This window comes from Streptococcus pasteurianus, from assembly GCF_004843545.1.
GTDB classification, from domain to species: domain Bacteria; phylum Bacillota; class Bacilli; order Lactobacillales; family Streptococcaceae; genus Streptococcus; species Streptococcus pasteurianus.
In genome coordinates this window covers 1-57,671 of sequence record NZ_CP039457.1, presented here as the reverse complement: position 1 = coordinate 57,671, position 57,671 = coordinate 1, and the positions used below count along the sequence as shown (strand labels likewise).

The 57,671-nt window shown below is 39.6% G+C and carries 40 protein-coding genes, 28 tRNA genes, 6 rRNA genes and 2 pseudogenes (1 of these 76 running past the window's edge); 1 reads left to right on the top strand and 75 read right to left on the bottom strand.

Translation table 11 applies throughout. The annotated features are described in order from the left end of the window. The 52 genes from purK to E8M05_RS00140 form a co-directional block, all read right to left on the bottom strand. Window positions 1-527, bottom strand: partial view of a 5-(carboxyamino)imidazole ribonucleotide synthase gene (purK, locus tag E8M05_RS00400; protein ID WP_003062815.1) — the 5' end (the start) only. 565 nt of this gene lie to the left of the window's left edge; 527 of the gene's 1,092 nt are visible here — the first part of the coding sequence; the start codon lies at window positions 525-527; its stop codon lies beyond the left edge, outside the window. Next, window positions 514-1,002: a 5-(carboxyamino)imidazole ribonucleotide mutase gene (gene purE, locus E8M05_RS00395; RefSeq protein WP_003062813.1), complete on the bottom strand. Its 489-nt coding sequence runs from the start codon at window positions 1,000-1,002 to the stop codon at window positions 514-516. The genes purK and purE overlap by 14 nt, the downstream gene beginning before the upstream one ends. Beyond that, window positions 1,002-1,451 carry a 2-thiouracil desulfurase family protein gene (locus E8M05_RS00390; RefSeq protein ID WP_003062811.1) on the bottom strand — a complete coding sequence of 150 codons (450 nt, stop codon included), beginning with the start codon at window positions 1,449-1,451 and terminating at the stop codon, window positions 1,002-1,004. Before E8M05_RS00390 ends, purE begins: the two co-directional genes overlap by 1 nt. After that, on the bottom strand, window positions 1,441-2,703 hold the full coding sequence (gene purD, locus E8M05_RS00385; RefSeq protein WP_003062809.1) for a phosphoribosylamine--glycine ligase: 1,263 nt from the start codon (window positions 2,701-2,703) through the stop codon (window positions 1,441-1,443). The genes E8M05_RS00390 and purD overlap by 11 nt, the downstream gene beginning before the upstream one ends. Window positions 2,704-3,571: 868 nt before the next feature. Further along, window positions 3,572-5,119 (bottom strand): bifunctional phosphoribosylaminoimidazolecarboxamide formyltransferase/IMP cyclohydrolase, encoded by a 1,548-nt coding sequence (gene purH / locus E8M05_RS00380; protein WP_048791389.1) that lies wholly within the window; start codon window positions 5,117-5,119, stop codon window positions 3,572-3,574. Window positions 5,120-5,339: 220 nt separating this feature from the next. Continuing rightward, window positions 5,340-5,891, bottom strand: coding sequence for a phosphoribosylglycinamide formyltransferase (gene purN / locus E8M05_RS00370; RefSeq protein ID WP_003062803.1), 552 nt, complete (start codon window positions 5,889-5,891; stop codon window positions 5,340-5,342). Continuing rightward, window positions 5,891-6,910, bottom strand: a complete 1,020-nt coding sequence (gene purM / locus E8M05_RS00365; RefSeq protein WP_013851392.1) for a phosphoribosylformylglycinamidine cyclo-ligase — start codon at window positions 6,908-6,910, stop codon at window positions 5,891-5,893. The genes purN and purM overlap by 1 nt, the downstream gene beginning before the upstream one ends. Before the next feature lie 43 nt (window positions 6,911-6,953). Further along, complete coding sequence (gene purF / locus E8M05_RS00360; protein ID WP_003062799.1) at window positions 6,954-8,417, bottom strand: amidophosphoribosyltransferase; 1,464 nt, start codon at window positions 8,415-8,417, stop codon at window positions 6,954-6,956. Between the two features lie 168 nt (window positions 8,418-8,585). Next, a complete protein-coding gene (locus E8M05_RS00355) occupies window positions 8,586-12,311 on the bottom strand; it encodes a phosphoribosylformylglycinamidine synthase (RefSeq protein WP_048791390.1) in 3,726 nt (1,241 codons plus the stop codon). Window positions 12,312-12,362: 51 nt separating this feature from the next. Then, complete coding sequence (gene purC, locus E8M05_RS00350; protein WP_041974149.1) at window positions 12,363-13,073, bottom strand: phosphoribosylaminoimidazolesuccinocarboxamide synthase; 711 nt, start codon at window positions 13,071-13,073, stop codon at window positions 12,363-12,365. Window positions 13,074-13,196: 123 nt separating this feature from the next. Then, on the bottom strand, window positions 13,197-13,439 hold the full coding sequence (locus tag E8M05_RS00345; protein WP_003062793.1) for an acyl carrier protein: 243 nt from the start codon (window positions 13,437-13,439) through the stop codon (window positions 13,197-13,199). Window positions 13,440-13,455: 16 nt separating this feature from the next. Beyond that, window positions 13,456-14,451, bottom strand: a complete 996-nt coding sequence (plsX, locus tag E8M05_RS00340) for a phosphate acyltransferase PlsX (RefSeq protein ID WP_280521831.1) — start codon at window positions 14,449-14,451, stop codon at window positions 13,456-13,458. Between the two features lie 171 nt (window positions 14,452-14,622). Beyond that, a complete protein-coding gene (gene recO / locus E8M05_RS00335) occupies window positions 14,623-15,378 on the bottom strand; it encodes a DNA repair protein RecO (protein WP_003062788.1) in 756 nt (251 codons plus the stop codon). Beyond that, complete coding sequence (locus E8M05_RS00330) at window positions 15,368-16,543, bottom strand: pyridoxal phosphate-dependent aminotransferase (RefSeq protein WP_003062786.1); 1,176 nt, start codon at window positions 16,541-16,543, stop codon at window positions 15,368-15,370. Before E8M05_RS00330 ends, recO begins: the two co-directional genes overlap by 11 nt. 201 nt (window positions 16,544-16,744) lie before the next feature. Beyond that, on the bottom strand, window positions 16,745-17,713 hold the full coding sequence (locus E8M05_RS00325; protein ID WP_003062784.1) for a ribose-phosphate diphosphokinase: 969 nt from the start codon (window positions 17,711-17,713) through the stop codon (window positions 16,745-16,747). Window positions 17,714-17,853: 140 nt separating this feature from the next. Next, a complete protein-coding gene (locus E8M05_RS00320; RefSeq protein ID WP_003062782.1) occupies window positions 17,854-19,221 on the bottom strand; it encodes a PcsB-like coiled-coil domain-containing protein in 1,368 nt (455 codons plus the stop codon). A gap of 101 nt (window positions 19,222-19,322) precedes the next feature. Next, complete coding sequence (gene mreD, locus E8M05_RS00315) at window positions 19,323-19,829, bottom strand: rod shape-determining protein MreD (protein WP_013851386.1); 507 nt, start codon at window positions 19,827-19,829, stop codon at window positions 19,323-19,325. Between the two features lies 1 nt (window position 19,830). Beyond that, a complete protein-coding gene (gene mreC / locus E8M05_RS00310) occupies window positions 19,831-20,658 on the bottom strand; it encodes a rod shape-determining protein MreC (RefSeq protein ID WP_216832949.1) in 828 nt (275 codons plus the stop codon). A 74-nt stretch (window positions 20,659-20,732) separates the two neighbouring features. Continuing rightward, window positions 20,733-20,820, bottom strand: a tRNA-Ser gene (locus tag E8M05_RS00305). Window positions 20,821-20,830: 10 nt separating this feature from the next. Beyond that, a tRNA-Ile gene (locus E8M05_RS00300) sits at window positions 20,831-20,904 on the bottom strand. A 30-nt stretch (window positions 20,905-20,934) separates the two neighbouring features. Further along, window positions 20,935-21,005, bottom strand: a tRNA-Gly gene (locus E8M05_RS00295). A 19-nt stretch (window positions 21,006-21,024) separates the two neighbouring features. Further along, a tRNA-Phe gene (locus E8M05_RS00290) sits at window positions 21,025-21,097 on the bottom strand. A 5-nt stretch (window positions 21,098-21,102) separates the two neighbouring features. Beyond that, window positions 21,103-21,176: transfer RNA gene (locus E8M05_RS00285), tRNA-Met, on the bottom strand. A gap of 13 nt (window positions 21,177-21,189) precedes the next feature. Beyond that, a tRNA-Ser gene (locus tag E8M05_RS00280) sits at window positions 21,190-21,279 on the bottom strand. Between the two features lie 23 nt (window positions 21,280-21,302). Continuing rightward, a tRNA-Ile gene (locus tag E8M05_RS00275) sits at window positions 21,303-21,376 on the bottom strand. Between the two features lie 21 nt (window positions 21,377-21,397). Then, a tRNA-Met gene (locus E8M05_RS00270) sits at window positions 21,398-21,471 on the bottom strand. A gap of 5 nt (window positions 21,472-21,476) precedes the next feature. Continuing rightward, window positions 21,477-21,550, bottom strand: a tRNA-Pro gene (locus E8M05_RS00265). A gap of 5 nt (window positions 21,551-21,555) precedes the next feature. Continuing rightward, window positions 21,556-21,629, bottom strand: a tRNA-Arg gene (locus E8M05_RS00260). A 17-nt stretch (window positions 21,630-21,646) separates the two neighbouring features. Then, a tRNA-Leu gene (locus E8M05_RS00255) sits at window positions 21,647-21,732 on the bottom strand. A 7-nt stretch (window positions 21,733-21,739) separates the two neighbouring features. Continuing rightward, window positions 21,740-21,811 (bottom strand) — tRNA-Gly (locus E8M05_RS00250). A gap of 15 nt (window positions 21,812-21,826) precedes the next feature. Next, window positions 21,827-21,899: transfer RNA gene (locus E8M05_RS00245), tRNA-Thr, on the bottom strand. Window positions 21,900-21,914: 15 nt separating this feature from the next. Continuing rightward, a tRNA-Leu gene (locus E8M05_RS00240) sits at window positions 21,915-21,996 on the bottom strand. A gap of 9 nt (window positions 21,997-22,005) precedes the next feature. Next, window positions 22,006-22,078 (bottom strand) — tRNA-Lys (locus E8M05_RS00235). Window positions 22,079-22,081: 3 nt separating this feature from the next. Beyond that, window positions 22,082-22,154 (bottom strand) — tRNA-Asp (locus E8M05_RS00230). A 22-nt stretch (window positions 22,155-22,176) separates the two neighbouring features. Beyond that, window positions 22,177-22,249, bottom strand: a tRNA-Val gene (locus tag E8M05_RS00225). Window positions 22,250-22,253: 4 nt separating this feature from the next. Next, window positions 22,254-22,369 (bottom strand): 5S ribosomal RNA (rrf, locus tag E8M05_RS00220). Window positions 22,370-22,451: 82 nt separating this feature from the next. Then, window positions 22,452-25,352: ribosomal RNA gene (locus E8M05_RS00215) — 23S ribosomal RNA — on the bottom strand. Window positions 25,353-25,496: 144 nt separating this feature from the next. Next, a tRNA-Ala gene (locus E8M05_RS00210) sits at window positions 25,497-25,569 on the bottom strand. Between the two features lie 55 nt (window positions 25,570-25,624). After that, window positions 25,625-27,173 (bottom strand): 16S ribosomal RNA (locus E8M05_RS00205). A gap of 117 nt (window positions 27,174-27,290) precedes the next feature. Further along, window positions 27,291-27,364 (bottom strand) — tRNA-Pro (locus E8M05_RS00200). A 5-nt stretch (window positions 27,365-27,369) separates the two neighbouring features. After that, window positions 27,370-27,443 (bottom strand) — tRNA-Arg (locus E8M05_RS00195). Window positions 27,444-27,460: 17 nt separating this feature from the next. Further along, window positions 27,461-27,546: transfer RNA gene (locus E8M05_RS00190), tRNA-Leu, on the bottom strand. Between the two features lie 7 nt (window positions 27,547-27,553). Continuing rightward, window positions 27,554-27,625, bottom strand: a tRNA-Gly gene (locus tag E8M05_RS00185). A gap of 15 nt (window positions 27,626-27,640) precedes the next feature. Further along, a tRNA-Thr gene (locus E8M05_RS00180) sits at window positions 27,641-27,713 on the bottom strand. Between the two features lie 15 nt (window positions 27,714-27,728). Then, window positions 27,729-27,810 (bottom strand) — tRNA-Leu (locus E8M05_RS00175). Window positions 27,811-27,819: 9 nt separating this feature from the next. Then, window positions 27,820-27,892: transfer RNA gene (locus E8M05_RS00170), tRNA-Lys, on the bottom strand. Window positions 27,893-27,895: 3 nt separating this feature from the next. After that, window positions 27,896-27,968 (bottom strand) — tRNA-Asp (locus tag E8M05_RS00165). A gap of 22 nt (window positions 27,969-27,990) precedes the next feature. Continuing rightward, window positions 27,991-28,063 (bottom strand) — tRNA-Val (locus E8M05_RS00160). Between the two features lie 4 nt (window positions 28,064-28,067). Beyond that, window positions 28,068-28,183, bottom strand: a 5S ribosomal RNA gene (gene rrf, locus E8M05_RS00155). Window positions 28,184-28,265: 82 nt separating this feature from the next. Continuing rightward, a 23S ribosomal RNA gene (locus E8M05_RS00150) occupies window positions 28,266-31,166 on the bottom strand. Window positions 31,167-31,310: 144 nt separating this feature from the next. Continuing rightward, a tRNA-Ala gene (locus tag E8M05_RS00145) sits at window positions 31,311-31,383 on the bottom strand. 55 nt (window positions 31,384-31,438) lie between these two features. After that, window positions 31,439-32,987: ribosomal RNA gene (locus E8M05_RS00140) — 16S ribosomal RNA — on the bottom strand. The 16S, 23S and 5S rRNA genes sit together here with 28 tRNA genes alongside, the layout of an rRNA operon. A gap of 1,368 nt (window positions 32,988-34,355) precedes the next feature. On the opposite strand from E8M05_RS00140, the gene E8M05_RS11360 reads away from it, so the two are divergent. Then, on the top strand, window positions 34,356-34,529 hold the full coding sequence (locus E8M05_RS11360; RefSeq protein ID WP_231557411.1) for an IS3 family transposase: 174 nt from the start codon (window positions 34,356-34,358) through the stop codon (window positions 34,527-34,529). Between the two features lie 128 nt (window positions 34,530-34,657). On the opposite strand, the gene ftsH is transcribed toward E8M05_RS11360, so the two are convergent. The 23 genes and pseudogenes from ftsH to dnaA all read right to left on the bottom strand — a co-directional run bounded on the left by ftsH (window position 34,658) and on the right by dnaA (window position 57,671). Continuing rightward, window positions 34,658-36,640 carry an ATP-dependent zinc metalloprotease FtsH gene (gene ftsH, locus E8M05_RS00125; protein WP_003067077.1) on the bottom strand — a complete coding sequence of 661 codons (1,983 nt, stop codon included), beginning with the start codon at window positions 36,638-36,640 and terminating at the stop codon, window positions 34,658-34,660. A gap of 21 nt (window positions 36,641-36,661) precedes the next feature. Continuing rightward, complete coding sequence (gene hpt / locus E8M05_RS00120) at window positions 36,662-37,204, bottom strand: hypoxanthine phosphoribosyltransferase (RefSeq protein ID WP_041974053.1); 543 nt, start codon at window positions 37,202-37,204, stop codon at window positions 36,662-36,664. 4 nt (window positions 37,205-37,208) lie between these two features. Further along, window positions 37,209-38,474: a tRNA lysidine(34) synthetase TilS gene (gene tilS, locus E8M05_RS00115; RefSeq protein WP_003067072.1), complete on the bottom strand. Its 1,266-nt coding sequence runs from the start codon at window positions 38,472-38,474 to the stop codon at window positions 37,209-37,211. 4 nt (window positions 38,475-38,478) lie between these two features. Beyond that, window positions 38,479-39,765 carry a serine hydrolase gene (locus E8M05_RS00110; protein WP_003067070.1) on the bottom strand — a complete coding sequence of 429 codons (1,287 nt, stop codon included), beginning with the start codon at window positions 39,763-39,765 and terminating at the stop codon, window positions 38,479-38,481. Window positions 39,766-39,780: 15 nt separating this feature from the next. Next, window positions 39,781-39,900 (bottom strand): SP_0009 family protein, encoded by a 120-nt coding sequence (locus E8M05_RS00105; protein WP_003067068.1) that lies wholly within the window; start codon window positions 39,898-39,900, stop codon window positions 39,781-39,783. Window position 39,901: 1 nt separating this feature from the next. Beyond that, window positions 39,902-40,273, bottom strand: coding sequence for an FtsB family cell division protein (locus tag E8M05_RS00100; protein ID WP_003067065.1), 372 nt, complete (start codon window positions 40,271-40,273; stop codon window positions 39,902-39,904). Further along, complete coding sequence (locus tag E8M05_RS00095) at window positions 40,260-40,532, bottom strand: RNA-binding S4 domain-containing protein (protein ID WP_003067061.1); 273 nt, start codon at window positions 40,530-40,532, stop codon at window positions 40,260-40,262. Before E8M05_RS00095 ends, E8M05_RS00100 begins: the two co-directional genes overlap by 14 nt. Before the next feature lie 135 nt (window positions 40,533-40,667). Then, window positions 40,668-40,949, bottom strand: a complete 282-nt coding sequence (locus tag E8M05_RS11355; protein ID WP_230321703.1) for a hypothetical protein — start codon at window positions 40,947-40,949, stop codon at window positions 40,668-40,670. Between the two features lie 186 nt (window positions 40,950-41,135). Continuing rightward, window positions 41,136-42,749, bottom strand: coding sequence for a recombinase family protein (locus tag E8M05_RS00085; RefSeq protein WP_002323152.1), 1,614 nt, complete (start codon window positions 42,747-42,749; stop codon window positions 41,136-41,138). Between the two features lie 111 nt (window positions 42,750-42,860). After that, window positions 42,861-43,070, bottom strand: coding sequence for a hypothetical protein (locus E8M05_RS00080; RefSeq protein ID WP_002303258.1), 210 nt, complete (start codon window positions 43,068-43,070; stop codon window positions 42,861-42,863). A gap of 988 nt (window positions 43,071-44,058) precedes the next feature. Beyond that, window positions 44,059-45,273 carry an XRE family transcriptional regulator gene (locus E8M05_RS00065; protein WP_002323151.1) on the bottom strand — a complete coding sequence of 405 codons (1,215 nt, stop codon included), beginning with the start codon at window positions 45,271-45,273 and terminating at the stop codon, window positions 44,059-44,061. A 127-nt stretch (window positions 45,274-45,400) separates the two neighbouring features. Continuing rightward, window positions 45,401-45,871 carry a GyrI-like domain-containing protein gene (locus E8M05_RS00060; protein ID WP_002303261.1) on the bottom strand — a complete coding sequence of 157 codons (471 nt, stop codon included), beginning with the start codon at window positions 45,869-45,871 and terminating at the stop codon, window positions 45,401-45,403. Next, window positions 45,868-46,125 carry a DUF3781 domain-containing protein gene (locus E8M05_RS00055; protein WP_002409475.1) on the bottom strand — a complete coding sequence of 86 codons (258 nt, stop codon included), beginning with the start codon at window positions 46,123-46,125 and terminating at the stop codon, window positions 45,868-45,870. The genes E8M05_RS00060 and E8M05_RS00055 overlap by 4 nt, the downstream gene beginning before the upstream one ends. Before the next feature lie 530 nt (window positions 46,126-46,655). Beyond that, complete coding sequence (locus E8M05_RS00050; RefSeq protein WP_002303421.1) at window positions 46,656-47,186, bottom strand: dihydrofolate reductase family protein; 531 nt, start codon at window positions 47,184-47,186, stop codon at window positions 46,656-46,658. 84 nt (window positions 47,187-47,270) lie between these two features. After that, a pseudogene (gene dfrF / locus E8M05_RS00045) lies at window positions 47,271-47,766 on the bottom strand (trimethoprim-resistant dihydrofolate reductase DfrF). Between the two features lie 394 nt (window positions 47,767-48,160). After that, a pseudogene (locus tag E8M05_RS11350) lies at window positions 48,161-48,211 on the bottom strand (hypothetical protein); the annotation flags it as partial. Between the two features lie 184 nt (window positions 48,212-48,395). Continuing rightward, complete coding sequence (mfd, locus tag E8M05_RS00035; protein WP_043881199.1) at window positions 48,396-51,893, bottom strand: transcription-repair coupling factor; 3,498 nt, start codon at window positions 51,891-51,893, stop codon at window positions 48,396-48,398. A 4-nt stretch (window positions 51,894-51,897) separates the two neighbouring features. Further along, a complete protein-coding gene (gene pth / locus E8M05_RS00030) occupies window positions 51,898-52,467 on the bottom strand; it encodes an aminoacyl-tRNA hydrolase (RefSeq protein WP_003067049.1) in 570 nt (189 codons plus the stop codon). A gap of 77 nt (window positions 52,468-52,544) precedes the next feature. Further along, the gene (gene ychF / locus E8M05_RS00025) at window positions 52,545-53,660 is read right to left on the bottom strand and encodes a redox-regulated ATPase YchF (RefSeq protein ID WP_003067043.1); all 1,116 of its coding nucleotides are present in this window, start codon (window positions 53,658-53,660) and stop codon (window positions 52,545-52,547) included. A 140-nt stretch (window positions 53,661-53,800) separates the two neighbouring features. After that, window positions 53,801-53,995 (bottom strand): DUF951 domain-containing protein, encoded by a 195-nt coding sequence (locus E8M05_RS00020; protein WP_003067038.1) that lies wholly within the window; start codon window positions 53,993-53,995, stop codon window positions 53,801-53,803. Between the two features lie 11 nt (window positions 53,996-54,006). Beyond that, a complete protein-coding gene (locus tag E8M05_RS00015) occupies window positions 54,007-54,891 on the bottom strand; it encodes a diacylglycerol/lipid kinase family protein (RefSeq protein WP_003067036.1) in 885 nt (294 codons plus the stop codon). Between the two features lie 130 nt (window positions 54,892-55,021). Further along, a complete protein-coding gene (gene dnaN / locus E8M05_RS00010; protein ID WP_003067033.1) occupies window positions 55,022-56,158 on the bottom strand; it encodes a DNA polymerase III subunit beta in 1,137 nt (378 codons plus the stop codon). Between the two features lie 157 nt (window positions 56,159-56,315). Next, a complete protein-coding gene (gene dnaA, locus E8M05_RS00005; protein ID WP_003067030.1) occupies window positions 56,316-57,671 on the bottom strand; it encodes a chromosomal replication initiator protein DnaA in 1,356 nt (451 codons plus the stop codon).

Genomic DNA, 57,671 nt, shown 5'->3' with positions numbered 1-57,671 from the left:
TCCAAAACACATTCGCAAGAATTGGCTAATTTGTTAGCGTCAGCTAAGTTTTCAACTGATTTAATCACGATTTGACCATGACCATCATAACCGCCAGTTGCTGTTTTTAAAACGTATTTCTTAGATAAATCAATATCCTCAAGGTCAAGACTTGATGTGACGACCTTGTACGGTGCTACTTTCACACCTGCTGTTTTAGCTAGAAAGTCTTTTTCAAAGATACGGTTTTGCGAAATACGAAGCAAATCAGTTCCTTGCGGTAATTGCCCTTCCTTGACAACCACATCCAAAGCATCCGCATCAACATTTTCAAACTCATAAGTGAGCACATCGCAGCGTTTTGCTAGTTCACGCATAGCTTCAACATCATCGTAAGGTGCCACAATCATATCACTCACACGTGAAGCTGGGCAATCTGCTGCGGGGTCCAAAGTAACCACTTTATGCCCCATATAGATAGCTGAAATAGCCATCATTTGCCCAAGTTGTCCACCACCGATAATACCGATTGTTTTAGTCGAGTTCATCTGTTGAAGCCTCCGCAACTTTACCTTGTTCAAGTGCATAGTTTTCTAGTTTTTCTGCCAATTCAGTATCTTCAATTGCCAAAATACGAAGAGCTGTTAGGGCAGCATTAGTTGCTCCTGACTCTCCGATAGCCATAGTTGCCACAGGCACTCCGCCAGGCATTTGAACGATTGAATAAAGCGAATCCAGTCCGCTAAGCGCGCGTGATTTCACAGGAACACCAATAACTGGAAGTGTTGTTTTAGCTGCGACCATACCAGGCAAATGAGCAGCACCACCAGCACCAGCAATAATCACCTTAATACCACGCCCTCGTGCTTCTTCGGCGTGTTTAAACATCAAATCTGGTGTACGGTGCGCAGAAACAACTTTCTTTTCATACGCCACACCAAATTGATCAAGTACCTCTGCTGTTTTTTTCATGGTAGCCCAATCAGATTTACTACCCATGATAACTGAAATTAATGGTTTCATTATTTTCCTTCCAATTGTTTTATATCTTCAACATCAACAACATGATAGCCAAGTTCTTTTAATTTTTGAGCAAAGAGCCCACTACCTGCCACTTTTTGTCCAGAAAAGTTTCCATCATAGACTTGATTAACACCACATGACGGACTGCGTGATTGTAAAATTGCTAAATCAATTGACTTTCCAGCCATTTCATCTAGACAACGCTTAATGCCCTTTTCAAACATCTCATCATAACAATTACCAGCAACATCAACAACACGACCGTCACGCAATTCAACTGGTTCTCGTGGTGTAGGCAAACCTGCTAACACTTCTGGACAAACAGCTATCACATCTTTGTCAACAACATAATCTACAAGGGCTTGATTGTAATTATGACCTCCGTTATACTTACATCTTTCGCCCAAAAGACAAGCGCTGACTAAAATACATTTTGGTTTAACGTCCAATAGCTTTGCTTCCGATATCGTTTCGATAGAAAAGACCTGTTGTGTCTTGAGTTGCAAGTTCAGCATAGATAGCATCTTGTGCTGATTTAACATCTTCCTTAGTTGTTACCAACATGTAAACCCGACCACCATTTGAAAGAAGTGCTTTATCATCAGCAAATTTAGCACCTGCATAATAAGTGATAATATCACCTGACGTTTTCTCTGGAAGGCGGACACCTTTTTCATAAGCAACTGGATAACCTTCTGAAGCCACAACAACACCAAGAGTGACCCCTTTGTCTGTCCAAGTGATTTCTGGAGCTTTGCCATCTAAAATGTCAGTGATATTTTGAGCAAAATCAGATGTCAAACGTGGTAAGATAACTTGGGTTTCAGGGTCACCAAAACGTGAGTTAAATTCGATAACTTTTGGACCATCAGCTGTCAAAATAAGTCCTGCATAAAGAACACCAAGATATGGACGCCCTTCCGCAATCATACCATTAAGAACTGGCTTCACAATTGTTTCTACAGCTGTGTCAACAACACTTTGTGGCAAATGTGGAACTGGTGCATAAGCTCCCATACCACCAGTATTAGGACCTTTATCGTCATCAAAAGCACGTTTGTGGTCTTGTGCAGTTGGCATGATATAGAATTTATCACCATTAACAAAGGCAAATAATGAAAATTCTTCACCATCAAGAAATTCTTCAATGACCACACGCGCACCAGAATCACCAAATTTATTATCAAGCAACATTTCATGCGCCGCTTCGATCGCTTGTTCTACTGTTTCGGCAACGACAACACCTTTACCAAGCGCCAAACCGTCAGCCTTAACAACAATTGGTGCACCGTGTTCTTCAATATAGCTCTTTGCTTGCTCAAAATCTGAGAAAGTGCCGTAAGCAGCTGTTGGAACATGGTATTTAGCCATGATTGATTTAGCAAAATCTTTAGACCATTCAAGCTCTGCAGCTGCTTTACTTGGTCCAAATGCTTTCAAACCAGCAGCATTAAAATCATCAACGATTCCTGTAGCCAAAGCATCATCAGGTCCGATAAATGTCCAAGCAATATCATTAGCTTTCGCAAAATCAATCAGCTTAGAATGTTCGGTAATACCGATATTTACCAAATCAAGTCCATCAAGTGTCATGCCATCATTACCAGGTGCTACAAAAACCTGATTCACTTGAGGAGATTCCAACAGCTTCTTAGCAATAGCGTGCTCGCGCCCACCAGAGCCAACAACTAAAAGTTTCATAAGTAAAAATACCTCAATACAAACATCACAAGAGCCTAAGCTCCAAACTCAACAAAGTACGCAAAATATATTTTACGAATTATATAAAAACATTATAACATATTTGTTCGGAAATTATCAAAATCCATATAACAAGTTTGTAAAATTTTATAAAAAACAGGAAACTATTTTGTGAAAGAACCACAATCAAATCCTTGTTTTTTAATTATTTCAAAATAATCTCTTCTTTTGCGAATTTGTATAAGCTAGAAGCAACCAACAAACTCGTTAATGACATCAAACAAGATGTTTTTGGCTTAGTGAGGAAAAGTTCGACAGAGCTACTCTGCACTACTTTTTTCATTTTCAAAAATGATAAAGTAGTGACATCTTGTAAAATCTTAGTGCTGTATGATGCTATATGTCAAGGATTGAAAATGAAATCACTAAAACTAGGAATCATTCATGACAGAGAATGATATTAAATATTAAAGGACAATTTTTGAAATTGATATCAATACAATAAACTCTGGGTAGCCATTCCTATTAACGGATAAAAAATTCAAATTCATGGTTATACTTTAATCACTTTTTCAAGGTTACAGGTGTCTATTCTTGCTGTCTTCAAATATTTTAGGCACAAATCATTCCTTTTGGTCATGCTTACACAGGAATATCTGTTATATTTTCACTTACTTCATTGGTAGAAAAAAATCCCAATCTAAAATAGATTAGGATTTGCAGGGGTATGAAAAAAAGTTTATTTAGGAGTGTCTCTAGTATAGGTTTGTTTGCTTAAGAGAGACTGAAAATTTTCTTTCAGAAAACTTAAAAAGCACCTCAACCAATTTGGCTAAGGTACTTGCTATTATATTAATACCTCTTAATCTTAATGACGGAAGTGACGAACACCTGTAAATACCATGGAAATGCCGTATTTATCAGCCATATCGATAGATTCTTGATCACGGACTGAACCGCCAGGTTGGATAATTGCTTTCACGCCTGCTGCAGCAATTTCTTCAACGTTATCCGCAAATGGGAAGAAGGCATCACTAGCAAGAACAGCACCGTCAAGACGGTCTTTGGCTTGGTCAAGAGCGATACGAACAGAAGCTACACGGTTTGTTTGACCAGGACCAACCCCAAGTGTCATGTGGTCATTTGTCACAATGATACCGTTAGATTTCACGTATTTGATAGCTTTCCAAGCAAATTCAAGCGCTGTTTTTTCTTGGTCGTTTGGTTGACGTTTTGTTACAACTTTCCAATCAGCTGGATTTTCTTCGACAACATCTTGGTTTTGAACCAAAAGCCCACCGACAACACCAGTGTATTCTTTTTCAACTTGGCTAGCCTCTTGAGCTTCAAATGGCAATTGAAGAATACGCAAGTTTTTCTTCTTAGTTGTCAAGATTTCAAGGGCTTCTTCTGAATAACTTGGTGCAATGATGATTTCAAGGAAGATAGCGTGCATTTTCTTAGCTGTTGCGGCGTCAACTTCACGGTTAAGTACAACAATTCCACCAAAGATTGAAACTGGGTCTGATTCATAAGCATAGTCCCAAGCTGTTTCAATATCATCAGCTTGTCCGATACCACACGGGTTCATGTGTTTAAGGGCAACAACAGTCGGACGGTCTTTGAAGTCACGGATAATGCGGATTGCAGCGTCAGCGTCGCGGATGTTGTTAAATGACAATTCTTTACCATTCAATTGCTTAGCAGAAGCAATTGAATAATCTGTTGGCAAAGCTTTTTGATAGAAATCAGCGTCTTGTTGAGGATTTTCACCATAACGCATTGGTTGTTTCAAATCGTAAGTGATTGTGAGTTTTTCAGGTTTTGTTTCACCAACTTGTTTTGTGAAATATTCTGCAATTAAAGCATCATAAGCTGCTGTATGACGGAAAACTTTTGCTGCCAAACGTTGACGAATTTCAAAGCTTGTGTCACCATTAGCTGACAATTCATCTAAAACAACAGCGTAGTCAGCTGGATCAACGACAACTGTTACACTAGCATGGTTTTTAGCAGCAGAGCGAAGCATTGAAGGACCACCGATATCAATATTTTCAACCGCATCAGCGTAAGTCACTTCTGGTTTCAAGATTGTTTCTTTGAATGGGTAAAGGTTAACCACAACAAGATCAATCAATTCAATGTGGTTATCTTTTGCAGCTTGAAGGTGGCTGTCAAGGTCACGACGAGCCAAAAGACCACCATGAATATTTGGATGAAGTGTTTTCACACGACCGTCCATCATTTCTGGGAAGCCAGTCACATCATCAATCGCGATAGTGTCAACACCTGCTTTATCAAGCGCAACTTTTGTTCCACCAGTCGAGATAATATCCCAACCAAGTTTTTTCAATTCTTGAGCAAATTCAACAATGCCCGCTTTATCAGAAACACTAATTAGTGCACGTTTTGTCATTTCAGTCCTACTTTCTATAAAAAATAAACCAGTCAATCATAATGCCAGCAATAAGCCTGATAGCATAGCTAAACTAAGACGCATGGATTTTCAAGATTATCAAATAGTACATTTACTATAAAGGCAACGACAATAAAAGTTAATATAAACACCAAAATCTTTTTCATCATAACCTCCTAATAAACTAGCATGCCAATAGATATGCTATCAAATGCGCTGACTACTTTTTCTCAACTCCTAAGCTCTCTAAAACTTCTGGGTAGAGTTTATACTCATTTTCATGAATACGAGCTTCAAAACTGTCAATGGTATCATCAGCCAGACGAGGCACACGGACTTGTTTAATCACTTTTCCCGTGTCAACGCCATTGTCAACCCAGTGAATAGTAACACCAGACTGGTCAACACCTGCTTCCCAAGCATCATCAATACCATGAGCACCTGGAAATTCTGGCAGATAAGCTGGGTGAATATTAATGATACGACCTTCGTAAGCTGCTAGTAAAGTCGGACCAACAATCTTCATATAACCAGCTAGGCAAATCAAATCAATATCATATTTTTCAAGCAAAGTAACAATAGCCTCTTCGTAAGCTACTTTATTGTCAAATTCTTTGAGCTCAAAAGCATGAGCTGTCACACCGAGTTTTTCTGCACGTTCTAAGACATATGCATCTCGGTGGTCTGAAAAGACAAATTCAACTGGAAATTGCTCCGCAATGACTTGAAAATTTGACCCATTACCACTCGCAAAAACTGCGATTTTTTTCATTATTTAATCACCACACTTGCATCAGCTTTTTTAACAATACGACCAAGTTCGTAAACTGGTTCGTCAAGCAATTCTTTCACGCGCTCGACCTTATCAGGGCTAACTGCCAACATCAAACCAATACCCATGTTGAAGATTTCAAACATTTCTTCGTGGTTGATGTTACCGTATTTTTCAAGAGCTTTGAAAATTGGAAGAACAGGAACTTTATCTTCTTCGATTTCAGCAGCTAAATCATCCGCAAACATACGTGGGACATTTTCAATAAAACCACCACCAGTAATGTGAGCAATACCGTTAACCAATTCTTCTTTGATAAGTGGAAGCACCGCTTTAACGTAGATACGTGTTGGTTCAAGAAGAACTTCTTTTAATTTTTTGCCTTCAAGTTCAGGAAGCACTTCTTCACCTGTGTAATCAGCAAAAACACGACGGACAAGTGAATAACCATTTGAGTGAATCCCACTTGAAGCAAGTCCAAGAAGAAGATCACCATCAGAAACTTTTGAACCATCAATGATTTGTGATTTTTCAGCAACACCTACTGCAAAACCAGCCAAATCATAATCATCTTCACCATACATACCAGGCATCTCAGCAGTTTCACCACCGATAAGAGCTGCGCCAGATTGAACACAACCTTCAGCAACACCTGCAACGACTTGTTCAAGTTTTGCAGGTTCATTTTTACCAGTTGCAATGTAATCTAGGAAGTAAAGTGGTTCCGCACCAGCTGCAATGATGTCATTAACACACATGGCAACACAGTCTTGACCGATTGTATCGTGTTTATCGTATTTAATGGCAAGCATAAGTTTTGTTCCCACACCATCAGTTCCTGAAATCAAAACAGGTTCTTTCACACCAGTTTTTGTAAGGTCGAACATACCACCAAAGCCACCAAGAGCTCCCATAACACCTGCACGTTCAGTACGCGCAACATGTTTTTTGATACGTGCAACAACTTCATAACCCGCTTCAACATCAACACCAGATTGAGCATAAGCATTTTTTGTCATAATATTTTTCTCCTTTTGGGAAATAGCAGAGCTATTAAAAGTTCTATTTATTTTCATTAACTTCATGAATATAGAAGCTTGTTTTTTCTTCTAAGCTCTTGAGGTAAGGTTCTTCGTAATCGTAAAGTGGTGTTGGATACTTACCGTCAAAGTAAGCCACACACAAACCACCATTAGGCGCATCTGTATCAAGACCGATTGATTCAATCAAACCGTCAATTGACAAGTAAGTCAAGCTATCAGCACCGATAATCTCACAAACTTCATCTTTAGTGTGGTTAGCTGAAATCAATTCACGACGATTTTGAATATCGATACCGTAGAAACATGGGTATTTCAATTCTGGACTACCGATTGCCACATGAACTTCTGTCGCACCAGCTTCACGAAGCAAACGAACGATACGGCGTGATGTAGTTCCACGCACGATAGAATCATCAACCATGACCACGCGCTTACCTTTAACAACACCAGATACGGCTGAGAGCTTCATGCGAACACCTTGCTCACGCAACTCTTGTGTCGGTTGAATGAAAGTACGTTGTGTGTACTGATTTTTCACCAAGCCCATTTCATTTGGGAGACCTGATTCTTCAGCAAAACCCATCGCTGCTGAAAGTGATGAATTCGGTACACCAACAACAATATCAGCTTCATGTTGAAATTCCTGTGCCAAACGTTTCCCCATATTTTTACGAGCCGTGTGAACATTGACACCATAAATATCACTGTCAGGACGTGCAAAATAGATATATTCCATTGAACAGATAGCAAGCTGTGTATCATTTGTGTAAGTGTCATACTGAATACCATTGTCATCAATGATAACAAGTTCTCCTGGTTTTACATCACGAACCCATTTAGCACCAACCACTTCAAAGGCACACGTTTCGCTTGATACTACCCAAGCACCATTTGCCATTTGCCCAATTGATAACGGACGAAAACCATTTGGGTCAAGCGCAGCAATCAATTTATCTTCTGTCATCAAAAGATAAGCAAAGCCACCTTTGACAGTGTTCAACGCTTCTTTAACTTTACCGATAAACTCAGGATTATGGCTACGACGAATCAAATGCATTAGAATTTCAGTATCAGATGAGGCATTAAAAATCGCCCCTTGGTCTTCCAATTCTTTTTTCAATGATACTGCATTTGTCAAATTACCATTGTGACAAAGCCCAAATTGCTCGTCTGTAAAGTTGTAAAGAAATGGTTGAATATTATTAATAGACGCAGAGCCAGCAGTCGCATAGCGAACATGACCAATAGCTGCAGTTCCTGTTAATTTTTCCAAATCAGCAGGATTTTTAAATACTTCTGAAAGAAGACCAGTATTACGGTGTTGAAGAAGTTTGCCGTTATCGTTTGTGACGATACCAGCACCTTCTTGACCGCGGTGTTGAAGACTGTGGAGTCCAAAATAAGTCACTTGAGCTGCTTGAGGGTGCCCCCAAATCCCAAAAACACCACATTCTTCATTTAGAGATTTAACTTCGTATGTCATTATTTTTATTACCTAGAACTAAATTATAAGGATTTTTTTCTCCTTTTGATAAGTTGACAAAAGAGGCTGAGACAAGCCTCAGCTCTCTTGCCTATGTATTTGTATTTAGAATTTCAAGACGCAATCGCAGTCATGTCATTTCTATAAAATATATTTTTAAAAATAGTATTACCCTTTAGTAAAATATTCAACAGCGCTACGGAACAAGTGTTGGTCTTTATTTCCTGGAATATTTTGGAAAAGACCGTCTTCGTAACGTTCTGAATGTCCCATTTTACCAATGATTTGACCGTTCTTGCTTGTGATACCTTCAATCGCATTTACTGAGCCATTTGGATTGTATTTAGAATCCATACTTGGTTTACCGTCAAAGTCAACGTATTGGCTGAAGATTTGTCCATTATCACGAAGTTCTGCAAATTCTTCATCTGTTACGACGAATTTACCTTCACCATGTGATACTGGAATAGCATGAACGTCACCCACTTCAACACCTGCAAGCCACGGTGAATTCGTATTGGCAATACGTGTTTCAACCATTTTCGCCACGTGTTGATTAGCATCATTGTAGAAAAGAGTTGGACTTGTTTCAGTCGCATCTTCAAAGTTACCGTATGGAAGCAGACCTGATTTCACAAGGGCTTGGAATCCATTACAGATACCGATAATAAGACCACCTTTTTCAATAAAGCTGTCAATAGCTGCGCGGACTTTTTGGTTCAACAAGATATTGACAATGAATTTAGCCGAACCGTCTGGTTCATCAGCAGCTGAGAAACCACCTGCAAAGAAGATGATGTTAGCTTTACTGATATTGTCAACCATTGTGTCAACAGATGCTTCAATAGCTGCTTCATCAAGTGTTACAAATGGTACCAAGTTAACTTTTGCACCTGCTTGTTCAAAGGCTTTAGCTGAATCGTACTCTGAGTTTGTACCAGGGAATACTGGGATGTAAACCAATGGTTCAGCAACTTTTTCACTTGCTTTAATCACTGCATCTGAAACAACTGCTGGAACATCTTCAAGTTTTGTACTTTGTTCAAATTCAGTTGGATAAACATCTTCAAGTTTGCCCTCAAAGGCTGACAAAAGTTTATCTCCTGCAAGGTTGACACCATTGACAGCAAGTGTAAAGTCAGCTGTTGTTTCACCGATTTTGCTAACTTCAGCAATTTCTTCAGTAGATGTAAAGATAAAACCACCGAGTTGTGCTGTCAAGCTAGTTGCAAGCTCTGCCAATTCTACTTTAGCTCCGATATGGTTACCAAAAGCTGCAAGTGCCAAGCTTTCAATCACACCACCATATTTAACAGCTGAAGCTGATGTGATATGGTGTGCTTTTTGAATTGTTTCAAATTTAGCAAAATTAGCTTTAATCAAATCAAAATCAATCTCTTGTGAAATAGCTTGCCCTGGAATGTAGTAAATGTATTCATCAGCTGCTTTAAATTCTGGCGAAAGAACCTTACGACTTTCAGCTGTTGTCACACCAAAAGCAACCAATGTTGGTGGTACTGTCAATTCTTCAAATGTACCAGACATTGAGTCTTTACCACCGATTGATGGTAGACCAAGTTGCAATTGCGCTTCGATTGACCCAAGAAGGGCTGAGACTGGTTGTCCAAAGCGTTCAGCTTGTTTATCCATACGTTGGAAATATTCTTGATAAGAGAAGCGTGCTTTAGACCAATTCGCACCTGTTGCCACCAAACGTGCTGTTGCTTCGATAACAGCATAAGCTGCACCATGATATGGTGACCATTCAGCAATATAAGGGTTGAACCCTTGTGCCATAACTGACGTTGTTGTTGTTACACCGTTTTGAACAGGAAGTTTTTGAACTGAACTTTCTGTTGGTGTGATTTGATAACGACCACCAATCGGATGATTAACCGTTGAACGACCAACAGAGCTATCAAAGATAGTTTGTAAACCTTTTTGACTAGCGTGATTAAGGTCAGAAAGAACATTTACAGTATCAGATTCAAGTGTCGCAGCTGAAGTGGTACGTTGTTCTGGCATGTCAACTTGACTGTCAACAACATTAGCATCAACCACCACGCGCACACCGTTTGTATCAAGGAAACGACGTTCAATATCAACGATTGTTTGACCATTCCAAGTCATAACAAGATTTGGTTTTTCAGTAACTGTGGCAACCACTACCGCGTCAATATTTTCTTTATGACATTCTGCCACGAAAACCTCAACATCTTTCGGACGAACCACAACAGCCATACGTTCTTGTGATTCAGAAATGGCAATTTCAGTTCCATTAAGTCCTTGGTATTTCAAAGGCACTTTGTTAAGGTCAATTTCGAGACCGTCAGCTAATTCACCAATTGCCACACAGACACCACCAGCACCAAAGTCGTTTGATTTTTTAATGAGGCGAGTCACATTACCATTACGGAAAAGACGTTGAATTTTACGTTCTTCAATGGCATTCCCTTTTTGTACTTCTGCACCAGCTGTTTCAACAGATTCAACCGTTTGAACTTTAGATGAACCAGTTGCACCACCGACACCGTCACGACCAGTTTTACCACCGAGAAGAATAACCACGTCACCAGCTTCTGGTTTCTCACGAACAACATTTCCTTTAGGAGCTGCACCGACAACGGCACCGAGTTCCATACGTTTAGCGACAAAGCCTGGGTGGAAATATTCTTTAACATAAGTTGTGGCAAGACCGATTTGGTTACCATATGAAGAATAACCATGTGCCGCTGTTTTAGAAATCACTTGTTGTGGCAATTTACCAAGACGTGTTTCTGAAATTGGTGTTGTAATATCACCAGCACCTGAAATACGCATTGCTTGATAAACATAAGAACGTCCTGACAATGGGTCGCGGATTGCACCACCGATACACGTTGCGGCACCACCAAATGGTTCAATTTCCGTTGGGTGATTGTGTGTTTCATTCTTGAACATCAAAAGCCATGGTTCTTTAACACCGTTCACATCAACTTCAATTTCAACAGAACATGCGTTAATTTCGTCTGATACTTCCATATCGTCCAAGCGACCATTCGCACGTTCATAACGACCAAAGATTGTCGCCATGTCCATCAATGTTTGTGGCTTTTCAGAACGTCCAAGTTCATCACGCATAGCAATATATTTATCATAAGTTGCCTGTAATTGTTTTTGAAATTTAGACGCTGAGAAATCAATATGTTTAAGCTCAGTTTCGAAAGTTGTGTGGCGGCAGTGGTCTGACCAATAAGTATCCAAAACTTTCAATTCTGTTTCCGTTGGCACGCGTCCAATTGATTTGAAGTACTCTTGGATAAAGACAAGGTCATCAACTTCCATCGCCAAACCTTGTTCAGCTTTATAATCAGCAAATTCAGCCGCTGTATAAGTCTTGAAGAAATCAAGATTTGGAATCGTTTTGTCTGATTCTGAAAATGCTTGTGGCGCAATTCCTGTTGTAATATCTTTAAAACGAGAATCTACTGGATTAAGAAGATAGTTCTTAACTGCATCAAGTTCAGCAGTATCAATATCCTTGTTAACAAGATAAAGTTGAGCCGTATTAACTGTTACATCATTACTGCTGCCAAGAAGAAGCAATGCTTCTTGTGATGACGCTGCACGTTGGTCAAATTGACCTGGAAGTGATTCAATAGCAAAGAAAGCATAGTTAGAAAGTTCAGCAACCACATCACTCTCAGCCAAAATATTATCCGTTACTTGTTCAGAAAAAATGTGTTTTTCAGCACGTTCGAAAAGCGAATCTGCCAAATTAAAAACATCGTAAACTTGAATAATGCGTAAATCAGTCAAACTTGTTAATTGAAGATTGTGTTTGAGTTCTTTAACAAGCGCCTGAGCCTTAATGTTAAAATTTGATTTTTTCTCAACGAAAATTCGTTTATTCATTTTTTACCCTTTTTAGAATTCTTCTTTCTACTTAATTAGAAATCACAGTTTTTAGTTAAGCCCTTTGAGTTTTTCAAGGACAACTTCGTAAACATCTGTCAAACTACCTAAATCACGACGGAAAACATCTTTATCCATGTGATGACCTTCAGCATCCCAAAGACGGCAGTTATCTGGTGAAAATTCATCCGCAAGAATAATTTTGCCATCTTTGTCTTTACCAAATTCCAATTTGAAATCAATCAAATTAAGACCAATTTGGATGAACCAATCTTTCAAAAGGTCATTAATACGACGTGTTTCTGCTTTAATATAAGCAATATCTTCATCACTTGCAATACCAAGGAATTTTACGTGTTCATCATTGATAAATGGGTCATCCAAATCATCATTTTTGTAGTAAAATTCAACGATTGGAGTATCTAATTTGATTCCTTCTTCAACACCAAAGCGTTTTGAGAATGAACCAGCAGTAACATTACGCAAAACAACTTCAAGTGGAACAATATCAACTTTTTTATTTAATTGTTCGGTTTCTGACAATTGTTTAACAAAGTGAGTCGCCACACCTGCTTCATTCAATTTCGTAAAAATTAAAGATGAGATTTGATTATTAAGAATGCCTTTACCTTTAATAGTCTCTTTACGAGCACCATTAAGCATTGTCGCTTGGTCTTTATAGACTGAAATAATCAAATTCTCATCTTCTGATGTAGTGTAAATATCTTTTGCTTTTCCCGTATAAATAAGTTGTCGTGACATATTTTGTTCGCCTTTCGCTTTTATTCTACTAAATTTTAACACATGATGTTACCAATTTCAACATTTAGCAGACTTTTAAACAAAATAAAAATAAAAACGTTCGAAATTAGCGAACGTTTTTGCTTAATTTACGCGATTATAGAAATATTCCATCATTTCTCCCATACATTTCATATTTTCAACATCTTCGTCAGGAATTTCCAAATGAAACTCATCTTCTAAATTGATAATAAATTCCGTTAGGGTAATCGAATCAACTCCCAAATCATCATGTAAAGTTGTCGTTTGAGTAATGTTTAACTCTGGTTTATGCAATTGCTCCTTAATGATGAAACAAATCCTTTCAAAAATAGCCTCTTTTGTCATCTCTTCCTCCCCTTATTTAATCCTTTGGTGTGAAAGTTTCTACTAATTGACCAACCACATTCGTTTCTAACATTGTACGAACTTGTCTGATTGTATAGTAAACAGCTTGCGCATCGCTTGAACCATGACATTTCACAATAGGCGCTTTAAGCCCAAAAAGAACTGCACCACCTGCACTTGAATAGTCCATGGTATCTTTTAATTGATATAAACTCTCCTTCAAAAGAAGGGCTCCCAATTTTGCTTTCAAACCACCTGATTTAATAGAAGATTTCAAACCTCCCATGATGTTAAGGGCAGTTCCTTCCATTGTTTTTAAGACAGCGTTTCCCGTGAAACCATCCGATACCACAACGTCTGCAACACCATTCATCAAATCACGCGCTTCAACATTTCCGACAAAGTTCAAAGAAGCATCTTCTGCTAATAGCGCATAAGCTTCTTTATGAAGTGGATCACCTTTCGTTGCCTCAGTTCCGTTATTAAGCAAACCAACACGTGGCTTAGCAATATCACGAACATTCTTTGCATAAAACGACCCTAAAATAGCATACTGATGTAAATGTTTAGGGGTATTCTCAGCATTAGCCCCAAGGTCCAACATATCATACCCTCTACCATCAAGTGTTGGCAAAGTGGACATAAGCCCTGGACGGTCAATACCTTTAATACGCCCAACAACGAACAGTCCTGCCGCAAGGAGCGCACCTGTATTCCCTGCTGAAATGACAGCGTCTGCTGTCCCTTCTTTTACAGCATTAGCCCCAAGTACCATGCTAGCTTTCTTCTTACGACGAATAGCTTTAGCTGGTTCATCATCTGAATTAATTTTTTCTTCTGTATGAATAATTGAAACACGCTCTGTTGCAGTCAAATACTCTTTTATCTTAGATTCATCTCCATAAAGTTGAATTTCAATATCTGAGAATTCTGCTAACGCACGATTAACTCCTTCGATAATAGCTTTAGGGGCATTGTCGCCACCCATAGCATCAACAGCAATTTTTGTCATATCAATTTTTTCCTCACAAAACATTATCACTTCATTATAGCATGATTCCCAATTTTTTTCAGTTCCAGAAAATATCACAATACCTTTTCAAAAAGATATCTTCTCAATGACACACCTCTAAATAAAAAGCTGTTAGTGCTCACTCTACAAATCAAACAGCACTAACAACCATTATTTCATAATATTTCCCCAAGTCCCTAAATCATCAATGAATTTTTTACTTTTCAAACGAAGACCGACATAATTATCATAAATATCATCAATAAATAAACGCAATTTTCGTTTCATCTCAGGCTTAACTGAAATCGTCTTTAATTCATCAAAATGAATGGCTTGAAATCGGTCCACCAGGTACAGCACATTCGGATCAAGATGACTACGATAATCATCTTTACCATAATGCTCTGGACAAAGTAGACCAGAATATTTATGCGAAAAATCAAAGGGCAATCCAATCCGATGACAAAAAGCACATTCATGAAAATTAAGACTAACACCAAATCGTTCTAAAAGTTGAATCTCAAAAATATTAGTCAAAATTTCGTAGTCAAGTCCCTCTTCCATTAAGGAAAGCGTCTTATTAAAAAATGTAAACAACTGGGGGTCTGCCACACCGTCTGGCACAGCTGCATCTGCCAATGCTGTCACATAAGAAGCATAGGACAATCTAAACAAATCTGCATTAATTTCCTTAAAAGACTCAACTTCCTTATAATCTTCAATGAAGGACAGACCCGTATCATTAATTTTTAAAATAAATTTTGCCGCCGTTAACGGCTGAATAACAGAATTAAACCGAGATTTACCAGCATGTTTAACAAAAAACATATGCTTCCCATTGGTTTCTGTAAAAATTTTGACTAGCTTATCATCCTCACGATAATTACGATTATAGAGGACAAGACCATAAGTTTCCTTAGTTTGCATGTTCTTCCATAAATTCTTTCAAGCGTTCCATCGCTGTTGTGATTGTTTCCATGCTAGCCGCATAAGAAAGACGTAGATAACCCTCACCATACTTACCAAAAGCCACACCAGGAATGAAAGCAACGGCTTTTTCACGCGCAAAATCTTGACAGAACTTAAACGAATTTTGTTCATAACCAGCAGGAATTTTCGCAAAAATATAAAAAGCACCGTCTGGTTTAATAATCTTAAAGCCAAGAGCAGACATCTTATCAATGATATAATCGCGACGTTTGGTATATTCAACTTTCATTGGTAGTGCATCATCTTTACCAACAGAAAGAGCTTCAATCGCAGCAAATTGAGCCATTGTCGCAGCAGCTGTTACCAAATATTGGTGACTCTTAATCAACTGTGCCGTGAAAATAGCTGGTGCAAAAATCAAACCAATTCGCCAACCAGTCATAGCATGAGATTTTGAAAGCCCATTAATCAAAATCGTTTGCTCTGGAAGATATTCAGCAATTGACACATGCGATTCATCATTATAAGTCAATTCGGAATACACTTCATCTGAGATGACAAAAACATCATATTTTTTAAGAACATCGGCCAAATCCTTAATTTGCTCACGTGAATAAGTCACACCAGTTGGATTAGTTGGATAATTAAGCAAAACTGCTTTTAAGTTATCACCTTGTTCCAAAATCGCTTTTTCAAGCATTTCTGGTGTCAATACAAAATCATTTGCCGTTGTATCAATTTCAACAATTTCAGCACCAACAAGATTTGCAATTGGCTCATACCCAGGGTAAGCTGGTGCTGGCAAAAGAACCGTATCTCCTGGTTCCAAAATCGCTGTTAAAGTTGCTGACAAAGCTTCCGTTGCACCAATCGTAACCAAAATTTCATTGTCAGGATTGTAAGACAAATTGTATTTTGACTTCACAAAATCTGCAGCAGCTTGGCGAAGCGTTGACAACCCTGCCATACCAGTATAATGTGATTGATTCGCATCAATAGCCGCTTTAGCAGCTTCTTTTACATGATTAGGAGTTGTAAAATCAGGCTCACCCAAAGTTAACTTCATAATCCCTGGCACATCTGAAATTGATTGGTCAAATTGACGAATCAATGATACTTCGATTTTATCTAAGTTTTTATTAAAACGGTTTGTTAAACTCATAGTCTCACCTCAAAATCTAATTATATCTATTATACATAAAATTCAGATAATTAAATAGCTTTTTTAGACTTATCCACAGCTCTATCTTTAAAAAGATTTTATTAAATTATCCACATGTTAATATTTTCCAAAATAATTTAACAGAAAAACCGTCAGACAAAAATCCAACGGTTTTTAACATGAAAGCTAATAAAAGTCGTCTTATTTAGCAGTCCCCATTTCAAATAATGGTGACAAAGGACGTTTTTCGTGAATACGAGTAATTGCTTCAGCGATTAATTCAGCAATTGAGATTTGTTCAATTTTATCAATCAAACGTTCTTCTGAAAGATAGATAGTATCCAAAACAACCAACTTTTGAATAGCTGATTTTTCAATATTTTCAAGTGCAGGACCAGAAAGAACAGGGTGAGTACATGATGCATATACTGCTGTTGCACCAGCTTCAGCAAGAGCATCCGCTGCATGACAAATAGTACCTGCTGTATCAATCATATCATCAATCAAGATACATTTTTTACCTTTAACATTACCAATGATGTTCATAACTTCACTGGTATTCATTTTAGTAACACTACGACGTTTATCAATGATAGCAATCGGTGTTTGGAGGAATTGTGCCAATTTACGAGCACGTGTCACACCACCATGGTCAGGACTAACGACAACAACATCGTCTCCAACCAATCCATGACGATCAAAGTAATCAGCGATCAATGGAGCACCCATCAAATGATCGACTGGAATATCAAAGAACCCTTGAATTTGAGCGGCATGCAAATCAACAGTCAAAAGACGATCAACTCCTGCAACTTCAAGCATATTAGCTACTAATTTAGAAGTAATCGGTTCACGCGAACGAGCTTTACGGTCCTGACGAGCGTAACCATAGTAAGGGATAACCACACTAATTTTTTCAGCACTAGCACGTTTAAGCGCATCAACCATAATCAAGATTTCCATCAAATTATCATTAACTGGTGAGCTAGTTGACTGCAAAATAAAGACATGGTGTCCACGAATTGATTCTTCAATGTTGACTTGGATTTCACCATCAGAAAATTGACGAACAGTCGATTTTCCAAGTTCAATACCCATAGCCGAAGCAACTTTTTCTGCTAATTCTTTGTTTGACGACAAGGCAAACAATTTTAAATCAGAATAAGACATGATTTCCTCCAAAGTTTTTATCCTATACCATTTTATCGTTTTTTCCAGTATTTTTCAATGACAAATCCGTTAAATCCCTATAAATACAAGGAAATCCGAATAAAAACAAAAAGAGAAGGGAATTCCTTCTCAATTAGTTATTATTGATAGATGTAGTAAACAGTACCGCCACCCCAAGTTGATGAAGCTGGGTTAAACCATCCACGGTAGTTACCAATAGATGAGTTACCAGCATAGTTAGCTTCCATGACTTGGATATTCGTAGAACTTTGAACTGCAGTTACATATGCAACGTGTCCATATCCACCACCATCATAAGGCCATACAGCAACCGCACCAACTTGTGGTGTAGTACCTACAGAATGACCTGCAGCCTGTGCACTAGCAATCCATTGATTTGCATTACCCCAGTTGTTTCCAACCCATGAAGCAAGTGATTTAACACCCCAAGTACATTGACCAACAGGATAAGTGTTCACTGAGCTTGATGATGAAGAACTTGAAGATGAGTTACTTGAACTGCTTGATGACGAAGAACTTGAAGATGAGTTACTTGAACTGCTTGATGATGAAGAACCTGAAGATGATGAGCTACTTGATGTATTTGTTGTAGTAGTTGGAGTAACTGTAGCAGCTTGTTGAGTTGAAGAGGTATCTTCAGTTGTTGTAGATGCAGCAGTCGAATCTTGTGATGAAGTATCCGTTGTAGTATCAACGGTAGCTGTACCATTTTCAACTGATTGTTGTGCTTGTGTTACAGATGCAGCTTGTGCCTGTGCTTCTGCAGCTGCCTGTGCTTCTGCAGCTGCCTGTGCTGCAGCTGCTTCTTCTGCTGCTTGTTCAGCTGCTTCTTTTTGAGCCACTAAGCTTGCTTTTACATCTTCTGCAGTTGCCAATTGAGCTGACAAATTCAATTGAGCTGCTTCCAATTCAGCTTGTTGAGTTGCCAAAGCTGCTTGGTTTTGTTCAATAGTTGCTTTATTAGCAGCTACTGTATTGATAGCTGCTTGGTTTTCAGCTTGTTTTTGTTCGATAACAGCTTTATCTGCTTCTTGTTGTTCCAACATTTTTTCGTTTGCAGAAACAACTTCACGAACAGCAGCTACACGATTAATAGCATCTGAAATTGATTTAGAATTCAAGATAGTATTAATGTAGCTTGTAGCTGTGTTAGTTTTTTGAGCGCTACGGGCTTGTTTTTTCAAAGATTCATTACGAGCAACAATCTTGCTTGAAAGAGCTTGAATCTCTTCACTCAATTTTTGAGATTCTGCTTCGAGTTGAGCATTTTGCGCTTCCAAGTCAGCTTGTTGTGATTGAAGTGAAGTCACTTGTTCTTGAAGAACAGCAACTTGACTTTGAGCAGCTGCTTGCTCAGATGTAAGATTACTGATGACTGCATCTTGTGCAGCGATTTGTGTATCATAATCATCCGCATTTACTGTGGCAGCTGCGGTTCCAAGTGTTACACCACTAACAAGAACAGCTGATAAAATTCTTTTTTTCATATAAATTAAACTACTCCTTTTTGATAAGACATTATTATTTTACCAAAAAATCACGCAATTAATATTACGTGATTGTTACATTTGTATTTTGTTCAGGTAATTTATCTCTCCAAAAATACTTTTTTAAACACTTTTTGGAAGATTAAGTACATAAGAATATTGTAAATAAGAGTTGGTGCAAAGCAATAAGCTATAAAATAGGTCATTGACATCGTTGTCATTCCAAGCAGAATTGCTCCTAATTCCCCAACAATTTCAAACAAAAACAAAATAATAATATAAAAAATTAATGTTTGAAAATTGCGCATAAAGAAACTTTTACTAATTTTACTAGTAAAAATGACTAGAATTGGTAGTAAAAAGATAACTAAACCAATTCGGTTTAAATAGTAAATATCAAATATCCCACCCAAAACAAGCGAACTGATAAACATAAAATACTTATGCTTATCGTGATAAAAGTACAAAACAGCTAATAGTAATAAATGACTAGAAATCATCAAATGATAAGAAAATATTGAACTCGCTAAAAAAGATAGTTGTCCATCAATTAACATTAATAGCAAAAGTAACAATAGTAAAAAATACTTATTTTTATAAAATTTCACTTTAATCACCAACAATTGTTACATAAGAAATATCAGAGAAGTCTGCTGTCGGAGTCACATAGACAATACGCTCCAAACTTTCTGAACTATTTTTTACACTAGAAACCGTACCGACAGCAATATTGGCAACAGTATCACCATCTAGACCACTCGTTACCACACTATCTCCTTCTTCAATATCCACAGAAGAATTCAAATTTGTAATTACAAAACATTTTTTATCCGAATCATAAGATTCCAATAAACCATAAACTTCTGCTGAAGAGGTCGTAATCTTAATTGGAATATTAAAATCTGAACCATTTGATAAAAGTGTTATACTCGAAGTCGTAGAATCTACATCAGACACTGTACCAATTAGACCACCACCTGACAAGGCTAACATTTTTTTCGTTATATTATTCTTCTTTCCTAGCTTAACAGTTAACGAATTATACCAAGAAACAGGGCTTCGGACAATAACCTTTCCAGTAGCTGAAAATTGAGAAGTAATTAATGATAAAGCTCCAATCTCACTATTAAGCTCCTCATTTTCTTCTTTTAAAGAATCAATTAATTCACTTTGATCCTCTAACTCTGCAACTTTTTGCTTTAATTCCTTGTTCTCAGAATACGTATTAAAAAGATCTCTAATTTCCTCATTAGCAGAATCTAAGAAGCGAAAAGGAGTTGAAACTACGGAATCCACACGAGCAATAACACTCCTTATAGGAGAGGAAATTGCAGAAACTATCCCAAAATTTCTAAATAAAAAAGCTAAAGACATGCCTAGAAGCAATAAAATCAATACCGCGAAAAAAACAAAACGAGAGATTCTTAATTTTTTCAAGATTTTGCACCAACTATCCTAAAATATAAAAAATAAAACGAGATATCCAAAGATAATCTCGCTTTAAAATAGCACGGAGAATAAGGGATTCGAACCCTTGCGCCAGTTACCCGACCTAACGATTTAGCAAACCGTCCTCTTCAGCCTCTTGAGTAATTCTCCATTCCATGTATGGGCACAAGTGGACTCGAACCACCGACCTCACGCTTATCAGGCGTGCGCTCTAACCAGCTGAGCTATGCGCCCATGAAAGTTGGAATAACCAATATAAATAAAAGCGGGTGACGAGAATCGAACTCGCGACAACAGCTTGGAAGGCTGTAGTTTTACCACTAAACTACACCCGCATAAAAAATATAAAACTAATGGCGCGAGACGGAATCGAACCGCCGACACATGGAGCTTCAATCCATTGCTCTACCAACTGAGCTACCGAGCCTTCTATTGCGGGAGCAGGATTTGAACCTACGACCTTCGGGTTATGAGCCCGACGAGCTACCTAGCTGCTCCATCCCGCGTCAACAATACTAAAGGAGGATGTGGGATTCGAACCCACGCACGATTTTACACGCCTGACGGTTTTCAAGACCGTTCCCTTCAGCCGGACTTGGGTAATCCTCCAAACTATAATATATAAAAATATATGGACCTTGTAGGACTCGAACCTACGACCGCTCGGTTATGAGCCGAGTGCTCTAACCAGTTGAGCTAAAGGTCCAAAGTCATCCATAATATCTTATAGCGGCGAAGGGGATCGAACCCCCGACCTCCCGGGTATGAACCGGACGCTCTAGCCAGCTGAGCTACACCGCCATCAATCGGGAAGACAGGATTCGAACCTGCGACCCCTTGGTCCCAAACCAAGTGCTCTACCAAGCTGAGCTACTTCCCGAAATATGCACCCTGCAGGATTCGAACCTGCAACCGCCTGATTCGTAGTCAGGTACTCTATCCAGTTGAGCCAAGGGTGCATCTTATTTAAATTTTCTGCCGAGGACCGGAATCGAACCGGTACGAAGGTTACCCTTCGCAGGATTTTAAGTCCTGTGCGTCTGCCAGTTCCGCCACCCCGGCCTCTACAAGCGAACGACGGGGTTCGAACCCGCGACCCCCACCTTGGCAAGGTGATGTTCTACCACTGAACTACGTTCGCATAAAGAGTATTCTATGCCGGCTACATGACTTGAACACGCGACCCTCTGATTACAAATCAGATGCTCTACCAACTGAGCTAAGCCGGCTACTTTCTTATTTAATGCGGGTTAAGGGACTTGAACCCCCACGCCGTTAAGCGCCAGATCCTAAATCTGGTGCGTCTGCCAATTCCGCCAAACCCGCATATTAATATGACCCGTACTGGGCTCGAACCAGTGACCCTCTGATTAAAAGTCAGATGCTCTACCAACTGAGCTAACGAGTCTAACGGTCCCGACGGGAATCGAACCCGCGATCTTCGCCGTGACAGGGCGACGTGATAACCGCTACACCACGGGACCTTTAGTATATTTACCATCTTAATGGGAGTTAACGGGATCGAACCGCTGACCCTCTGCTTGTAAGGCAGATGCTCTCCCAGCTGAGCTAAACTCCCTTTTGCTAAGCGACTACCATATCTAACAGGGGGCAACCCCCAACTACTTCAGGCGTTCTAGGGCTTAACTGCTGTGTTCGGCATGGGAACAGGTGTATCTCCTAGGCTATCATCACTTAACTCTGATTGATTATCCAATCAAAATTGAATACCTATATATTCTAACAAGTTTCCGACGCGCTGTCAATTCTTCTCAGTTACTTTGGATAAGTCCTCGAGCTATTAGTATTAGTCCGCTACATGTGTCACCACACTTCCACTCCTAACCTATCTACCTGATCATCTCTCAGGGCTCTTACTGATATTAAATCATGGGAAATCTCATCTTGAGGTGGGCTTCACACTTAGATGCTTTCAGCGTTTATCCCTTCCCTACATAGCTACCCAGCGATGCCTTTGGCAAGACAACTGGTACACCAGCGGTAAGTCCACTCTGGTCCTCTCGTACTAGGAGCAGATCCTCTCAAATTTCCTACGCCCGCGACGGATAGGGACCGAACTGTCTCACGACGTTCTGAACCCAGCTCGCGTGCCGCTTTAATGGGCGAACAGCCCAACCCTTGGGACCGACTACAGCCCCAGGATGCGACGAGCCGACATCGAGGTGCCAAACCTCCCCGTCGATGTGAACTCTTGGGGGAGATAAGCCTGTTATCCCCAGGGTAGCTTTTATCCGTTGAGCGATGGCCCTTCCATGCGGAACCACCGGATCACTAAGCCCGACTTTCGTCCCTGCTCGAGTTGTAGCTCTCGCAGTCAAGCTCCCTTATACCTTTACACTCTGCGAATGATTTCCAACCATTCTGAGGGAACCTTTGGGCGCCTCCGTTACCTTTTAGGAGGCGACCGCCCCAGTCAAACTGCCCGTCAGACACTGTCTCCGATAGGGATCACCTATCTAGGTTAGAGTAGCCATAACACAAGGGTAGTATCCCAACAACGCCTCCACCGAAACTAGCGTCCCGATTTCATAGGCTCCTACCTATCCTGTACATGTGGTACAGATACTCAATATCAAACTGCAGTAAAGCTCCATGGGGTCTTTCCGTCCTGTCGCGGGTAACCTGCATCTTCACAGGTACTAAAATTTCACCGAGTCTCTCGTTGAGACAGTGCCCAAATCATTACGCCTTTCGTGCGGGTCGGAACTTACCCGACAAGGAATTTCGCTACCTTAGGACCGTTATAGTTACGGCCGCCGTTTACTGGGGCTTCAATTCACACCTTCGCTTACGCTAAGCGCTCCTCTTAACCTTCCAGCACCGGGCAGGCGTCACCCCCTATACATCATCTTACGATTTAGCAGAGAGCTGTGTTTTTGATAAACAGTTGCTTGGGCCTATTCACTGCGGCTGACTTAAAGCCAGCGCCCCTTCTCCCGAAGTTACGGGGCCATTTTGCCGAGTTCCTTAACGAGAGTTCTCTCGCTCACCTGAGGCTACTCGCCTCGACTACCTGTGTCGGTTTGCGGTACGGGTAGAGTATAATTAACGCTAGAAGCTTTTCTTGGCAGTGTGACATCACTAACTTCGCTACTTAACTTCGCTCCCCATCACAGCTCAATGTTAGAGATACAAGCATTTGACTCATATCACACCTCACTGCTTAGACGTGCTCTTCCAATCGCACGCTTTAGTTAGCCTACTGCGTCCCTCCTTCACTATATACTCTAGTACAGGAATATCAACCTGTTGGCCATCGGATACACCTTTCGGTCTCTCCTTAGGTCCCGACTAACCCAGGGCGGACGAGCCTTCCCCTGGAAACCTTAGTCTTACGGTGGACAGGATTCTCACCTGTCTTTCGCTACTCATACCGGCATTCTCACTTCTATGCGTTCCAGCGCTCCTCACGGTACACCTTCTTCACACATAGAACGCTCTCCTACCATACCTATAATAGGTATCCACAGCTTCGGTAATATGTTTTAGCCCCGGTACATTTTCGGCGCAGGGTCACTCGACTAGTGAGCTATTACGCACTCTTTGAATGAATAGCTGCTTCTAAGCTAACATCCTAGTTGTCTGTGCAACCCCACATCCTTTTCCACTTAACATATATTTTGGGACCTTAGCTGGTGGTCTGGGCTGTTTCCCTTTCGACTACGGATCTTAGCACTCGCAGTCTGACTGCCGATTATATCTCATTGGCATTCGGAGTTTATCTGATATTGGTAATCCGGGATGGACCCCTCAATCAAACAGTGCTCTACCTCCAAGAGACTTAACATCGACGCTAGCCCTAAAGCTATTTCGGAGAGAACCAGCTATCTCCAAGTTCGTTTGGAATTTCTCCGCTACCCACAAGTCATCCAAGCACTTTTCAACGTGCCCTGGTTCGGGCCTCCAGTGAGTTTTACCTCACCTTCACCCTGCTCATGGGTAGGTCACATGGTTTCGGGTCTACGACATGATACTAAAGCGCCCTATTAAGACTCGGTTTCCCTACGGCTCCGTCTCTTCAACTTAACCTCGCATCATATCGTAACTCGCCGGTTCATTCTACAAAAGGCACGCTCTCACCCATTAACGGGCTCGAACTTGTTGTAGGCACACGGTTTCAGGTTCTATTTCACTCCCCTCCCGGGGTGCTTTTCACCTTTCCCTCACGGTACTGGTTCACTATCGGTCACTAGAGAGTATTTAGGGTTGGGAGATGGTCCTCCCGGATTCCGACGAGATTTCTCGTGTCTCGCCGTACTCAGGATACTGCTAGGGTTTAAGATTATTTCGATTACGAGGCTATTACTCTCTTTGGCTTACCTTCCCAGGTAATTCTTCTATAATCTTGCGTCCCACAACGCAGTCCTACAACCCCGATGTGTAAACACATCGGTTTGCCCTCTTGCCGTTTCGCTCGCCGCTACTAAGGCAATCGCGTTTGCTTTCTCTTCCTGCAGCTACTTAGATGTTTCAGTTCACTGCGTCTTCCTCTTCATTACCTTAACAGTAATGAGTGACATGCTTCACATGCCGGGTTCCCCCATTCGGACATCTCTGGATCAATGTTTACTTACAACTCCCCAAAGCATTTCGTCGTTAGTCACGTCCTTCATCGGCTTCTAGTGCCAAGGCATCCACCGTGCGCCCTTATTAACTTAACCTTATTTTGGTCTATTGACCTTAAACTCATTAAATCACAGCGTTTCGGTTTATTTCTTGTTACTTTCTACAATTATTTCTAATTGTGGAATTTGATATAGATATTCAATTTTCAATGGACAATCACTTTGAATCTTTCGATTCAATGGAGCCTAGCGGGATCGAACCGCTGACCTCCTGCGTGCAAAGCAGGCGCTCTCCCAGCTGAGCTAAGGCCCCACAAGACCTCTCAAAACTAAACAAGACTACCAAACGTGCTTCCGTTTTTCCTTAGAAAGGAGGTGATCCAGCCGCACCTTCCGATACGGCTACCTTGTTACGACTTCACCCCAATCATCTATCCCACCTTAGGCGGCTGGCTCCTAAATGGTTACCTCACCGACTTCGGGTGTTACAAACTCTCGTGGTGTGACGGGCGGTGTGTACAAGGCCCGGGAACGTATTCACCGCGGCGTGCTGATCCGCGATTACTAGCGATTCCGACTTCATGTAGGCGAGTTGCAGCCTACAATCCGAACTGAGATTGGCTTTAAGAGATTTGCTTGCCGTCACCGACTTGCGACTCGTTGTACCAACCATTGTAGCACGTGTGTAGCCCAGGTCATAAGGGGCATGATGATTTGACGTCATCCCCACCTTCCTCCGGTTTATTACCGGCAGTCTCGCTAGAGTGCCCAACTAAATGATGGCAACTAACAATAGGGGTTGCGCTCGTTGCGGGACTTAACCCAACATCTCACGACACGAGCTGACGACAACCATGCACCACCTGTCACCGATGTTCCGAAGAAACTTTCTATCTCTAGAAATAGCATCGGGATGTCAAGACCTGGTAAGGTTCTTCGCGTTGCTTCGAATTAAACCACATGCTCCACCGCTTGTGCGGGCCCCCGTCAATTCCTTTGAGTTTCAACCTTGCGGTCGTACTCCCCAGGCGGAGTGCTTAATGCGTTAGCTGCGGCACTAAGCCCCGGAAAGGGCCTAACACCTAGCACTCATCGTTTACGGCGTGGACTACCAGGGTATCTAATCCTGTTTGCTCCCCACGCTTTCGAGCCTCAGCGTCAGTTACAGACCAGAGAGCCGCTTTCGCCACCGGTGTTCCTCCATATATCTACGCATTTCACCGCTACACATGGAATTCCACTCTCCCCTTCTGCACTCAAGTTTAACAGTTTCCAAAGCGAACAATGGTTAAGCCACTGCCTTTAACTTCAGACTTATTAAACCGCCTGCGCTCGCTTTACGCCCAATAAATCCGGACAACGCTCGGGACCTACGTATTACCGCGGCTGCTGGCACGTAGTTAGCCGTCCCTTTCTGGTAAGTTACCGTCACTGTGTGAACTTTCCACTCTCACACACGTTCTTCTCTTACAACAGAGCTTTACGATCCGAAAACCTTCTTCACTCACGCGGCGTTGCTCGGTCAGGGTTGCCCCCATTGCCGAAGATTCCCTACTGCTGCCTCCCGTAGGAGTCTGGGCCGTGTCTCAGTCCCAGTGTGGCCGATCACCCTCTCAGGTCGGCTATGTATCGTCGCCTTGGTGGGCCGTTACCCCACCAACTAGCTAATACAACGCAGGTCCATCTACTAGTGATGCAATTGCATCTTTCAAGCATCTAACATGTGTTAAACACTGTTATGCGGTATTAGCTATCGTTTCCAATAGTTATCCCCCGCTAGTAGGCAGGTTACCTACGCGTTACTCACCCGTTCGCAACTCCTTCTACTCTAGCAAGCTAAAGTAGTCAGCGTTCTACTTGCATGTATTAGGCACGCCGCCAGCGTTCGTCCTGAGCCAGGATCAAACTCTCATTTAATCTTGTTCTCATTCTGTCACTGACAGATTTATTTCTTAACAGGTCGATTTCTCAACCCGCACGTTTGGTTCGTCTTGTTCAGTTTTCAAAGGTCTTTGTGAATTTATAAAATCCACATCGGGAAGACAGGATTCGAACCTGCGACCCCTTGGTCCCAAACCAAGTGCTCTACCAAGCTGAGCTACTTCCCGAAATATGCACCCTGCAGGATTCGAACCTGCAACCGCCTGATTCGTAGTCAGGTACTCTATCCAGTTGAGCCAAGGGTGCATCTTATTTAAATTTTCTGCCGAGGACCGGAATCGAACCGGTACGAAGGTTACCCTTCGCAGGATTTTAAGTCCTGTGCGTCTGCCAGTTCCGCCACCCCGGCCTCTACAAGCGAACGACGGGGTTCGAACCCGCGACCCCCACCTTGGCAAGGTGATGTTCTACCACTGAACTACGTTCGCATAAAGAGTATTCTATGCCGGCTACATGACTTGAACACGCGACCCTCTGATTACAAATCAGATGCTCTACCAACTGAGCTAAGCCGGCTACTTTCTTATTTAATGCGGGTTAAGGGACTTGAACCCCCACGCCGTTAAGCGCCAGATCCTAAATCTGGTGCGTCTGCCAATTCCGCCAAACCCGCATATTAATATGACCCGTACTGGGCTCGAACCAGTGACCCTCTGATTAAAAGTCAGATGCTCTACCAACTGAGCTAACGAGTCTAACGGTCCCGACGGGAATCGAACCCGCGATCTTCGCCGTGACAGGGCGACGTGATAACCGCTACACCACGGGACCTTTAGTATATTTACCATCTTAATGGGAGTTAACGGGATCGAACCGCTGACCCTCTGCTTGTAAGGCAGATGCTCTCCCAGCTGAGCTAAACTCCCTTTTGCTAAGCGACTACCATATCTAACAGGGGGCAACCCCCAACTACTTCAGGCGTTCTAGGGCTTAACTGCTGTGTTCGGCATGGGAACAGGTGTATCTCCTAGGCTATCATCACTTAACTCTGATTGATTATCCAATCAAAATTGAATACCTATATATTCTAACAAGTTTCCGACGCGCTGTCAATTCTTCTCAGTTACTTTGGATAAGTCCTCGAGCTATTAGTATTAGTCCGCTACATGTGTCACCACACTTCCACTCCTAACCTATCTACCTGATCATCTCTCAGGGCTCTTACTGATATTAAATCATGGGAAATCTCATCTTGAGGTGGGCTTCACACTTAGATGCTTTCAGCGTTTATCCCTTCCCTACATAGCTACCCAGCGATGCCTTTGGCAAGACAACTGGTACACCAGCGGTAAGTCCACTCTGGTCCTCTCGTACTAGGAGCAGATCCTCTCAAATTTCCTACGCCCGCGACGGATAGGGACCGAACTGTCTCACGACGTTCTGAACCCAGCTCGCGTGCCGCTTTAATGGGCGAACAGCCCAACCCTTGGGACCGACTACAGCCCCAGGATGCGACGAGCCGACATCGAGGTGCCAAACCTCCCCGTCGATGTGAACTCTTGGGGGAGATAAGCCTGTTATCCCCAGGGTAGCTTTTATCCGTTGAGCGATGGCCCTTCCATGCGGAACCACCGGATCACTAAGCCCGACTTTCGTCCCTGCTCGAGTTGTAGCTCTCGCAGTCAAGCTCCCTTATACCTTTACACTCTGCGAATGATTTCCAACCATTCTGAGGGAACCTTTGGGCGCCTCCGTTACCTTTTAGGAGGCGACCGCCCCAGTCAAACTGCCCGTCAGACACTGTCTCCGATAGGGATCACCTATCTAGGTTAGAGTAGCCATAACACAAGGGTAGTATCCCAACAACGCCTCCACCGAAACTAGCGTCCCGATTTCATAGGCTCCTACCTATCCTGTACATGTGGTACAGATACTCAATATCAAACTGCAGTAAAGCTCCATGGGGTCTTTCCGTCCTGTCGCGGGTAACCTGCATCTTCACAGGTACTAAAATTTCACCGAGTCTCTCGTTGAGACAGTGCCCAAATCATTACGCCTTTCGTGCGGGTCGGAACTTACCCGACAAGGAATTTCGCTACCTTAGGACCGTTATAGTTACGGCCGCCGTTTACTGGGGCTTCAATTCACACCTTCGCTTACGCTAAGCGCTCCTCTTAACCTTCCAGCACCGGGCAGGCGTCACCCCCTATACATCATCTTACGATTTAGCAGAGAGCTGTGTTTTTGATAAACAGTTGCTTGGGCCTATTCACTGCGGCTGACTTAAAGCCAGCGCCCCTTCTCCCGAAGTTACGGGGCCATTTTGCCGAGTTCCTTAACGAGAGTTCTCTCGCTCACCTGAGGCTACTCGCCTCGACTACCTGTGTCGGTTTGCGGTACGGGTAGAGTATAATTAACGCTAGAAGCTTTTCTTGGCAGTGTGACATCACTAACTTCGCTACTTAACTTCGCTCCCCATCACAGCTCAATGTTAGAGATACAAGCATTTGACTCATATCACACCTCACTGCTTAGACGTGCTCTTCCAATCGCACGCTTTAGTTAGCCTACTGCGTCCCTCCTTCACTATATACTCTAGTACAGGAATATCAACCTGTTGGCCATCGGATACACCTTTCGGTCTCTCCTTAGGTCCCGACTAACCCAGGGCGGACGAGCCTTCCCCTGGAAACCTTAGTCTTACGGTGGACAGGATTCTCACCTGTCTTTCGCTACTCATACCGGCATTCTCACTTCTATGCGTTCCAGCGCTCCTCACGGTACACCTTCTTCACACATAGAACGCTCTCCTACCATACCTATAATAGGTATCCACAGCTTCGGTAATATGTTTTAGCCCCGGTACATTTTCGGCGCAGGGTCACTCGACTAGTGAGCTATTACGCACTCTTTGAATGAATAGCTGCTTCTAAGCTAACATCCTAGTTGTCTGTGCAACCCCACATCCTTTTCCACTTAACATATATTTTGGGACCTTAGCTGGTGGTCTGGGCTGTTTCCCTTTCGACTACGGATCTTAGCACTCGCAGTCTGACTGCCGATTATATCTCATTGGCATTCGGAGTTTATCTGATATTGGTAATCCGGGATGGACCCCTCAATCAAACAGTGCTCTACCTCCAAGAGACTTAACATCGACGCTAGCCCTAAAGCTATTTCGGAGAGAACCAGCTATCTCCAAGTTCGTTTGGAATTTCTCCGCTACCCACAAGTCATCCAAGCACTTTTCAACGTGCCCTGGTTCGGGCCTCCAGTGAGTTTTACCTCACCTTCACCCTGCTCATGGGTAGGTCACATGGTTTCGGGTCTACGACATGATACTAAAGCGCCCTATTAAGACTCGGTTTCCCTACGGCTCCGTCTCTTCAACTTAACCTCGCATCATATCGTAACTCGCCGGTTCATTCTACAAAAGGCACGCTCTCACCCATTAACGGGCTCGAACTTGTTGTAGGCACACGGTTTCAGGTTCTATTTCACTCCCCTCCCGGGGTGCTTTTCACCTTTCCCTCACGGTACTGGTTCACTATCGGTCACTAGAGAGTATTTAGGGTTGGGAGATGGTCCTCCCGGATTCCGACGAGATTTCTCGTGTCTCGCCGTACTCAGGATACTGCTAGGGTTTAAGATTATTTCGATTACGAGGCTATTACTCTCTTTGGCTTACCTTCCCAGGTAATTCTTCTATAATCTTGCGTCCCACAACGCAGTCCTACAACCCCGATGTGTAAACACATCGGTTTGCCCTCTTGCCGTTTCGCTCGCCGCTACTAAGGCAATCGCGTTTGCTTTCTCTTCCTGCAGCTACTTAGATGTTTCAGTTCACTGCGTCTTCCTCTTCATTACCTTAACAGTAATGAGTGACATGCTTCACATGCCGGGTTCCCCCATTCGGACATCTCTGGATCAATGTTTACTTACAACTCCCCAAAGCATTTCGTCGTTAGTCACGTCCTTCATCGGCTTCTAGTGCCAAGGCATCCACCGTGCGCCCTTATTAACTTAACCTTATTTTGGTCTATTGACCTTAAACTCATTAAATCACAGCGTTTCGGTTTATTTCTTGTTACTTTCTACAATTATTTCTAATTGTGGAATTTGATATAGATATTCAATTTTCAATGGACAATCACTTTGAATCTTTCGATTCAATGGAGCCTAGCGGGATCGAACCGCTGACCTCCTGCGTGCAAAGCAGGCGCTCTCCCAGCTGAGCTAAGGCCCCACAAGACCTCTCAAAACTAAACAAGACTACCAAACGTGCTTCCGTTTTTCCTTAGAAAGGAGGTGATCCAGCCGCACCTTCCGATACGGCTACCTTGTTACGACTTCACCCCAATCATCTATCCCACCTTAGGCGGCTGGCTCCTAAATGGTTACCTCACCGACTTCGGGTGTTACAAACTCTCGTGGTGTGACGGGCGGTGTGTACAAGGCCCGGGAACGTATTCACCGCGGCGTGCTGATCCGCGATTACTAGCGATTCCGACTTCATGTAGGCGAGTTGCAGCCTACAATCCGAACTGAGATTGGCTTTAAGAGATTTGCTTGCCGTCACCGACTTGCGACTCGTTGTACCAACCATTGTAGCACGTGTGTAGCCCAGGTCATAAGGGGCATGATGATTTGACGTCATCCCCACCTTCCTCCGGTTTATTACCGGCAGTCTCGCTAGAGTGCCCAACTAAATGATGGCAACTAACAATAGGGGTTGCGCTCGTTGCGGGACTTAACCCAACATCTCACGACACGAGCTGACGACAACCATGCACCACCTGTCACCGATGTTCCGAAGAAACTTTCTATCTCTAGAAATAGCATCGGGATGTCAAGACCTGGTAAGGTTCTTCGCGTTGCTTCGAATTAAACCACATGCTCCACCGCTTGTGCGGGCCCCCGTCAATTCCTTTGAGTTTCAACCTTGCGGTCGTACTCCCCAGGCGGAGTGCTTAATGCGTTAGCTGCGGCACTAAGCCCCGGAAAGGGCCTAACACCTAGCACTCATCGTTTACGGCGTGGACTACCAGGGTATCTAATCCTGTTTGCTCCCCACGCTTTCGAGCCTCAGCGTCAGTTACAGACCAGAGAGCCGCTTTCGCCACCGGTGTTCCTCCATATATCTACGCATTTCACCGCTACACATGGAATTCCACTCTCCCCTTCTGCACTCAAGTTTAACAGTTTCCAAAGCGAACAATGGTTAAGCCACTGCCTTTAACTTCAGACTTATTAAACCGCCTGCGCTCGCTTTACGCCCAATAAATCCGGACAACGCTCGGGACCTACGTATTACCGCGGCTGCTGGCACGTAGTTAGCCGTCCCTTTCTGGTAAGTTACCGTCACTGTGTGAACTTTCCACTCTCACACACGTTCTTCTCTTACAACAGAGCTTTACGATCCGAAAACCTTCTTCACTCACGCGGCGTTGCTCGGTCAGGGTTGCCCCCATTGCCGAAGATTCCCTACTGCTGCCTCCCGTAGGAGTCTGGGCCGTGTCTCAGTCCCAGTGTGGCCGATCACCCTCTCAGGTCGGCTATGTATCGTCGCCTTGGTGGGCCGTTACCCCACCAACTAGCTAATACAACGCAGGTCCATCTACTAGTGATGCAATTGCATCTTTCAAGCATCTAACATGTGTTAAACACTGTTATGCGGTATTAGCTATCGTTTCCAATAGTTATCCCCCGCTAGTAGGCAGGTTACCTACGCGTTACTCACCCGTTCGCAACTCCTTCTACTCTAGCAAGCTAAAGTAGTCAGCGTTCTACTTGCATGTATTAGGCACGCCGCCAGCGTTCGTCCTGAGCCAGGATCAAACTCTCATTTAATCTTGTTCTCATTCTGTCACTGACAGATTTATTTCTTAACAGGTCGATTTCTCAACCCGCACGTTTGGTTCGTCTTGTTCAGTTTTCAAAGGTCTTTGTCTCTCGTGAGACAACTTCTATATTCTATCAAATCTAAAACAGCTTGTCAACTACTTTTTTAAAGTTTTTTTCAAATCTGTTTCAATCTGATTACTGCTGAACATCTCGGACAACAGCTATATTAGTGTATCATCTCAAACTTACTTTGTCAACTTCTTTTTTAGATTTTCTGTAAGCCTGACTCCTGCTCTCTTACGACAGCTCAACTAGTATACTAAACTTAAGATAAACTGTCAACTACTTCTATCAACTTTTTTAAGTGTGGCTTGTCCCCCTCACGGGGTGTAGTAGAGAATATGACTAAGGAGATTGTGGAAAAGGTGTAGGGGAGGCGTAAAAAGGGCGATTGGGGCTCTTCAAGTTTTTTGTCTTTCTACAAAAAAAGAGAGCTTATATTGAAAAGGAAGCAAGTTCACAAAATATCCACCCGAGTTCAAATTAGACTACCCAAGCGCAAAGAGCGGAGGGAGGCCTTCTATTGTCAAAAAATATGGGTTAAAATCAGACAACCAGACTCTAACTTGGACAAGAAAATACCGAGAAGAACCTACTTTACCCACCCAAGATTTACAAGGTAGGAAGTCCACTGGTCGTCCCAAAACAAAGAATCTAGAGGAACAGAATACTTATCTACGAATGGAGAATGCGATTTTAAAGACCTTAAGGACTCTCTTCAATCCGTGAGAAGAGTCCACACCTCTATCAAATAGTGGAGCGGTTGAAAGATCGTTACTCCGTCTCCTCTTTGTGTGTCTATTTCGGCTTCCCTAGTTTTTCTTATTGCTTTTGGTTGAGCAAGGGGAGACCGGTCTATAAGCGATTTGATGCGAACTTAGCCCCAAAGATTACAGCTATCTTCCATGACACTCAAAAGGGCTGTCGCTTCATTTTTTATCAACCGGGAAGACAGTATCAACTTTCCCCTAACTCTAAAACTGTCTTGCGCTATATGCGTATTCTTGGTCACCAGTCCCTATTCGGAAGAAGCGGTATCGATACTGTACGCAACGAGAGATAAATGAAAAGGCAAGACACGTCCACTACAACATGCTTGCCCGAAACTTTAAAGCAAAACGTCCTCTCCAAAAACTGACAACAGATGTCAGCTACGTTTACCACAAACAAGGGAGAATGTTCCTGAGTGTCATTAAAGATTGTTATGACACTTCCATTTTAGCCTATACGCTATCAGATTTCAATGATAACAAGTTAGTTTTTGACAACATTGACCTGGTCTTTCATGATTCCTAGGATTCAACCAAAGTCTGTATCCTTCATTCTGGCAAGGGAAATTGTTATGATAATGCAGCATGTGAGAATTTCTTTTCCCACTTGAAGAGTGAGTCCTTAAGACTATTTCCGCCTGAGGACAGGGAAACCCTCGTCCGTCAAATCAGGGAATACACTGACTGGTATAATTACCACAGACCACAAAAAAATTAAAAGGTATGACTCCCTTAGAATTTAGGGAAGCATACCTTCTAAAACACTAACCTTTTTTACTGTCCATTTTATTTGGGGCTTGACATATAGGCTCTCTCTTTGGTAATCATTGATATTAAGAATTTATACTATTCTTTAGAATCATCAGAGTCATCCATCTTTTCTTTGACTTCATCATATGATAGAGCGTGTGCTTCTTCACTATCGTTTTCTAGTTCTTCAGGCATTTTTCCTGTTTCATAGATTGATTTAATCTGAGCAGCATCAAGTGTTTCATATTTTAGAAGCGCTTCTGCAATAAGTTTATGTGTTTCACGATTATTATTGATAATATCCGCAGCTTTATCACGTGCTTCGTTAAGAAGTGTGCGAACTTCATCATCAATCATTTGTGCAGTTTGTGCAGAATAGGTCTTTTCAGGTGACAATTGGCCTGTCATTATTGCGTGATTTCCTTCATATTGAACAGGACCAAGTTTATCACTCATACCGTACTCAGTCACCATAGCACGAGCTAATTGTGTGGCTTGTTCAAAGTCATTTGAAGCACCTGTTGTTTGAGCATTAAAGATAATTTCTTCAGCAACACGACCACCCATCAAACCAGCTAATTGTTCTTTCAAATTATCTTTTGAATGTAACATTTGATCTTCTTTAGGAAGGGCAATCATATACCCACCAGCACGACCACGTGGCACAATAGTAACTTTATGGACAACACGTGCACTTGAAAGTACTAAACCAACGATTGTATGTCCTGCTTCGTGATATGCAACCATTTCTCGTTCTTTTTGAGAAATCGTACGGTCTTTCTTAGAAGGGCCTGCAATAACTCTATCTTCTGCTTCGTCAATATCTGAAGCATCGATTTTTTTCTTATTCCGACGAGCGGCCACTAGGGCTGCTTCGTTAAGAACATTTTCCAAGTCAGCACCTACAAATCCTGGTGTTTGTTGAGCAACAACTTTTAGATTAACATCTTCTGCTAATGGTTTATTTTTAGCATGAACTCGGAGAATAGCCTCACGTCCTTTTACGTCTGGGCTACCTACAAGAATCTTACGGTCAAAGCGTCCTGGGCGAAGAAGGGCTGGGTCTAGGACGTCGCTACGGTTTGTTGCTGCAATAACAATGATACTTTCATTGCCTTCAAAACCGTCCATTTCAATAAGGAGTTGGTTGAGCGTTTGTTCACGTTCATCATTTCCACCACCCATACCAGCGCCACGACGGCGTCCAACGGCGTCAATTTCATCGATGAAAATAATGGCACGTTCAGCCTTTTTAGCATCTTCAAAAAGCGATCTTACACGGCTTGCACCGACACCAACAAACATTTCAACGAAATCAGAACCTGAGATTGAGAAGAATGGAACACCAGCTTCACCAGCGACAGCTTTAGCAAGGAGTGTCTTACCTGTTCCCGGAGGGCCTTCTAAAAGGACACCAGCAGGAATACGAGCACCAAGGGCTTTGTATTTTTTCGGATTTTTCAAGAAATCAACAACTTCAACAAGTTCTTGTTTTTCTTCTTCAGCACCAGCGACATCAGAGAAACGAACTTTTACATTACCCTTACTTTGAGATTTGGCACGATTTTTACCAAAACTCATCGCTCCACGAGCGCCATTTCCTCCTTGATTCATCATCACAAAGAAAAAGACAATCAAGACAATGAAAGGAATGTAAGTAATAATGTAAGAAATCCAAGTTCCGCTTGAACTTTCTTGTTTGACAGTAACTTCAACATCGGCATCTTCTGCTGCACTTGTAATGGCTTCAATAGAAGAGTCACTTGGTAAAACAATTGAAGTGAATTCTGTTACAGTAGAAGTGGTACTTCCCTCCAAGAACGGAAGGCTTGAACTTGTTTCAGTCGTTTGAGCTTTTGTATATTCACCACTGACTTCAATAATACTTCCACTTGGTTGGTAAGTGATTGATTTAATATCACCCGCTTTAATTTGTTTAATTAAAGTTGAGTAATTAATTTGTTGACTTTGTGTACTTGTCCCTCTTAGATAATATTGAAAGGCTGTAATCCCTGCAATAATCAAAAGAATGTAAATAAAGGAATTTCGAACAAAGCCATTATTTTTGTTGTTTTTCATATAGTAATTATCGACCTTCTATTATTTTGAATAGATTTCTTCCTTTAGTACACCAACATATGGTAAATTACGGTAACGCTCAGCATAATCAAGACCAAACCCTACAATAAATTCGTTTGGAACATCGTAACAGACATAATCTGCTTCGATCTCGACAACACGACCTTCTGGTTTATCAAAAAGAGTTGCAATTTTTACTGAATTTGCTTTACGGTATTTAAACATATCACGAAGATATTTAAGAGTACGTCCAGTATCAATGATATCTTCGATAAAGACGACATCACGACCTTCAATATTAGTGTCAACGTCTTTTAAAATTTTAACTTCACCGCTACTAGTTGTTTGATTACCATAACTAGAAACGACCATAAAGTCTAATTCAACATGTGTATCGATGTGTTTGATTAATTCTGCCATGAATGGTACAGAACCTTTCAAAACACCGATTAAAAGAGGATTTTTGCCTTCATAATCTTTCGTTAGTTGTTCGCCTAATTCTTTGGTTTTGGCAATAATCTCCTCTTCTGAGTACAAAACTTTTTCAATATCTTGTTCAAGCATGACATCACCTATTTCTAATTTTTTCAATATACAATTTGCCCCCCATTATATCATGTTTAGAGGATTTTCTCAAATAAGTTTTACCGCCAACCAAGACAAAAATAATTTTTTTATCTTGTTCACCGATAATAGCATCTGCTCGTTCTTGAATCGGAATTTTTTCGTCAATAAAAAGCCTACGCAATTTTTTTGAAAAAGTTCCAAAATCAATGGAATCACCCGCTTGTCTTTGTCTTAAAAGAATGGGGTGAGAACTATAAACAGGAATGCCATCCTCATCCTTGTTTTTAAATTGAAATTGATACTGACCATATTTGACTATACTGTCATATTCTAGCATTTTTTCTGCTGATTCCCTATCGGTCTTAGGTCTGATTTTTGTGACCTGAAAGCTTTGGTAATCTTTCTTTAACCAATAATTTCCCTTGATTTGATAAACTACATTTGCCTTACTTCGTAACAACCGCAGCATTTCATCAAATTGACCGTGTGACACTTGCAAATCAGGAAATTCTTCAAGATAATTTTGAAAAAGGACAGCTTGTACAGCTGTTGTTTGTGCTAAAAATTGCGAACAATCTGTTACATCAATTTCTGCTGTTAAATCTTGAATAGCTTGAAAGAGTTGTTGACTTTCCTGTCCAAGATGTTGCAAAGCTTGCCTAAATTTGGGATTTTCCTTTTCCAAACTTGGCAGATATTGATTTCTAATACGATTTCGCAGATAATCCAATGACTGGTTAGAATCATCTTCAAAATGAAAAATTTCTGGTAAATTTTTTTTAGAGATTGTCAAAAAAGGACGGATTAATTCTCCTGTACAAAACGAGCTGACACCCTGCATTCCTGATAAATGACGGAGACGACTGCCACGCAAAAAACGCATAAAAATCGTTTCAGCTTGGTCATCTGCATGATGTGCGGTCACCACAGCAGTGTAGTTTTTTTCTACCATAATTTTTTTAAAAAATTGATAACGAAAATCACGCGCAGCTTTTTCCGAAAAAATACCAGAAAAATAATCGACATAAATCGGAATCTGATGTTTTTCAGCCCATTCACAAAGATAGGCTTCTTCCATTTCTGACTCTTGTCGCTGTTTATGATTGATATGAGCAATTCCAATCTCAATTTCTAATTTATCACGGTATATATACAAAAAGTGTAGCAGATTCATAGAATCTACTCCACCCGATACAGCTATTAAAACTTTTTTATGTTTGGCAAAATATGCCTTTTTTTGAATTTCTTTAAAAATATTATCGTACATATCACTATTTTAAAATGGCGTAAACATCATTAGCGATATTTGAAATATCGTCATAAGAAGCGTTGTTGGTAAAAATTGACAAGATGAAAGGTTCATCAGCATAAATAATGGCAACGTCATGTTTGTAATCATAGGCATCACCTATTTTATGAGCTACTTGAACGTCAATATCTCTTGAAATACGTGTTGTATCAAAAGCAGTTGATGATAGATAAGAAATAATGTCACCATCTTGATTGTAAATAGCTTCCATTAAGTTAGCTGCTGTCTTAGATGACATATTACGTGCTTTCATATCAATATCTGTTCCTGCTATCGCACTAATTTCTGAATTAAAGTCATCATCATATTGATTAGCAACATAATAACCTAAAATATTAGTTGCCACATTATCAGAATTTTGAGCGACAGCTTTTAACAAATCGTCAATAGCATATTCTTTATTATCAGCGGTTTTGCTAATTTTACCACTACCACTTGGGTCATAGGCTTTAGCAAAACTATTGACAGCATCAACATATTTTAAAGTATCATTTGCTGAAATTGTACCATCTTGAAGTTTTCCCTCAACATAATAAAGTGTAGCCAATTTAGCAATGCTTGCTGAATACATAACAGTATCAGCGTTAATCCCAGCGGTTGTTTGCGTTGATAGCTGCTTAACGTAAATAGAATAATTACTCTTATTATATTTTTGATTAAGAACTTGCTGAACTTTTTCCATACGGTTATCAGTAGCTGACAAATCATCTTCGCTAATCCAGCCTTTACCATCTACTTTATAGTATGTTCCGTGGTAAGTTGTTGCTTTTTGAGTCACTGTCACTTCTGAATACGAAGTCAAATCAGTTTTTACTTCTTTGGTTCCCGTGACATAAGGTGCTTGATAAACTTTAAAACCATCTTCTAGCCAATATTCTTTTGAAATATTTTCTTGGCTAATCACAACATCATCATAAATGAATTGACGACTGGCTTCAATATAACTACCATCCGATAATTCAAAAACTGGAATGGCACTATCATTAATGGTTAAATCAACAATTGATAACGTATCACCAGCTGATAAAGTATCAGATACTGTCGTTAAAGCAGTGTCTTTGTAGGTGTTACTGTCTTGAGCCAAAATAGGATTGGTCGGAATACTATCAAAATAAGTTGTTTCCGCTACTACGTTTGATGTCAATTGATACTTTTCTTCATTTGTTAAGGCAATCGTTTTTTCGGTGCTAACAACAGAAAGAGAAGTCAAGAAAAATGGTATCAGCATTACTGCAAATAGTTTTTTCATCGGCTTCTCCTTTCGTTAGTTTTTAGTTGATTGATGATTTTCTTCTCTGAGTTTTTGATTTTCTTTGGCTAATTCTTCCAATTTTTCATCGGAATAAGCCAGAAATTTTTCAATGGTTTCGATTAAATTTTCCATATTATTTTGGTAATAAGTTTGGCAACGGATAGATTGTTTCACCAGAACGTGATAAGTAATATTTAGCGCGAGCATATTTTTCAACATAACTATCATCTTTTAGACGGTCAGCTAGTAGCTTTTCTGCGTCTGTTTCAACGACTAATTTATCATAACTTTTTTGCAGTGAAACAACTTGCTCTTTACGCTCTTGTAAAGTTTGGTAACTTTTAACAAGGTTATAAGTTGGTAAAATAAACAGTAACATGACAACAATCAAAATCCAACCCATAAAACGATTACGTTTGCGGTTTTCTTCTTCGACATAACGTTTTTTGGTGTTTTCATCATTGATATATTGATTGTTCAATTGAACGATATTAGGCTTCTCCATCCGCTTCTATCCTTGTTTCGTTAATGATTTCATACATTCTGGTTGCATCTTCTTTTTTCGTGCTATCTTTCATTTCTAGAACACGTACTGTTAGCAATTTATTTCCAAAACGAATTTCAATTTCGTCGTTAATTTTTAAATCAGTTGATGATTTGGCTAAGATACCATTGACTTTGATGCGTCCTTTATCTGCAACTTCTTTAGCTACTGGACGACGTTTTATAATACGGGATACTTTTAAATATTTATCGAGTCTCATAATATGTCACCTCGCAATCTTTTCTATTTTATCATTTTTTTAGGAAAATAGCCGACTTAAACGCGTTTGTTAAGATAATGTAATAAAAGAAAGCTAATACCTTCCTATGTAAATTATGAAATGGCTTAAAATAATTTAATAATGAAAAATCAGAGCAGAAATAACTGTACCAGCAAAAAAGATAATAAATGTAATAACTATCACACTAACCACAAACCACAATTCACTTAAAATACTTGTTTTTACACTCTTTTTAGGATTTAAAAAATTTAAACTATCAGCATAGGTCTGAAGTTCTCGATTTTTTAAGATATATAATATTTGAAAAGCTGGATAGGCAACTGGCATAGCCAACAGCCACAGAATCGCAGCCGCCTGTCCTGAATCCAATAAATAACGTGTGGGTACTGCTACCAAGAAATTCCTCCAATAATGAGCCATTTCTTAAACTGCGACTGGTCAACTTGATGTTTCATAATATCAACATCTCCTTTGATTAGATTATCTAAGGAAATGTCAACATAGGTCGCTATCAACAAAAGTGAATTAATATCTGGGTAAGTTTTACCGGTTTCCCTTAGTTAAAAATATTACTCTTGTTGATTACTCAACTTTTCCAATAAATCGGTAATATATCTCAATTTCCTGTATTCTTTCGTTATCCTCATTCGTTGTTGCTTCATGTATGAGGATTTTTTCTATCATGGCATTTAATAATGGTGCTGTCAGTTCCTTTGGTACGGAATATTCCTTGATTAACTCAATCCACTTTTCAGCACCTATCATATCCTGTTCCATTTTACTTAGTTCTTCTCTTAGGCTTGTTATCTGCTGTTCCAGTTCTATCTGTTCTTTTTGGTACTTGCTGGACAACATCACAAAATTTCGCTCTGTTATCTTCTCACAGGCTCTATCTTCATACATTTTCGCAAATAAACGGTCAATCTCATTTTGTCTGTTCTCGGCTTTCTTCAATGTACTTGCCTTTTTCTTCTTTTCCCGTATTCTCTCTGCATTGCCAGCTTTCTGTATCTTGTTCAATACCTTTTCTTCGTCCTGCTGTACTGCCTTAGCCCAATACTGCAAGCGTTCCAATACGGCTTGATACAGCACATCATAACGAATGTAGTGCATAGAACAATTACCTTTGCCAAACTGCCCGTAGTAACTGCAAGCATAATAACTGTAAGGCGTTTTATTTGTCTTATTCGTTCCAAATCTCATAGACCAACCACAATCCGCACACTTGACAAGCCCTGCAAAAATCGGCGTTGCCTTTTCCTTTGTCTGTCTGCGTCTTGATTTTATCTGCTCCTGCACACGATAGAACACTTCCTTGTCAATAATCGGCTCGTGAGTGTTTTCTACTCGAAACCATTCACTTTCGGGCTTACGCACTTTCTTTTTGCTCTTGAACGATACCGTAGACTGCATATTGTGAACACTGTTTCCGATATAAACCTCACTTTTCAATATCGCCTTGACATGAGCAATCGTCCACTCATAACGCTTACTTTCGGGTTTTCCCTCAAAGATATGTGCAAAAGTACCGTATCTTGTAAAATTTAGCCATGACGCTGTCGGAACTTTTTCTGCTCTTAACTGCTTTGTGATTTTTGCACTTCCGTAACCTTGATAGGCTAGGGAAAAGATTTTTTCAATAATCCATTTTGTTTCATCATCAACCAACAGTTTTCCTTTGATGTCAGGGTGTTTCTTATATCCTAACGGAGCATAAGCACCGTAATGAGCCCCCTCCGCAAACTTTGTCTTAAATGCTGATTTGACTTTACGGCTTGTATCTCTTGCCACCCATTCATTGATGATGTTCTTAAATGGTGCAATCTCACTTTCGCCTTTTTCGCTGTCTACACCGTCATCAATCGCTATGTAGCGGACATTATGACTAGGGAAATACAATTCTGTATATTGTCCTGTCATAATATAATTTCTGCCAAGACGGGAAAGGTCTTTCGTTACAACACAGTTGATTTTTCCTGCCTCTATATCCTCAATCATTCTTTGAAAACTCGGTCTGTCAAAATTTGTTCCCGACCAGCCGTCATCAATATATTCATCAATGACATTCAAATGATGTTCTTTTGCATATAAACGCAACATACTTCTCTGTGTGGTAATGCTGGAACTTTCGCCCTGTAATTCATCATCTCGGCTTAACCTAAGATAAAGTGCAGTATTGTAAATCTGTTGTTTCATTGTCAGTTATCCTCCTTTATAACTAACCCGTGTTTACAATACCTGCTTGCAAGTAAAGTATAACACGGGTACTTTTTGTCATTCAATCTATTTCTTACAACTGCACCGATTTTATGCGATTGTCTGCTTTGCTTTTTCCAGCATGACATCAGTTAGAAGTTCTTCCATTGTTTTGCCCTTTTCGGAAAAATGCTCTTTTACTACAATCTTTGTCTTTCCTCTGTTGCCAATGCCACACTTGCCATTTTTCTTTTGAATTGTTTTTACAGCATTATCAATAACACATACCCCCTTTCTGTAAAATCTTTCTAAGCAATTCAACGGCTTTTGTCATAGCCCACAGGAGTTCCACCTCTGCATAGTTCTTATGTAGCCGTACCCATTGCGTGCGACGCTCTTAATGCTCAAGCTGTGGCTGTACGGGAGTATCATTATCTGACAGTACAGGTCATGGCGATAAAAGAGGACAAATCTTTTACAAGAACACAAATAGGTTTTCGCTCGCTCTTGCAGGGGAAAGGTCGTGGCGTATTTGTTTCAACGGCTAGCTGTCTGTCAAACGTATTGAATTACTTTATTCAGTTGTCAAAGAACGATTGAAAGAAAAAAATCGTCTTTCCTATATATCGCGTTGGAAAAGAGGAGAAACGTAACCAAAATCCAAAACTTTTTCCATTATTAGTACAAATGGAACGGTTCATTTTGGCAATCAACGGTTGATTTTCTCCTTTTTCACTACTATCTGTACAGCAAACGTCCATTTGCTAAGTTTAAATGGAAAAATTTTAACTTCTTTTCATGCACCATATAGGGATAGAAAATGTCATTTTGCTAAGTTGATGATGAAAAAAGAATATTTTCCTTTTCACACCCTAACTACCCAAACCATACCGTTACTGCCAACAATAGAATGAAATATTTTCTTTGCACCATATAGGGAACGGAAACCTTAAATTGTTAAGTTGAGAACAAAGTATTTTCATCTTTTCACATCAACACTCAACTGCTAATGCCTGTTTGAATACAAAATGATGATGTTTTTCCTCTTTTCACAGAAGACTGTCCACTAATCACGAATTTCCGTCATTTTTTCAAAACTTTTTTCTTCTTTCACTTCATATAGGGACAGCAAGCCCCGATTTAATGACCTATTTTCAAAAAAAGTTTAGATTTCCTTTTCTCGCACCATATCTGTACGCAAGTAGCCATTTTGTTGCAGATTTAATAAAAAATTTATTTTTCTTCTTTCACTTCACATAGGGAATGAAAACAGCTCTTTGCTGACTAAATCTGAAATTTTTCAATTACATTAAAAAATACCGTCATTCTCTTGTGGAACAGCGGTATCTATACGTTCTTCTATGGTTGATTTCTCTAATTGTAATAAATGTTTATGCTTGTCTTTTAGTTCTGCCTGCTCAATCATATCTTTCAGTATCGTTGTACGATTTTCTCTGTCTAATGCCTGTACCATTTTTATGGTTGGTGCGACTTGTCTTTGTAGCCAATGCAACGCTTTTTGTAAAGTGTAAGGCTCTGGCTTTGTGGTTAAGCGTATCGGCTCTCTGTTTTCCCCTACAAACCATGCCCAATCATCATTTGTTATCCATTGACTTTTTGGCTTGTCGTCCTCTCTGTCAACAAAGCGGACATAATGATTGATGATAGAAAAAGCGGTGCGTTCAGCGTCCCGATAGGTCAGTAAATCTACAACCGCATAATAGGCTCGTTCGTTCTTCATGCGTATTTCAAAACGGTTCTTAATCTCCGTATCTTCAATTTCTGTGCCATTCTTGACATACTGCTCATAATTTTTCTGATAAGCACACATATATAATTCGCTACTTGTTGAACCGAGATATAAGGTTTCTCCTGTATTCTTTGGTAAATCGCTACCGCATTTTTCTGTACCGCTGTAATCTTTCTGCATACGGAAGTAGGAGATACATTCGCCAGCCTTGTATTTTTCCTTTAACTTTGGAATATCCAATATTCCTGCTTTATCATTGATAGCCAAATCAAGCCGTTTCATCACACCACCAGCCGTCATACAATCCAGCATGAAGTCATACCATGAGCGTTCCTGTGCCAGTAGATAACATTCCATTTGCCGACAGCCTTTGCCTTTCAGTTCCAATAAAACACCTAAATGCTCCTGCATGGAACACATGATATTGATGTCGCCAAGTACATATTTGCTTTCATATCCGTATTTTCCATAATCTTCATAAAGCATGTAATTAGATTTCAGTTGTAATACATCACGGATAATCGCCAATGCGTCCGTAGTAGGAAAGCGGACACGAAAGTAATCAATCAATAAGAATAGTGGTTCTTGCGGATTGAAACGCTCAATCTGTTTTTCTATGATTTCTCTTAATTCGTCATTCAATGGCTGTTTTCCTTTTTCAATGCGGTTGTAATATTCACGGCTGATACCACAGGCAACAGCAAGCCTTGTTTGTGTTACTCCGTATTCCTCACGCTTTTGTCTTAGTTCTTCAATAAAGTTTTTATCATTCATTCTTCAATTCCTCCAATCAAAAAAGGCAACTACCATAATTGATAATTGCCTGTCATTAAAAATCTGTATAGAAAAAGCAGTCAATCCTAAGACTAACTGCTTTGTGTGTAGGGATATAAAATTGCTTCTAATCTTGAATAGGTATCCAAATTTCAATAACTGAATTATCACTATTCCAATGAAAACGATAATCGTATTTTTCAAAGTGTAGGATAATATCTTTTATAGGAATATACGATGTACTAGGAATAATTTCTTCATAAATCTTGCCATAAGTTTCATATATTTTATCCATAGCACCAATATGCTCCACAACCAAATATTTATAAGACGGTATTTCTTTATACAGAAAGCCCTCTGGGGTAATGGTTCTTTGGGGAATAGAACAGAAATAATAAAGTTTTCCATTTCTTCTTTCCATAAAAGCATATTTTACCCAATTTCCTGATTGTGAAAGATACGCTTTTTTCAAACTACTGTTAAACTTTCTCCAAAACTGTGTACTAATCTGAATATTCTTTTTTTGATAATTAGTCAGTTCTACTTCCTGCCCAATAACTGCAAATGCGTTTAATTCCTTTATAGAAAAATTTATCATTTTACCTTGTGAGAAGTGATAACGGTATAACTGTACGCATTTACCGTTATAATACAATTATCAATCGTTATATACCAGTTTTTTCCTTTTCTTGTGATTTCCGCATTAGAAAGGCTAATTTTTTCTTTGCACCATTCAATTACATTTTCTACATTCAAAGATAAGTTCTTTTTAATTCTAATAACGCCAAGTTCAGTTGTGTGAAGTCTTCCTAAGTTTTCCAGTAATTCATTTTCCATATTTTGATACCTCATTTTTCAGCAAATTTATTTGTATGTTTTATACCCCAATTATAACATTCTCATATCAGCACTACAATAAAAATAATTAAGCACCAATAATCTTATTGAACATCTCCAACCGTAAATCTTTCACACCATCAGTGATAAACACTGAGCTGACAGCAATTACGACAACTACCATAATTGCCTGCACTTAAATTTCTGCAAAAGAAAACGACAATCAATTTCTTATTTTTTGAAATCAACTGTCTTTCTCATATTTACTATTCAATTTTCATAGTGATATAGGTACAATTTATATCACTACTGTAAAAATGGGGTTTTGCCTTATAAATACAGCGTTTTCCGCTTGTTAGTGTATAGTGTTTCTTGTTTTTTGTGCCCCCCTTGTTAGATAACGGGGGCTTTGAACGGCTCGCAAGCTCGCCGAACCGCCGAAGCGAACCGCCCCCTTGCAAGCATGGCGGAAAAATCTTAAGGATTTTCCCGCCAACGTGGTCGGATCGCTCCGTCGGTTTAACAGCTTTTCTGTTTCTCTCTAGTTATCTACGCATATAAATCAAATCGGTTATTCCGTTATAAGTCTGTGTTTTACAAAGCCTTAACTTTATTTCCCTGTCTATGTTGCCCAAAAGACGAACCCCATTTCCTAACAGAGTAGGAATAACAGAAATGTAATATTTATCAATCATATTTTTGCTTACCAACTGCTGAACAAGATTTGCTCCGCCACAAATCCAAATATCCTTTCCTGCTTCTTGTTTTAGCCGTTCCAATAATAAAACAGGATTTTCACTTGTAAAATGAATTTGTTGGGAAGAATTGCACTCTTTATGTGTTAATACATAAGTTGTAAATTTATTATATACCCATTCTTGCGGAGAAAGTTCAGTAACAACCTGATGAGAAGTATTCCACCCCATTAAGACAGTATCTATATCTTTGGTAAATTCTGTATAAGTGTCGATGTTTTCATTGTCATTTCCATGACCATTTAGCCAAGCTACTCCACCATTACCGTCCGCAATATATCCGTCAAGGCTCATGGCAATAAATAAAACTACTTTTCTCATTTTTTCTCTTTTATAAATACAAACAGGAATTTGTCTTACAACAATTTATATATGCATAAAAAGCAATATATTTATGAAAACACCCTAAATCCAAAATTTACTCAATTCATTTTTTCCTTACATAAAATGTTCTCGTATATTTCACTTCCTCACCAAGTGTTTCCCCTATCAAAACTTCAAAATCATTGATATCAAATTCTGGAAAGAATGTATCTCCATCTTCAATATTTAAATCTACTTCTGTGATATACATTTTATCTACTATTTGCAAAGCTTCCTTAAATAGTCCATATCCACCAGATATGTATACATCTCGTCCTTTAGCCAATAATAATGCATCTTCTAATGATTTAACTGAAACTAAATTATCTCCTTGATACTCTGTTGTGGTGGAAACAACAATATTCATTCTATTAGGCAACGGATGACCGATTTCTTCATAAGACTTTCGCCCCATAATAACCACATTACCCGTTGTTAACTCTCTAAATTGCTTTTGTTCTCCCTTTATTTTCCATGGTATATTACCATTCTTGCCTATAACATTATTCTTTGACCTCGCAACAATCAAACCTATCATCTATTTCATCCTCCATAATATGATGTCGTACCTGTGATTCCATCAAGTGCACCACATCTTAACAAACTCAAAATTATCTCGAACTAACCAGCTCGACAAATTCCTTTTTTGTCTTCATCTGCATTATATCATATTGTTATAAGCATTGCCATTTCTTTTCTGCTTTTGAAAAGTTACTTATCAGCCTATGTTTTGTAAAGGGTGATATTCAGCATTTCTCACGCAACAAGCCCTTGACAAACCATAGACTAATAAGTTTTAAGGTAATCAAGCAGAAATGAAATAGTCTGCTGTTTCACGGCAACAAAAAAGAGATACCAACACACTTATGTAGTATCTCTTAGTCTAGTAGCAATATTCTTTTGTTTGCAAGCAGGTAAACATGGGCTGTTTCTTAATATCTTTTTGTTTGGGAAACACCTCGTTCCCAATTAGAAATTGTTTGACGTGAAACATAGAGCTTTTCTGCTAATTCTTATTGGGAGAGATTTTTTTCTTTCTCAATTCAACTAATCTGTATTCAAGTTCCATTTTGACCTCCTTGATAATTCCAGTCTAGACTTTATCAAAAAGTTTACCATAAAATCTCTTTGATATACTAACTTTCTACTGACAAAAGGCTTTGACAACTAGTCCTTTTCAATTTTTCTGGATTTGATTTCAGCTAGCATTTTACCGAAATTCTGAAGTTCTTCTAAAATCTCATAATCTTTTTTATCACGGATATTAAAAGTAATTTCAATTTTACCTTGATTTTCGCCAATACGGGCTTTCAAGTTTGTTTTTGAAAGAGCTTCAAAATAATCTTGTGTCAAGTAATGTTGCAGCGAAGCTTTTTCAAAACGTACTAATAGATTGTTATCTTTACGTTCCACAAGTTCTGTGAAAGCATTGTCCATATAAGCTTTAACCAAGCCAATTTCAAGTAAGTAGGCGACTTGGTCTGGGTATTCGCCAAAACGGTCAATTAACTCATCTTGTAAACTTTGATAATCTTTCTGACTTTCAATTTCACGAATACGTTTGTAAATTTCAATTTTTTGACGTTCATCGTTAATATATTCGCTTGGTAAATAGGCATCAATTTGTAAATTCATCTCCGCATTGCTCTTACGGCGCGCTTGAGATTTGCCTTGTTTCTTAGCGATAGCCTCTTCTAGTAACTGCGAATACATTTCAAAACCAACAGAGTCAATAAAACCACTTTGTGAGGCGCCAAGAATATTTCCTGCACCACGAATGGACAAATCACGCATGGCAATTTTGAAACCAGAACCTAATTCTGTAAAGCCTTTAATGGCATCTAAACGTTTTTCAGAGACCTCTGTCAAAATCTTGTCTGGGTGGTACATGAGGTAGGCGTAAGCAATTCGATTAGAACGCCCAACACGTCCACGAAGTTGATACAAAGTTGACAAGCCCATGTGGTCTGCATTTTCGATAAATAAAGTATTAACATTAGAAATATCAACACCTGTTTCAATGATAGTTGTCGCAACCAGAACATCGTAAACACCGTCAATAAAGTCCATGAGCGTATTTTCAAGTTGAATTTCACTCATCTGACCATGAACAAAACCAATACTTGCTTCAGGAACCAACTCTTGCAATTCTGACACTTTTTGGTCAATGGTGTCCACCCTATTGTAAACATAGAAAACTTGTCCGCCACGGTCAATTTCACGAATGATAGCCTCACGAATCAGACCAGGATTAGTTTCCAAAACGTAAGTTTGAACAGGGTAACGGTTAGTCGGTGGCGTTTCAATAACTGATAGGTCGCGAATTCCCAACATTGATATGTGAAGGGTTCGTGGAATTGGAGTCGCTGTCAAGGTCAATACATCAACTTTAGTCTTAAGCTCTTTTAATTTTTCTTTGTGCTTAACGCCAAAACGTTGCTCCTCATCAATAATAATCAAACCTAAATCAGCAAAATCAACATCTTTAGATAGCAGACGATGAGTACCAATAATGATATCAACTTGACCTTTTTTCAACTTGTCTAGGGTGTCATTTTGTTCTTTTTTGCTACGAAAACGACTAAGCACATCAACTGTAACAGGATAATTTTCAAAACGCTCTGAGAAATTTGTGTAGTGTTGTTGAGCAAGAACAGTTGTTGGCACTAAGACAGCTACTTGTTTATGGTCTTTAACAGCTTTAAAAGCGGCGCGCATCGCAACTTCTGTTTTACCAAAGCCAACATCCCCAACCAATAAGCGATCCATTGGCTTATCTTCTTCCATGTCGTTCTTAATTTCCTTGATAGAGCGAAGTTGGTCCTCTGTTTCTACAAAAGCAAAATCTTCGTCAAATTCCCGCTGCAAATCATCGTCTGGTGAAAAAGCAAAACCTTTTAGCTGACTACGTTCCGCATACAATTTCAACAAATCATCCGCAATGTCCTCAACTTGCTTAGAAACCTTTTGTTTGGTCTTTTGGAAACGACCATCATTTAATTTATTGATTTTAGGTTCCTTGCCATCTGCAGAAACGTATTTTGATAAACTTTCAATTTGCTCTACTGGCAATGAAATTGTTGAAGAGCCTTGATATTGAATGGTCAAATAATCGCGGTGCACACCATGGATTTCAATTGTTTCAATTCCTAAAAATTTACCAATACCATGAACATGGTGAACCACATAATCACCTTTTGACAATTCATTGTAGTCTTTCAAACGTTCGGCATTGCTAATATTTGAACGACGAATACGGCGCTTAATTTTCTTATGGTAAATTTCGTGCTCGGTAATGAGAACAATTTTCTCATCAGCAAAATAAAAGCCATTTGATAAATTGCCAACGACTAGCTGAGCTTGTTGTGCTTGTAAATCATCTGTAGCAACCACAGGTAATTCCAAGCCATATTCATGTAAATTCTCCTGTAAACGTTCTAAACCATGTTCCGAATCTGCTTGAATTAAAACGGTCGCTTTAGATTTTTGATAACGATTAACTTCATCAATCAATAACGGAAATTGATTGAAAAATTCTTGCATTGGATATTGTGTAAAATTATGAAGTTTATCAAATTTAAGATTACCTAATCCTTTATGAAAATTAGAAAAGAACGTTGCTGGCTGATATTGACGTAAGTCTTTATAAATATCAGCGAAGTAAACCAAACTTGACACTGCTTTACCACGTTGTAAATCTTCTGTCAATAAGTTTGCAACTTCCAAATCAAACTTAGCATTGCGGTCAACTAGCTTTTGAAAATCATCAAAAAAGACTGGTGTTCCCTTAGGAATGTAATCAAGTAACGTCCATTCCTTCGCATAAAAGAGTGATAAGAAACGTCTAATATCTTGATGCTTATACTGTTCCTGAGTTGCAGCATAAAGCTCACTTAAATAAGCCTGCTGTTCATCTTTAGCAGTCTCTAAAAACGTCTCAAATGCCTTACTAGCTCTAGCAAAATCTTCTTCCGATAAAATGAGCTCATCAGCTGGGGAAATGGTTACCTGCTCAATATTACTAAGTGATTTTTGGGTTTCTGCATCAAACTGACGAATGCCATCAACTTCATCACCAAAGAACTCTAAACGATAAGGATAGTCAGCGGTCATCTCATAAATATCAACGATATCACCACGCCGACTAAATTCGCCTGGATTACGAACCTGTGATACTTTTTGGTAACCGACATTTGACAGTACCTTTACAACCTTGTCAATGTTGTAATCCTCACCGACAACAAAATTTAGCTGACTTTCAGCATAAATTTCAGGATTTGGTAGTAAAACACGGGCTCCCACTAAACTTGTAATTAAGATACCAGATTGCTTATTATCTTGTAAAAAATTTAAAACTTCTAGGCGTGAGTGTGCCTTATCCATCGAGGCAAAAATAAACTCTGCCGCCGCAACATCATCCGCAAAAAAAGTATAAACCTTGTCCTCACCAATCAAGCTAGATAAATCACTAGCCAATTTTTCAACTTCATTTTGTGTTGAGGTGATGACAACTATTTTTTCCTCATTAGCCTGATAAGCAGAAGCAATGGCAAGAGCTCTGCTAGAACCTGATAAGCCCATAATCAGTTGCCTACCAAGATTAGCCACGTCGCTATGCCATGTTTGAATAATCTTATTTTGGCTAAATAAATCAATAATATTCATAGACTTACCCATTAAATTTTTGCATGGTTTTTACAAAATCTGCTTCCTGTAAATAAAATTGAACAGCTTCATTAACCTTTTCAAGTGTATTAGTAACTGTAATATAATCATCTTGGTCAAATTTTCCAAGAACATGGTCAACTACCGAACGGCCTTGCTTCGGACGTCCAATACCAACTTTAATACGGTCAAATGCCTGCGTTCCAGTGTGTGCAATGATAGATTTTATGCCATTATGCCCACCAGCAGAGCCTTTTTGACGTAGGCGAATACGACCCACTTCCATATCTAAATCATCGTAAATCACCAAGAAATCTTTAATATCAATATTATAATACGTCAACAAAGCATGAATAGCGATACCTGAATTGTTCATAAAAGTGGTTGGTTTGACTAGATAAACTTTTTCTCCGTTGACAAAACAAGAACCAACTTCTGCTTTAAAATTCTTTTCCTCTGAAAATGTGACATTGAAAACCTTAGCAAGGCGATCAATTGCCATAAAACCAATATTATGCCTTGTTTCGTGATATTTACTGCCTGGATTTCCCAGACCAACAATCATTTTTACCATTAATTTTCCTTTCCAATAAATGCCAAAAGGGCTGGAAAAACTTTTTTCCAACCTCGGCAATATTTAATTAATTTTGCTTATACGTTAAAGCGGAATTCCATGATATCACCATCTTGAACCACATAATCTTTCCCTTCTTCACGAAGACGACCTGCTTCTTTGACAGCTTTTTCAGAACCATAATTGATTAAGTCATCGTAAGACATTGTAATCGCACGGATAAACCCACGTTCAAAGTCAGAGTGAATGATACCAGCTGCTTGAGGAGCCTTGATACCGCGTTTAAATGTCCATGCACGAACTTCTTTTTCACCTGCTGTAAAGTAAGTGCCAAGACCGAGCAAGTGATAAGCTGCACGTGTCAATTTATCAACACCAGATTCTGTTAAACCAAGGTCTTCAAGGAATAATGCTTTATCTTCATCATCAAGTTCAGAGATTTCTTCTTCGGCACGCGCTGAGATAACAACAACTTCTGCATTTTCAGTTGCAGCAAATTCACGAATTTGTTTTACGTATTCGATATCGTCTGGATTAGCTACTTTATCTTCATCAACATTTGCAACGTAAAGTACTGGTTTTGTTGTCAAAAGGAACAATTGTTTAACAATTTTTTGTTCTTCTTCTGTAAAGTCAACCGTACGTGCTGATTTTCCATCCTCAAGGACTGGTTTAATTTTTTGAAGAACGCTAAATTCTGCGATAGAATCTTTATCTTTTTGAGTACGTGCCACTTTTTCTACACGCGCATAACGTTTATTAACAGATTCCAAGTCAGCAAGAATCAATTCTAAGTTAATTGTGTCAATATCTGCAAGTGGGTCAACAAAAGCATCCTCACGTCCTTGCTCACGCATAACATTTTCATCATCAAAAGCACGAACAACATGAACGATAGCATCTACTTCACGAATGTTAGCAAGGAATTTATTACCAAGACCTTCACCACGTGAAGCACCTTTTACGATACCCGCAATATCAGTAAATTCAAAGGTTGTTGGAACTGTTTTTTTAGGTGTGATAAGTTCAGTCAATTTTTGTAAACGTTCATCTGGCACTTCTACCATACCAACGTTAGGGTCGATTGTCGCGAAAGGATAGTTAGCAGCTTCCGCACCTGCCTTTGTAATCGCATTAAAAAGAGTTGATTTTCCAACATTTGGTAAACCAACAATACCTGCTGTTAAAGCCATATTTTATAAGTCTCCGTTTAAATTATTCAATCATACCTATTATAGCAGAAAAACTCAGCATTAAACAAGCATTTCTACTATATAGCAAGCGCTATTAGCCATAAAAATTGAGTTAAGTATGATTATTGATTATTTTTAGTTTATGACAAAACTTTCTTTAATTTGCGTTCAAAGTCGTGGCGGCTCATCATGACGATATGGTCGCAGTTTGTGCAACGAATTTTAATATCAGCCCCAATTCGAATGACTTCCCATTCATTGGCTTTTTTTCCAGTAGCTTTTATCCTACAAGCATGGGGCTTTTTCATTTCAACGTGACTTCCAAGTTCGTACATCGTTTCTCCTTTTACAAATAAATATAGCGTTTTTGTGATGATAAAGTAATTTCATTCAATGATACAATTTCACCATCAATTTCAATTAAACTCTCTTTTGGAAAATTAACCGTAACCTGTTTTAACGAACAATGATTTAAGTAAGACGATTTCTCATGTCTTTTAAGAACCAAAGACAACAGTACCGTTAATCGTTGGAAAAAAGTTTCTCCTTTGGCATAAACACACTCCAAATTCTCAGAATGAACAGTCGCTGTTGGCCAAATCATGATACCCCCACCAAAATAAGTATTATTAGCTAGTGAAAAAAAGAAATGATCATTTAATATTAAGTTATCTCCTTCCGAACTTTCCAAACTCACAGAAGCTTGGAGGGGATTTTTTAATAAAAATTGAATAGCGATTGCAACATAAGTCAATTTCCCAAGGTGGCATTTATTAAGCACAGTTTTTAACGTTGAATTAGTAGCTTGATTAACAACCCATGCTGCAAATCCTAAATCTAAGCTATTTAATACTAAACATTCTTGATAACTGTAAACCGTAATTCCTTTAGGTTGATTTGTTAACGAGACTAATAATGTATCTAAGTTCGGTACTATACCAAGAGCACGCGCAAAATCATTACCAGATCCGACAGGATAATAGGCAAATGGAAGATTTGCTGGCAAATGATAGAGAACTTTTGATAATGTCCCATCGCCTCCGACAATCAGAAGCTTATCTTTTTCTGGGTCAAATGTTTTTAGCAGTTTCTCAACTTGATGTAATTCATCGTTTTTATAGCGTGTTAATAAAGTGCAAATATCTGATGTATGATGTTTTTCAATATCACTGATAACTTGTTTTGCCCCATGATTTCCTGCATGGGGATTAGCAATAATATAAAGCGTCATATTAATAGATATTATACCATAAAAAGCGAGAACACCGCATAAACAGTGTTCTCGCTGGAGATTATGAAAAAGAAAAGTTTTAGGATGTTTATAGTGTATAAATTCTTCCTTAAATTTTTCTTAAAGATTTTTAGTTTGTACGAACTGGAGTGATTAATTGAATAAAGTTCTCAGCATCATCACCTGGCATTAAAGTAAATGGACGCACTGGTGAAATAAAGCGAATAACAACTGTTTCACTCTTCAAGGCTTTAAGAGCTTCAATCAGATAAGTTGGGTTAAAGCTGATTGTCAAATCATTGCCTGATTGGTCAATAGTATCCAATTCTTCGTTAACTTTACCGACCTCAGGTGAGTTAACGTGAGCAGAAACGCTATTATTAGCAATTTCAAGTTTAACAGTACCATTTTGTGTTGCATTTGAAATCAAGTGAGCACGTTCCATTGCTGAACGAAGTGCATTGGTATTAAATGTCACTTCTGTTTCAAAAGCATTTGTCAACAAGCGGTCAGTATCTGGATAATTTCCTTCTAAAAGTCGTGTATAGAAGCTAATGTAGTCACTTCTAAAGAGCATTTGGCTATCAGAGAAGAAAACTTCTACCGTTTCAATATCATCTGTAAATACAGCTGCAAATTCACGTAAAGATTTACTTGGAATAACAACGTTGAAATCATTTGAAGTATTTTCCAAAGTTAATTTACGTTGGCTCATACGGTGAGAATCAGTTGCGACTGCTTTAAAGTCTTTGTGGTCACTAAGAACCATGTGAACACCAGTCAAGATTGGACGGCTTTCTTGAAGACTTGCTGCAAAGGCTGTTTCAGCAATGATAGATTTCAATAGTTTTGTTTCCAAAACTAAAGGATTTTCAGTAGCCATTTCTTGAAGACGAGGGTAAAGATCAACATCTTTTCCTTTTAAGGTAATTTCTGATTTACCACTTGTTAGAACAATTTGATGGTGTTCAATTTCTTCAAAATCCAATGTCACATCTGGAAGACTTGAAACGATATTAATAAAGAAGTTTGCTTCTAATAGTACAGCACCAGTTGAAGTAATCAGCAAACCTGCATTTTCATTAGAAGTTGGAATAGTATTTTCGATTGAAATTTGTCCGTTAGAACCAGTTAATGTAATGTTACTATTTTGAACTTCAATTTTAATTGTTGATAAAACAGGAATCGCATTTTTAGTCGAAATAGCTCTCTTGGTTGCATTCAATGCTTGAAGAAAGAAAGATTTATTAATTGAGAATTTAATCATAGGAAAACTCCTTTAGTTATTAAGTATTAAATTAGTAGTAGTAGTAGGTCTTGTTTATACTGTTGATAAGTCCTGAAATCGCACGGGCATCGCGCGAAAAGAGTTGTTAACAACCTGTGGATAAGTTGCTGTGGATTTTATTGGTTATCCACAAAACCTATTTTATCTTATTTTTTATGGTTTCAATTTCAATACGTAAACTGTCATCTTGAGCTAACATATTTTTGATTTTATTATAGGCATGTAAGACTGTTGAATGGTCGCGACCGCCAAATTCTTTCCCGATTTTTGGAAGTGAGTTATCAGTCATTTCACGTGCGAGATACATAGCTACTTGGCGCGCTAAAACAATATCTTGTGTCCGTTTGGTTGCCTTGATTTCTTTAACAGTAACGCCATAGAATTTTCCAACTTGGCTTTGGATTTCATCAATTGGGATGACTGTCATTTTTGGATCGTCTTGCTTACGAGCGCGAATCGCTTCTGCTGCGACATCAACTGTAATGGTTTCAATCTTTTTAATGCTAGCAACTAGGCTAATATCTTTTAAAGCTCCCTCAAGGTCACGAACGTTGGAATCAAATTGTCCTGCTAAATACTCAATGGTATCTTGCGGAAAAATATAATTATATTCTTGCGTTTTATTCGTTAAAATGGCAACACGTGTTTCAAAATCAGGGGGAGTGATATTAATTGTCAAGCCCCATTTGAAGCGCGTGACCAGACGTTGTTCCAGGTTGTCCAGATGGTCAGGTGTACGGTCACTTGTCAGTACAATTTGCTTGTTATTATCATAAAGAGCATTGAAAGTATTGAAAAATTCTTCCTGTGTCCCAGACAATGTTTTCTTAGCTAGGGATTGAATATCATCAATTAGTAAAACATCAAGATTGCGGAATTTTTCCTTTAACTCTTCCATTGTGTCCAAACGGATATGAATAACAAATTCATTGATGAAATTTTCAGCAGTAATATACTTTACACGTGCATTGGGATTATTTTGCAAAACCGCATTACCAATGGCATTGAGCAAGTGAGTTTTTCCCAACCCAGGTCCTCCCCAAATAAAAAGAGGATTGTAAGTTGTTCCTGGAGCGTCTGCAACGGCGTAAGACGCAGAAAATGCCCAACGGTTTTCATCACCTTGTACGAAGTTATCAAAGGTATATTTGGTATTTAAATCAGAATCAACTAGGGGCAAAGTGTTTTTTTGAGTTGTTGGAACAGCTTGTGAAGTGGTCATTATTTCTGTTTGATTGGCTAAATCTTCTTCAAAGACATAGTTGACAACAATTTCAGCATTATAAACCTCAAAACCAGCCGTCAAAATAATTGGTTTAAGATTTTTATCCCAAAACAACTCTTTCATAGGGTCTAAATAAATGGTAGCCGTATTTTGCTCAATTTGAATCAAACGAGCATCTAAAACAAAAAATTCATACGTTGCTTGTTTTAGTTGGCTTTTTGCTAATTCCAGAACCCTACTCCAAAAGATTTGTTCATTTTCAGTCAT

What these genes read in the sequence shown, in the direction of transcription:
- purE (WP_003062813.1), bottom strand. Translation starts at nt 1,002, where the DNA reads ATGAAACCATTAATTTCAGTTATCATGGGTAGTAAATCTGATTGGGCT.
- purD (WP_003062809.1), bottom strand. Translation starts at nt 2,703, where the DNA reads ATGAAACTTTTAGTTGTTGGCTCTGGTGGGCGCGAGCACGCTATTGCT.
- purH (WP_048791389.1), bottom strand. Translation starts at nt 5,119, where the DNA reads ATGACAAAACGTGCACTAATTAGTGTTTCTGATAAAGCGGGCATTGTT.
- purN (WP_003062803.1), bottom strand. Translation starts at nt 5,891, where the DNA reads ATGAAAAAAATCGCAGTTTTTGCGAGTGGTAATGGGTCAAATTTTCAA.
- purM (WP_013851392.1), bottom strand. Translation starts at nt 6,910, where the DNA reads ATGACAAAAAATGCTTATGCTCAATCTGGTGTTGATGTTGAAGCGGGT.
- purF (WP_003062799.1), bottom strand. Translation starts at nt 8,417, where the DNA reads ATGACATACGAAGTTAAATCTCTAAATGAAGAATGTGGTGTTTTTGGG.
- E8M05_RS00355 (WP_048791390.1), bottom strand. Translation starts at nt 12,311, where the DNA reads ATGAATAAACGAATTTTCGTTGAGAAAAAATCAAATTTTAACATTAAG.
- purC (WP_041974149.1), bottom strand. Translation starts at nt 13,073, where the DNA reads ATGTCACGACAACTTATTTATACGGGAAAAGCAAAAGATATTTACACT.
- E8M05_RS00345 (WP_003062793.1), bottom strand. Translation starts at nt 13,439, where the DNA reads ATGACAAAAGAGGCTATTTTTGAAAGGATTTGTTTCATCATTAAGGAG.
- plsX (WP_280521831.1), bottom strand. Translation starts at nt 14,451, where the DNA reads ATGACAAAAATTGCTGTTGATGCTATGGGTGGCGACAATGCCCCTAAA.
- recO (WP_003062788.1), bottom strand. Translation starts at nt 15,378, where the DNA reads ATGCAAACTAAGGAAACTTATGGTCTTGTCCTCTATAATCGTAATTAT.
- E8M05_RS00330 (WP_003062786.1), bottom strand. Translation starts at nt 16,543, where the DNA reads ATGAGTTTAACAAACCGTTTTAATAAAAACTTAGATAAAATCGAAGTA.
- E8M05_RS00325 (WP_003062784.1), bottom strand. Translation starts at nt 17,713, where the DNA reads ATGTCTTATTCTGATTTAAAATTGTTTGCCTTGTCGTCAAACAAAGAA.
- E8M05_RS00320 (WP_003062782.1), bottom strand. Translation starts at nt 19,221, where the DNA reads ATGAAAAAAAGAATTTTATCAGCTGTTCTTGTTAGTGGTGTAACACTT.
- ftsH (WP_003067077.1), bottom strand. Translation starts at nt 36,640, where the DNA reads ATGAAAAACAACAAAAATAATGGCTTTGTTCGAAATTCCTTTATTTAC.
- hpt (WP_041974053.1), bottom strand. Translation starts at nt 37,204, where the DNA reads ATGCTTGAACAAGATATTGAAAAAGTTTTGTACTCAGAAGAGGAGATT.
- tilS (WP_003067072.1), bottom strand. Translation starts at nt 38,474, where the DNA reads ATGTACGATAATATTTTTAAAGAAATTCAAAAAAAGGCATATTTTGCC.
- E8M05_RS00110 (WP_003067070.1), bottom strand. Translation starts at nt 39,765, where the DNA reads ATGAAAAAACTATTTGCAGTAATGCTGATACCATTTTTCTTGACTTCT.
- E8M05_RS00105 (WP_003067068.1), bottom strand. Translation starts at nt 39,900, where the DNA reads ATGGAAAATTTAATCGAAACCATTGAAAAATTTCTGGCTTATTCCGAT.
- E8M05_RS00100 (WP_003067065.1), bottom strand. Translation starts at nt 40,273, where the DNA reads ATGGAGAAGCCTAATATCGTTCAATTGAACAATCAATATATCAATGAT.
- E8M05_RS00095 (WP_003067061.1), bottom strand. Translation starts at nt 40,532, where the DNA reads ATGAGACTCGATAAATATTTAAAAGTATCCCGTATTATAAAACGTCGT.
- E8M05_RS00085 (WP_002323152.1), bottom strand. Translation starts at nt 42,749, where the DNA reads ATGAAACAACAGATTTACAATACTGCACTTTATCTTAGGTTAAGCCGA.
- E8M05_RS00065 (WP_002323151.1), bottom strand. Translation starts at nt 45,273, where the DNA reads ATGAATGATAAAAACTTTATTGAAGAACTAAGACAAAAGCGTGAGGAA.
- E8M05_RS00060 (WP_002303261.1), bottom strand. Translation starts at nt 45,871, where the DNA reads ATGATAAATTTTTCTATAAAGGAATTAAACGCATTTGCAGTTATTGGG.
- E8M05_RS00055 (WP_002409475.1), bottom strand. Translation starts at nt 46,125, where the DNA reads ATGAGGTATCAAAATATGGAAAATGAATTACTGGAAAACTTAGGAAGA.
- E8M05_RS00050 (WP_002303421.1), bottom strand. Translation starts at nt 47,186, where the DNA reads ATGAGAAAAGTAGTTTTATTTATTGCCATGAGCCTTGACGGATATATT.
- mfd (WP_043881199.1), bottom strand. Translation starts at nt 51,893, where the DNA reads ATGAATATTATTGATTTATTTAGCCAAAATAAGATTATTCAAACATGG.
- pth (WP_003067049.1), bottom strand. Translation starts at nt 52,467, where the DNA reads ATGGTAAAAATGATTGTTGGTCTGGGAAATCCAGGCAGTAAATATCAC.
- ychF (WP_003067043.1), bottom strand. Translation starts at nt 53,660, where the DNA reads ATGGCTTTAACAGCAGGTATTGTTGGTTTACCAAATGTTGGAAAATCA.
- E8M05_RS00020 (WP_003067038.1), bottom strand. Translation starts at nt 53,995, where the DNA reads ATGTACGAACTTGGAAGTCACGTTGAAATGAAAAAGCCCCATGCTTGT.
- E8M05_RS00015 (WP_003067036.1), bottom strand. Translation starts at nt 54,891, where the DNA reads ATGACGCTTTATATTATTGCTAATCCCCATGCAGGAAATCATGGGGCA.
- dnaN (WP_003067033.1), bottom strand. Translation starts at nt 56,158, where the DNA reads ATGATTAAATTCTCAATTAATAAATCTTTCTTTCTTCAAGCATTGAAT.
- dnaA (WP_003067030.1), bottom strand. Translation starts at nt 57,671, where the DNA reads ATGACTGAAAATGAACAAATCTTTTGGAGTAGGGTTCTGGAATTAGCA.